This window comes from Legionella erythra (assembly GCF_001467615.1).
GTDB classification, from domain to species: domain Bacteria; phylum Pseudomonadota; class Gammaproteobacteria; order Legionellales; family Legionellaceae; genus Legionella_C; species Legionella_C erythra.
This window is the reverse complement of the sequence record NZ_LNYA01000034.1, coordinates 42036-99706: the sequence shown is the minus strand read 5'-3', so window position 1 is coordinate 99706 and position 57671 is coordinate 42036. Positions and strand designations below refer to the sequence as shown.

The window sequence follows — 57671 nt, the reverse complement described above, 5'->3', positions numbered from 1 at the left end:
ATCAAAAACGCATGAACGAACAGGTGCGTGTGAAGAAGAAGCGCATCCATGGCGAAAAAAAATACGATGGCGATAAACTGGCGCTCAGAAGCGCCCAGGGGCGAGGGCAACGAACCGCAAATAAGCATTCCAAACACCTCAATCATAACAAACAGCAATGGCTTGCCGAGAAAGAAGCATTAAGGCAACCGGAAATTATCCGACCGGATTTTTCATTAACTGGCAAAACGCAGGGCAACAAACGTCTTGTCTGTATTCAGCAGGGCGAAGTCGGGTATGACACCCCCCTTTTGCAATCCATTCATTTGTCCATGACCGGCCATGAGCGCCTTGCCTTAAGCGGTCCTAATGGCGTCGGCAAATCAACCCTGATGAAGGCCATGTTGTCAGAAACAGGACCGCGCCTGAGGGGACAATGGCTTCTTCCCGCCAAAGAAGCCATTGGTTACCTGGATCAACATTACAGCACATTAAACCCTGCCCACAGTGTGTATGAAACCATCGAATCCTTGCCGTTAAACTGGCATAGCCAGGCCATCCGCAACCATTTAAACCGCTTTCTTTTCCGTAAAAACGAAGAAGTCCAGGCTCGCGTGGCAACACTGTCTGGCGGCGAAAAAGCCAGGCTGGCGCTGGCTGTGATTGCCGCCCTGCCCCCTCAACTGCTGCTTCTTGATGAAATAACCAATAACCTCGATTTGGAAACCCGCGAGCATGTCATTGAGGTTCTGTGCGACTTTCCTGGCGCCATGATTATTATTTCCCATGACCAGGCATTTCTTCAAGCCATCGGTGTTGAACGTTTCTACACGCTGGGTCTTGAATAATAAGCAGAAAAATGCAATCAATCCCTGCAAAACAGAACGGAAGGCAGGGATTGAAAATTTCTCTTGCGTTCAGGTGAATTTTCTTATAAAAATCTCTTTCCCGTCCTTTTTCTCCGTAAAAAAATATGGACAGATTATAAAATTATTGTACAATTCTGCCTCCTTATTAACTTTTTTTGAGAGACCAAACAGTTAGTGATTAATTACAACCATACCACCAGCTCGCCAATTGATGATGGCGGCTACAAGCGCGGGTTAAAAGACCGTCATGTCCAACTGATTGCCTTAGGCGGTATTATCGGCTCAGGTTACTTCCTGGGTACGGGTGAAGTCATTAACCAGGTTGGTCCCGCTGTATTCATTGCTTATGTGTTAGGCGGATTAATCATTTATCTAACCATGCTTTGTATGGGTGAATTGGCTGTCGCCATTCCCATTTCCGGTTCTTTCATTAACTACACGGCCGAATTTATCTCCCCGTCCATTGCCTGCGGTGTCGGTTGGTCCTACTGGATTAGCTGGGTGGCCTACATTCCCGCCGAATGCATAGCCGGCGGCATCATCATGCAGCATTTTACCGGCATTAACGGCTATGTCTGGGCTGTTTGTTTCGGGCTTCTCATCACCTACATCAATATCGCCAAAGTAGGTACTTTTGGTGAGATCGAGTTCTGGCTTGCCATCATTAAAATCACCGCGTTAATGGGTTTTGTGGGGCTTTCTATTTTAATCTTCTTCGGGTTTATTCACGGGCCCCAACCAGCTGGTATAATCGGTGGGCGATTCATCTTTGATCAAGGCGGTATGTTTCCTAACGGATACCTGGTCTTGCTGACCGCCATGGTGTTGTTGCTGGTGAACTATCAAGGATCGGAGATCATTGGGCTTGCGGCAGGCGAATCGATCGATCCGGCGCGCATGATTCCCCGGGCGGTGCGTAACGTCACCTTCAGGATCCTGTTCATATACATTATTCCGGTATTCTGCCTGGTTTTAATTTTCCCCTGGCAAAAGGCAGGGCTAGCCAACTCCGTCTTTGCTGATGCACTCAATTTTTATGGCCTGCACTGGGCAGGTGCCGCCACCAGTTTTGTGACCCTCACCGCCACATTGTCCTGTTCTAACTCGGGCGTTTACGGGATTGTACGCTCATTAAATGCTTTAGCGCGCAATGGCATGGCACCGCATGTCTTGAGCAAACTCAACCGCAACGCCGTCCCGCAGAATGCGGGCATTGTGACCCTGATTGCCATCTGGCTGTTGCTGGCGGCCGGTTATTTCTTTGGGCAATCCATGCTTTATATCGCCCTGCTGCTGGTTTCAGGCTTCACCGGCGCCACCGCCTGGATCTCGTTATGCTGGGCACAGATAAATTTTCGCAAACGATTGTACGCCGCCGGTTACACCACCGACGATTTACGCTACAAAACTCCGGGCTCACCCTACACCGGCCTCGTGGCCATTTTTCTAATGGTGATCTGTTTAATCCTGTTATTATTAAACAAAGACATGTCTTATAAGATTGCATTCGCCATGGGTCTTTTTAGCTTTATCGGTCCCATTCTGGTTTATACGTTGGGCGGTTTCCATAAAAAGCGCGTCCAGGCCATGGAGCGCAACAAGCACGTCCAGTTTAAGGATATCTTTCCTGATCGGAAAAAGACTTCGGATTAGGCGAGAAAATGATAATTGACGGTCAACAGCCACGGAGTGATTAGCAATACAACTATGGGCCAAAGCGGAGCTTTCCATGCGTCATTTACTCCTGATGGATGCCGCGGACAAGCCGCGGCACGTTGGTAAAAGAGAGCAATGCAACTCCATCACCTGTAGCTCTCTGCCCAGCCTGTAACACAGTGATCGCATCGATTGAACAATAGGCAATACACAAGCTATTGAATTAGTCCGCAGAAACGAAAGGCTTTGCCTAATGCATCTACCTGCCGCGGCTTGTCCGCGGCATCCAGGGGGTCTAGAGTAAGGTATAGTTGTTTACATTATCAAATGGCTTGCGGCACACCGCCTTATTCGACGTGATAAATCTGGCCGGTTTGCAAGCCCTCCACGCTCTTGCTGTACGCTAACGCCGCGCGGGCGGCTTTGACTGGCGCATAGCCTCTGAAATAAGGCGCATAATCTTTCATGGCTTCTTCGATTACTGTCGGGCTGACGGCATTAATGCGCAGACCGCGAGGCATTTCGATGGCGGCTGCGATAACAAACGAATCAATCGCCCCATTGACCATGGAGGCGGACGTACCAAATGGGATGGGATCATGGCTTAAAATGCCGCTGGTCAAGGTGAAGGAACCGCCATCATTTAAATGCTTCCTGCCTTCAAGGACCACATTAACTTGCCCCATCAATTTATTTTGCAGACCAATCTGGTAAGCCGCATCGTCCATGGCCATGAAATCATCGAATTGCACTTTTCCTGTCGCTAAAACAATCGCATCAATCTGTTTAATCGTCTGGAAAAGATTGTCGATGGATTTTTTATCCGTGATATCAACCTGTATATCCCCATTGCTATAATTCGCCTGAATTACTTCATGACGAGGTTGAAGCTCCTGCACAATGGCCTTTCCAATAGTGCCTGACGCGCCGATAATGACAATTTTCATGAACGATTCCCTTGATTACCATAGACCTTTTCATCAAAACAGATTAGGAACGGAAGATCAAGGCAGGCTTAATGCAATTTCTCACCATTGGCAACCGGTTTATCGACTGTTGCAAGGCAAATAGCGCCCTGTGAGTCAGAAAAGCCGACCAGTAAAAACTGCGAGGTGAAACCAGCAATGTTTTTCTCACCAAGATTGACGCAGCCTATCACCAGCCGCCCAATTAAAGTCTCCGGTGTATAATGCGCTGTAATCTGCGCGGACGTTTGCAATACCCCAATCGCTGCGCCAAAGTCCACCCAAACTTTATACGCGGGCTTTTTGGCACGTGGGAAGGGTTCTACCTTAACAATCGTCCCTGAACGTAAATCCACTTTGGCAAATTCTTCATAACTGATGATCATGGTCATCCTAATTAAGTAAGGGCTTCAAAGCGTGTTTTGAATTCTGGCACCAGGCTCTTCAGCAAGACATACAATTCGTCATGATTATGGGCATGACAAGCCTCATTCATAAGCCGCAGGGTCTGTAGCAGCTCGCGCCAGTCAATTTTTCGAAAACGTGCCTTGAATAATTTTTCATGCTCGGTATTAGCTAATTGCTCCGACTCATGGAAAAGCTCTTCAAACAATTTTTCACCCGGCCTAAGCCCTGTGTATTGGATGGCAATGTCCTTCCCTGGCTCTTTACCCGCCAGACGAATCATCTGTTCCGCAAGATAACTGATCTTAATCGGCTCGCCCATGTCGAGGACAAAAATTTCTCCGCCATGCCCATTGACCATGGCCTGTAAAATCAGCTGGCAGGCTTCGGGAATCGTCATAAAATAGCGTTGGATATCCGGATGGGTCACCGTCAACGGCCCGCCTGCTTCCAGTTGTTTCTGGAACAGGGGCACCACACTGCCAGCCGATCCCAGTACATTGCCAAAGCGGACGGTAATAAATTGGGTTCGTACCCGTTCATTTAAATTCTGACAATAAATTTCTGCCACACGCTTGGTGGTCCCCATAACATTGGTTGGATTCACCGCCTTGTCGCTAGAAATCAACACGAATTTTTCGGCCCCTGCCTCAGCGCTCGCCAAAGCCACAACCTGGGTGCCAAGCACGTTATTTTGCACCGCAACACGCACCTGCTCTTCCAGCAGGGGTACATGCTTATAGGCTGCGGCATGAAACACCAAATCCGGTTTAAACTGATGGAAAATCGCATCAATGGCGGAGGCATCGGTAATGGAGGTCAGACTCAACCGCAGCGACACCTCGGGAAAGGCCTGCCTTAATTCATAATCCGCTTTGTATAAATTGAATTCACAGTTATCAATGATTAGTAATTGTGCGGGATGATGGGCCATGACCTGACGGCATAATTCTTCGCCTATGGAACCGCCGCCCCCGGTCACGATGACTTTCTTACCGTGGATGGCGCCTGCGATTTTGTCCCACTCCAGTTGCACCTGATCGCGTCCCAGCAAATCCTCAATGCTGACCTCGCGCAGGGCTTTCACATCAATCTGGTCATTCACCAGGGCCGAAATACCGGGCAAGGTGCGAAAAGGAATACGGCAGCGAGTACAATAATCCACAATACGCCGCATCGCCGCTGAGCGGGCAGAAGGAATGGCGATGAACAGCAAATCTATCTGATGATTGATAACCAACGCCGGTAATTCACGGACGGTGCCTAACACCCGAACGCCATGAATGTCCATGCCGCGCTTACCCGGGTTATCATCCACCAACCCCACGGGCAGGTAGGCGTTCATTTTTTTAAGATCGCGAAGCAAGCCTTCACCCGCATGACCCGCGCCGATAATCAAAATCCGTTTCATTTCCAGCGACATGTCCTCTCGCCCCTTGCGATCACGGTACATACGCATAGTTAAGCGACCGCCGCAAAGCAAGGTGACCAGTCCCAAGGCATACATGGGTAGAATGGAGCGCGGCACATGCTGAAGCAGCGAGGTGACATAGAATGCGGGGATAACGAGCACAATCGCCAACAACGTCGCTTTGATGATACGGATGACATCATTAATGGAGGTAAAACGCCAAAGCCCGCGGTAGACTTTGCAGTAATAATAACAGCTCACCTGAATGACCATCAGCAATAAAAGGGCTGCGATAGAATAGATTGATGTTAAATGATGAGGGAAAGGCTGCAGGTTATAGCGTAACCAAAAAGCAAAATACCAGGCTACGGGAATAGCCGATACATCAAAGATCAGCGAGGGTAATTTTTTATATATTTTGGACAATAATCCACCAATATTAGCCATCGTTGGCAAAATCCTTTGATGTTAGGCAACCGAACGTTTAAAGCGTAATACTAAAGTCTTTACTCTAAATTGCAATGGGCACGATAAAACTAAAATATCCTGCACCCTCTCCATCATGAGGTCGACCCATGTAATCAGCTGATTTTATGCTTAATCAACCAGAAACACCAGATAATGAACCACGCGGGTACCGGTTAATTAGTATGCCTTTCCCAGTTATTAAGGTGCTCCGCCTACCAACTGGAAAATCTGGTAACGGTAGGCGCTATGATCAGAAGCGCTGTAATAAAGTGCCTGCAATTGATAAGCACTGTTTGTTTTCAACGCCTGTTCCAGGCATTGATCCACTGGCATATAAGTGACTTTATTGCCTTCAATCAGAGAAGCCAGAATGACGACGTCAGGCTTGAGTGAAAGAATAGTCCTGCAAAACCACTGATCACGCTCAGCCTGCGGCTGCATTGCCATGGCTTTATTATTAAGGCAATAGGAATCAGTATAATGCAGTGGGCTATAGTAGGGGATAAAACCGCTGTCGCCTAACACGATACGGCTGTCTGCCGAGGTGTGCTGGTTGAGCCATTGAACCACTTTCAGACGTAGCTTTTCACCGGCAACCGGATTTTTGGTAAAATACCGCAATTGCGGCAGGGTCATCATCGGAATAAAAAAGAACGCCATGAGAAAAGAGGCCAGCAACAGGGTCGCGGTGGAGACCGATTGTTCCGTCCTGGGTAAAAAAACCGTGACCAACTCACGCAATCCCTGCAAAGACACGGGCAACAGCAGAAAAAAAACCGGCAAAAATAACCGGTTATCAAAAGCCACCAGGGACTGAGCCCGGATTAACAGCAGGAGATAAACCACGCTGGGCAAGATAAAATACCAGGGCAGCCGATTCCTGCCCTTCCTTAACGCACCATAGATGGCAAGCAGCAAAAACGGCCAGGCCAGCGAAAGATAATCCGAGTCGAGAATAAACCACTCCGCCGAATGGCCTTTGCAATAAACCGGATTAGAAAACAGCAAACCATAATATTGCCAACGCCAGAGAAAATAAGGCAGGAAGGCCACCAGGTATACCATGGCGCTGCAGGCTATAGCCCTCAAAGCAAGCCGTTGCCTGCTTAAAGCATCCCAACCCGCGAGACAATAAAACAGCATAATCAATGCCGGCGCTTCCGAACGGGTCATGGATGCCAAAACAAACAGGAATCCGGCAAGCAACGCCATGGGAAATTGCGGCACCCCGCGTGCCTGAGGCGAAGCCTTATACCCCTGAGCGCGCAACAGGCAGTATAGGCCTAAAGCCAGGAGTGCCTGATAGGTGGTGGTTTCCAAACCGCTGACTGACCAGATGATTTGCCCGCGATACAACAACAGCCAAACGCAGGGAATCAACGATATTAAGCGACCAAACCAGAAACGCGATAACAGATATAGCGCCAGGATTGTGAAAAATAAACCGCATACCCCCATCCACTTTAACGCGGCAACCGGATCCCCTCCCCACGTCAATACATAGCCTGCAAGGACTAAAAAACTAAAATTGGAATAACCCTCAACCGGCGGGGAATCCATATTCCAGAGTAATTCCCCCCCTGCCACCCAATTTTTGGCATAACGCAGGGTGATGTACATGTCATCAATGGTAAAAGGCCAGATGGCTTCCACCTGCAGGATGACTAAGTAGACAAAAGCCAAAACCAGGCAGGCTGCCGTGACGGCCTGTTTAACCCTCATGGGTTTAAAGCCGCTACAGGGCTTAATGCGACTAACGTTAATAAGACAAAGCAGAGCAGGTTAAAGCGTGACAGATTATCACCGAAAAACAGGGAAATCGGATCATCACTGGGGCTATCCTGCCTGGTAAACCAGGCAAACCGCCATAAACCAATCGCCGCAAAAGGCAAGGTCAAGAGAAAATAAAAAGCTTCATCATGAACGATAATGGTGTACAGCAAATAGGCAATGAAACAACTGATGGCCACCCCATTGATGAGATAGTCCAGGGTTTTGGTTGAGTATTTTTTAAGCACAGGCCGCGTGTCATAACTTAAGCCCAATTGTTTCTCCAATCGTCGTTTACCGAGAGCAATCAGCAGACTGACTAAAGTAGCCGTAATCGTCAACCACCAGGAAATCGGTAAGCCAATGCCTATTGTTCCTGCCAATACACGCAGCATAAAACCACTGGCAATGCAGAGAACATCAAGGATCGGTATACTTTTCAGCAAGTGGTTATAGGCAAGATTAACGAGTAAATACACGGCCAGGATGACGGCGAGGGTCATGGAAACAGACCAGGCAATCAACAGCCCCACCAACAGCAACATGATCAAGGTGCCAAACGCGATGTCCAAAGAAATCTCCCCGCTCGCCAGCGGTCTTAACCGCTTGTGGGGATGCAGCCTGTCTTCTTCCATATCCTGAAAATCGTTATAAATATAAACGGCACTGGCGATAAGGCAAAAGGAGAGCGCAGCCAGGATGGCATCGACCAGATACTCCAGGGTGCCGGAATAAATGACACCCAGGAAAACAAAAGCGGACTTCGTCCAATGAGAAAAGCGCAGCAGGTAAAAAAATTGCTTCAAGGACGTCATAACTCACACTACGACAAACGGGTTTGACCTCACTATATCATTTGTTTTTCAAGAGGTTAATGCGTCGACGCTAAAAAACATAATAAATGCAAATTGATTTATAAATAACCATCAATCACCCTCCCCATGCAACAAACTAGTAAAAATTAATCAAGTAACATTGCATTTAACCACTAATTTCGTAATATAAAATGTTAGGAGATAAAATTAACAAGGATGAGGTGGTGAAATGACCTATTGTTTGGATGACGAATTCCTGAAAAATTTGCTTGAAATTCGCGAAGAATACTCAAAAATAAAACAAATTGATTTTGCTAAAGCACCTCAACCCTATGCCATTTCCTGTTTTTTTGGCGCCACCGATGTCAGTACCCGTGACCAGCAGACCCGATTCATTTTAAAAATGCTGGATGCTCTTAAAGAGGATTTACTAAAACCCAGCCAACTTGAAAAGGAAAATTTCCTGCTCGTTAAACCCGAAGCCATTGAAAAGCATGTTGAAGCTTTACGCATCCTCGTTGCGCTGGTTTTCTACATTAAATCGCAAGTGGATAAAACCTACACTGTGGGTTCCTCCTCTTCAGCCAAATTAATTATGCTGCTGGATAATGCCCTGAAACTAAGCCAAATCAGCATTGATGACGAAACACGCGACACCGTTTTGCATTCTGCTCAAAAATTCCTCAATAACGACAAGAAACTGGAGGAAATAAACAGCAAGATGAAATCAAAAATCAGCGACAGCGAGTGGCGCGATTTTACCCGCTTTATTAACCACCAATGTAAAAAGCTGGATACGAAATCAAAGGCGTCCCTGCCGGTGACTTCCGTATTAGTCCCGGCTTTAGCCTGGCCCATGGAAATGACAGGGTATACAACCGGCTATATTTTAGGCAATGTAATCGCCAAATCAACCGAATCGCAACCGGTGCGCGCCTTTGTGACCACCAGTCTTAGCGCCTTGTTGTATTTTTTTACCGGCTCATCGGGTACGTTGGGCATCATGTTGGTCGCACCAACTTATGCCGGCAAACTGGTGGAAACATTTTCCGGCATTTCCTGCGCCTGGATGTTGGCTAATACTATGAAATATGCCGGCAAAGGCATGGGTTATGTCATTGGCGTGCCCATCGATTTGGGCTGCAAAGTCGCCTATCAAAGCGCTATTTCGCTCTCGTCCATTCTCCAGGGTAAAAAAGCCCATCATCTCACCGGCTTTAATTTAGTCACCGGCCAGCGTGTTATCGAAGGCACCGAGGTGAATTTCATCAAGACCGATGATGAAACCTTAAAACAGGTTTTTGCAAAGGGCAGCGCAGAATCAGATGGCAAAATACCGGTTCCCCCCGTGCAATTAACTTCGGAAGGCTTGATCTTCAAACGTCCTGATGGGGAAGAAATCAAGGTGGCTATCCCCACGGTCGACGAGATAAAAAAAGCGCCTCAACCAGAAAAGCTCCCTTACATGGAAGAATTAAAATCACTCCTTGAGGGCCTGATTCAGCAAAATGGCATTCCCCTTATCAAAGCCACCACCGGAAAAGAGGATATTTTGCAGGCGGCCTTGGCGATTAGCGAGAACGAGTTAACGACAGCAACTGATCAATTGAATGAAGAGACACACGCTCAAAACATGACAGTCTGATAGTACGCTCAAGGCCGGGTTAATTAACCCGGCCTTGACGCCTCATACAGGGCTTTTGACCAGCTCACGCACCACGCTGGTGGCATAACTGCCGGGCGGTAATTCAAACTGCAATTCCACTGTATGTTCATCTTGCCACACCCAACTGAACTGATTCACGGCCAAAACCAGGGGACGGTAAGCGCGTTTTAAATCATGGGCTATGAGGCCTTTACACCAATCCGTGTAAGGTTCAAGCGCTTGCTGTTGGGTTTCAAGAGCAGCAAGACTTGCCTTCTCGTTGCCCTCGCCCCACAACGGCGCTGCCGGTGAAATATCAAATTCATTGATGCGTTGTTGAATACCGTCTTCGACCTCATCCAGACTAAAAATGCTGTGCGTGCCCGAAAGCTGCATCACATCGCCAGCAAGTGCCCGGTTCCAGGTCTTTTGACTGACCCGTGCCGATAAAATCTGGTTAAATAAAAACGACCGGGCCGCAGAATAATACATGCCTCGCAAAAAAGGATTTTTAACCCGATAATCCGTGGTGAGAAGCCGCCAGGCTTTTTCAAGATTCTGACTGCCAAACCGTTGATCGCCAAAATAGTTAGGCACCCCTTGTTGCTGAACACGGGATAAGCGGGTTTCGACATCTTGCGGATTAGCAATCTCTCTGAGCATGAGTTTAAACCCATTTGCAGCTAAAACCCCGGTTTTTAATTTTTTAAGATGCCGCTTGCTGGCAAGAACCTGCCAGCCCTCACCCGCTAAGGAATCAGGATTCGACACATCATCGTGTAGGCTGTGTACACAAATCCATTGGCGGGTGACAGCCAGCTTGTCCTTTAAACCGGCATAGGAAAACGCTTTGACCGGCTTGTTAAGGCAGGCCGCCAATGCTTTGACCAATTCTTCCGTATTTAATCCCCGCTTTTCAATGTAAAGATAAAGGTGCTCGCCCTCACCGCTTAATTCAAAACCCAGTTTTTCATTGACTTGAAAATCCTCAGGACGGCTTTTAATCACAGCGGTTGATTGAGGTGGACCATCTGCATAGGCCCAGTTGGTTACATCAAACATACCCATTTTCCTCATTTTTTTTGGCGATTATAACGGCAATAGCATTTGACGAACAGTTGCTCATCTGACCCATTGTTCTGCATTTATTTTTTAAAGCATAAACCCTGGTAATATTGCCTTTGGACCAATCGGTTCAGGTAAATCGAAGCTCAGGCTTTCCTTGGCAGGAAAACCTCATGAGACAGCGCCCTCTCTTTCTTATGGCACCGAAGAAAGTAAATTTGATGTCGGGGATGAGCGCGTCACCGTTGTAGAGGCCACGATGTCTCTTGATGTGTTTCCATTATGGGTTAAGGATTCCGATGCATTAATCTATTGTGTTGATTTAAGCCAGGCAACACCGGAATCGGTGCAGTACGCAATTGAAGATATTGATACATTTCAAAGGATAAATCCAAACGCCAAACTGATTTTAGTGGGTACTCATATCGACCAGGCAAAAAACCCACATGAAAAATTAAAAATAATCAACGAGTTATTTGGCAATCGCTTTACCCAGGCTGTTGGCGTGTCCTTCGCCCCCCAACAAGCCGCAAAGACTAACTTTGTCGATAACCTTCGCCAGGAGATTGTGAAGCCTCTGTTGAAGGCGGAAGAACATCAAGCTGAAGCAACAGAGTCACAGTATGTCGTCATACGCAAGATTAAGTATCCTGTGCCGCCCAAACCCTTCCCCAAAAGCTATACCCAATTATGGAACAAAGGGGCTGGCCAGGAGCAATCCGTTAAACAGGCACAATCCGTTAAAGATGAGCGCCGTGACTTTCTCGCGGCCCTGGAAGTGTTGAGGGACTACAGCAAAAGCAACAACCCGGACACCTGTTCATTCTTTGGATCAAAAGTAAAACTCGCGGTCACCAGGCACTTGTTTCGTCATCATACCGACGTGGTGGATCAGCTGTATAAACAATATTATAAAAAGGACAAGGCCACAGCCGGCGACTTAATCAGCGCCTTGAAGGAAAAATTGATTTTGCAGAGGGAGACGCTTAATTTTAAAGGCAGCCTGGCACAGCGTATTCGCTTTATTGAGCAACAAGCCAATTTGGAACCCACTGATTTTTTTGAGTTGAATGACCAGATAAATAAAGGAAAAATCACCATCAGTTCCCCCCAATAGGCCCTCAGCTTGAAGGCTCCTTTTCTCAGCGCGCCGCCGGATGGTTGTTTCGACACCCGGATTGCAAGACCTGCATCCAGCCCGGGTATTCCTGCGGCAGGCGGCTGACTCACTTTGGATTAATCAAACAATGCTTCTCGTTCATTCAGGGCATCATAAAGTCGCAAGATCTGCTTTTCTGTCACGCGGTGGATGGATAAAGGCGGCAGCTTATCCCGGGCAAAAAAACCCACCTCGGCAATTTCATTGTTGGCCTGAGCCTCACCTGATTCGATTTCACAATGAAAAAAACATTTATAGGCATGCGGCCATTGCGGGGGATGATCGTGCTTGAGCTTGTCCCAGAGCGCCATTAAGCGGATTACGCGAACCCCATAGCCGGTTTCTTCGCGGGTTTCGCGCATGACCGACTCCGAAGGCGACTCATTCACATCTATCCACCCGCCCGGCAAGGTCCATAAACCATCGGATTTTTCCTGAACCAGCAATACCTTATCGTTTTTAACAATAAAGGCCCGCACATCAAGCTTAGGCGTTGCGTAGCCTGTTTCAAAACTGAATAGATGGGCAATGTCTCCCACCTTGTCACTTCCCATCGCGGCAAGCCGGGCGGCAATATCTCGCAATTGCATATACCTTTCGCGATCAAAATCATTACTACAATACGCAAGACCATTCTGCGCTATAGCCTGAATCTCATTAAGGGTTTTAAGCCATTCCTTTTCATTTAACATGATGATCCCTCGAGGATAAAAATACTATAAACAAAAATTATACGGGATTGCCGCTGTCAAGGAATTGATGCTCAATATGGAATGTTTCAGCCAAATGCTCGCCCAAGGCCTGTATGCCGTAACGTTCGGTGGCATGATGGCCACAGGCAAAATAATGGATGCCCAGTTCTTTGGCCTGATAATAGGTGCGCTCTGCAACTTCACCGCTGAAATAAGCCTCTACACCCAGCTGATAAGCCGCTTCAATGTAATCCGGCGCCCCGCCGCTGCACCAGGCAATGCGTTGAATGGGCTCATCATCACAGGCAATGATTAAAGGTTCCCGTCCTAATGCCTGGTCAAGCTGCCTGCCCAATTCGTGGGCGGATAACGGCTTATCCAGCGTCCCTGACCACAATAACCGGTTGACGCCGCCCGTTGAGTGCATGACCACGTCTTTAACAGGCAGGCGTTTGGCCAGTTGGGCGTTATTGCCCAGTTCAGGATGGCAATCCAGGGGCAGGTGATAAGCCAGTAAATTGATTTGATGCCGCAACAGTTCAGTGATGCGTCGCCCTTTCATGCCGGTGATAGTTGGCTGCTCGCCGCGCCAGAAATAACCATGATGCACCAGCAAGGCATCGGCTTTGAGGGCCGCGGCCTGCAAAATAGCCTCTTCACTGGCCGTCACCGCGGTGCAAATACGGTGAATGGTCTCCCGGCCTTCGACCTGCAAACCATTCGGTGCGTAGTCATTAAACTCACTGACTGCCAGCAACGTATCAAGATAATCCGTTAACGCCTGACGTGTGATCACCTGGATGAAGCTCGCCTGATATCAGCACCCAGCGTCGATAATTTTTCTTCAATGCGCTCATAGCCGCGATCGACATGGTAGATGCGCTCGACAAAGGTTTCGCCTTCTGCCGCAAGACCGGCCAGAATCAAACTGGCTGACGCCCGTAAGTCGGTCGCCATTACCGGGGCGCCGGTTAATTTTTCAACGCCATTAATCATAGCCGTATTGCCGTTTAAACGGATTTGTGCGCCCATGCGCTGCAATTCCTGCACATGCATAAAGCGATTTTCAAAAATGGTTTCAATCACAGACGACGCCCCATCAGCAATGGCATTAAGCGCCATAAACTGGGCTTGCATGTCCGTCGGAAACGCAGGATAAGGCGCAGTCGCGATATTGACAGCCTGAGGACGTAAGCCATGCATGTTTAAAGTGACCCAATCTTCACCCAGGGTCAACTCAGCCCCGGCTTCTTCAAATTTACACAGCATGGATAACAGATTATCCGGTTTGACGCGTCGGACCGTGACCTTGCCGCGGGTAATGGCGCCTGCTGTTAAGTAAGTCCCCGCTTCAATGCGATCCGGCATGACGGTGTAGTTGCCGCCACGCAGGGCCTCAACGCCTTCAACTTCAATGGTAGGCGTACCGGCACCAGTGATTTGGGCACCCATCTGAATCAGGAAATTGGCTAAATCCACCACTTCCGGCTCACGCGCGGCATTTTTAATGATGGTTTTCCCTTCAGCCAGTACAGCAGCCATTAACACGTTTTCCGTGCCGGTTACCGTCACCGTATCAAACACCAAGGGTTTGCCCTGCAGGCGGCCGCGGCGGCAGCGGGCTTTAATGTAGCCATTTTTTACGGTGATCTCAGCCCCCATGGCTTTGAGTGCTTTAAGGTGCAAGTCCACCGGACGGGTACCAATTGCGCACCCACCAGGCAGCGACACATCGGCGCGACCGAAGCGTGCCAGTAAGGGGCCTAAAACCAGAATGGAAGCCCGCATGGTTTTGACCAGCTCATAGGGGGCGACAAATTCATTCACCTGGCTGGCTGAAATCTGAACGTTCATTTTTTCATCCACGATAAGATGGGCGCCCAACTGGCCTAATAATTCCATCATCGTGGTGACGTCTTTTAAATGAGGGACGTTGGCTATGGTCACGTTGTCTGTTGCCAGCAACGTAGCCGCCATGATGGGAAGCGCGGAATTTTTTGCGCCGGATATGACCACTTCCCCGTTTAATGCCTTGCCGCCATTAATCACTAATTTATCCATGCTGCTTCCCCCATTCTTCTTGAGTCCAGGTCTTCATCGTCAAGGCATGAAGACGACCGCTGGTAATATATTCTTTTAACTGCGCATACACCCATTGTTGCCGGGCCACCCGGGATTTGCCAACGAACGTATCCGACACAATGGTCAAGTGATAATGATACCCATCACCCTCCACGTTGACGAAATGAACGCCCTCTATAACTGACAATTTCTTTTCTATTTCTTCGTTATTTATCATACAACAGTTCCACTTTATTCAGAGACGATCGCTTTCTCATCCCGGTTCTTTTGCCTGACGTGTCAGGAGACGACTATTTTTTCCAAACCGCAAAATTCAGCCAGCGCATGGACTAAAGGCGGAATATTAATGATCTGGCAGCGCTTATGCAATTGCCTGCACAGGCGTTGTGCCTCAATCAACAGGGCAAGGCCCGCACTGTCGCAATGGTTGACTTCGCTTAAATCCACGACCACCTCGGGCTCATGGTTAGTTTTAATAAAATCGACCAGGCGGCGACGGCAAGTCTCGGCCGTCGCAAACGTTATTTGATTGTCTGGTTTGAAATTTGCCATGTTAAGCTGCTTTTTTACTGCGTTCGCGCATTTGCTTAATGAGTTCCTGCATATTGGAATTCTGCAGCGCCTGGGCAAATTGGGAGCGGAAACTTTGCAGCAGGCTCACCCCTTCCACGCTCAGATCATAAATCTTCCACTGGCCATTTTTAGCCACGAGACTATAGCTCAGTGGAATATTTTTGCCATTTGAACGGACAATTAAACTGTTCACGCGCAAAAACCGGCCTTCAAGCGAGCCGCGGACAGGTAAAAATTTTACTGTTTCATCCGTGTATTCGGCCAAAGGACTGGCATAAGTACGAATAACCAGTTGCGTAAACGCCTCGGAGAATTGCTGACGTTCGCTCGGGGTGGCTTTCATCCAGGCTTGGCGTCCGAGCACGGAGCGCGACATGCCGCTGACATCAACATTGGGCAGCAGTGATTGCTCCACGGCGCGGTAAATCACCTGGGGGTTATTTTTTAAGGTGGCTTTGTTCTTTTCCAGCGTGGAAAGAATCTGATTCGCTGCGGTCTCAAGCATCGGGACGGGGGAAGAAGCGGCCCACAACGACGAGATTAACGAACAGGCCATGAGAAAAACAAAGGTTTTAATTTTTTTCATTGTCGTTCCTATTTCTTAATATTGAATAAGAGTTGTCCAATTAAATTTTCCAGAATGATGGCTTCCTGGGTTTTGGCAATCACATCGCCTTCGCGAAGGTAGGGGTGTTTGCCTTCGCCTTCATCCTCAAAACCAGGGACAATGCTGATGTAGTTTGAGCCCAGCAAGCCTTCTGTCAGGATGCGTGCCGACACATCCTCATAGGGAATCGGTTTGTCGCTGCGAAGCAGCATGGTCACCTTGGCATTTAATTCGCCGGGCTGCAATTCAATGCCCGTCACTTCACCAATCTTAACCCCGGCAATGGTAACCGGTGCTCGCACCTTCAACCCGCCGATATCCGTAAAATCCGCCGTGACGTGATAGCTTTTTGTGGATGAAAAGCTGGACATACCGCTTACTTTCATCGCCATGACCAGGAAAGCCAGTAAACCCAACAGCATAAAGAGTCCTACACTGATATCAATATATCGTTGTTTGCTCATGATTCACCAACCTCCAATCATCATTGCTGTCAATAAAAAATCAAGCCCCAACACAGCCAATGATGAATACACAACGGTTCGGGTTGTTGCTTGACTAATACCTTCGGCAGTAGGAATACAACTGAATCCCTGATAAACAGCTATCCACACTACAACAAAAGCGAAAACCATACTTTTAATTATTCCGCTAACCACGTCGAGACGGAAGTTAACAGAAGCCTGCATATTGGACCAGAAGCTTCCTGCGTCCACGCCCAACCAGTCCACACCAATGAAATACCCGCCATAGACCGCAACCGCTGAGAAAATCAGGGCCAGTAAAGGCAAGGAAATCAACCCCGCTAAAAAACGCGGATAAATCACTCGGCCCAAGGGATCCACCCCCATCATGTCCATACTGGCCAATTGCTCGGTGGCCTTCATGAGGCCAATTTCTGCCGTTAAGGCAGAACCGGCACGGCCGGCAAACAGCAAGGCGCTGATCACCGGACCCAGTTCACGCGCAATACTTAAGGCCAGCAATTGACCCAATTGGCTGGCAGCGCCGAATTTTTGCAGGGTATTATACCCCTGTAACCCCACCACCATACCAATAAACAACGCCGATACAACAATAATTAAAAAAGAAAGAAAACCAACCGAGTAAAGCTGCACACGCAATGCCGGCCATAATCGCGGCAAATCAGGCTTGCGGGCTAAAACCCCCAGTAAAAAAAGACCGGAATTGCCTACAGCCTGCACTGTATTCAAACCACGCCCGCCGAAGCGCGCCATTCTATCAAGCATCTAACAACTCCTCAGTATAGGGTTTTGCAGGATAATGAAACGGCACCACGCCGTCAGCTTCTCCATGCATAAACTGCTTAATCTGCGGCTCTGTCGATTGTTTTAAGGCAAGCGGCGTGCCATGACCGATGAGGCGGCCGCCGGCGATGAGGTAAGCATAGTCAGCGATTGAACAGGTTTCCTCCACATCATGGGATACGATAATCGTGGTCGTACCCAACAACTGGTTCAAGCGCTTGATTAAACGCACCAGAACCCCCATGGAAATGGGATCCTGGCCGGTAAAGGGTTCATCATACATCATCAATTGCGGATCAAGGGCAATGGTTCGTGCCAACGCCACCCGCCGCACCATGCCGCCGGATAACTCAGCCGGCATCAGTTCCGAGCCGCCCCTTAAGCCTACGGCCTCGAGCTTCATCAGCACCACGTCACGCAGCATCGTTTCATTCAACTCCGTGTGCTCGCGCAAAGGGAATGCCACGTTTTCAAAAACATTCAAATGGGTAAACAGGGCACTGCTTTGGAACAACAGGCCCATTTTTCGCCGCGCATCAAGAAGCGCCTTGCGGGAAAGCTGGTGCAGGTTCTGCCCGTCTACGCGGATCTCCCCCGAATCCGGGGCAAGCTGTGCACCAATCAGGCGCAGCAACGTCGTCTTGCCGCTGCCGCTCGGACCCATAATGGCCGTAATTTTTCCGCGCTCGACAGTCATATCAACGTTGTCAAAAATGCACTTGTCGCCGCGCATAAAAGTCAACTTGCTGATTTGCACCAGATTATCTCGCATGATGGGTTCCCATTCAGGTCAATTGGTAATTATATACTGGAAGGATACAATTTTGCGAATTTTAAACCATAAGGCAACTGCATTCTTCTGACTTGACGGCGTTTAAGGCAATTGCGTGGAGTCGCATGCAAAGAAAAATCGTTTCTGTTACAATAGCCGCCAGCTTAACAAACATTCATCCTCTATGAATTTTTGCCAATTGGGTCTTGCCGTTATCGAGACAGAAGCGAAAGCCGTTTTTGACTTGACGCAACGCATTGACGAACGCTTTGAAAAAGCCTGTGAAATCTTACTGGCCTGCAAAGGGCGCGTGGTGGTGACGGGCATGGGAAAGTCCGGCCATATCGCCAATAAAATTGCCGCCACCCTAGCCAGCACCGGCACGCCTGCCTTTTTCATGCACCCCGGGGAAGCCTGCCACGGTGATCTGGGCATGATTACCCGGCAGGATGTCGTCTTAGCCATTTCCAACTCCGGTAACACCAGTGAAATTGTGGTTCTCCTGCCCATGTTAAAGCGCCTGGAGATCCCTTTAATTGCCCTGACCGGCAACACCCAGTCCACGCTTGCCAAAACGGCCGACGTCAACTTAGACATTAGCATTGAGCAGGAAGCCTGCCCGCTTGGGCTCGCGCCAACCACCAGCACCACCGTGTCGCTGGTGATGGGCGATGCCTTGGCCATCGCGCTGCTGCAGGCCAGAGGCTTTAGCGCCGAGGACTTTGCCCTTTCGCATCCTGGCGGTGCCCTGGGCCGGCGCCTGCTGCTTAAAATCGACGAACTCTGCCACCGCGGCGACGAATTGCCGCTGGTCAGCGAACACGCCACCATCAGCGACGCGCTGATTGAAGTCACCGCCAAAAAACTGGGCATGACCTGCGTGGTAAATAGCCATGGCCGTTTAACCGGCGTTTACACCGACGGCGACATCCGCCGCACACTAACCAACCATTTCGACATCAACACCACCCCGTTAACGGCTGTTATGAGCCGGCAATGTAAAACAATCAAGGCCGGTACACTGGCTGCAGAAGCCCTGGCCATTATGCAAAAATACACCATCACCTCGCTCGTGGTGATTGATGAGGAACAGCGGCCCGTTGCCGTTATCCATCTTCATGACCTGCTGCGCGCAGGCGTTTTTTAAGGCAAGTGAAAATGAATAATCTGATTGAAAAAGCTAAGAAAATTCGATGCCTCATCTGCGATGTGGATGGGGTTTTAACCGATGGACTGTTGTACCTGGACAACCATGGCAATGAATTAAAAGCCTTCCATGTTCAGGACGGCATGGGATTGAAACTGTTGATGGCTGCCGGCATTGATGTCGCCGTCATTACCACCGCCCGCAACGCGGTCATTGATCACCGCATGCAGCAATTGGGCATTACCCACTATTTCAAAGGCCAGGTCGACAAGCGCAGTGCCTTTGAGCAACTGAGGGAGCGTCTTGGTTTCAATCTCGATGAAATCGCCTACATTGGCGATGATTTACCCGATTTGCCCATTATCCAGCGTGTCGGTATGGGCATTGCGGTGGCCAACGCCGTCAGGCAAGTCAAGGAATTTGCCGCCTGGGTTACCGATCAGCATGGCGGCCGCGGTGCGGTGCGGGAAGTCTGCGATTTATTACTCAGCGCCCAGCAGAAACAGGATGCGGCCTTAGCGGGGTATTTTGCCTCATGAACGCAGCCAAGCAGGCCGTCTGGCTCTTTTGCGCCCTGGTAGCATTAGCCTTCTCCGGTTACTATTTCGCCAGTTCCAGGGCTTCAACCGTTCGCCTCGATAAGCGCACCCTGTCCATTACAGCCGACACGGTTATTTCAGACCTTACGGTCAGACAATTTGACGCCAACGGCAAATTGGCCAATTACATCGAAACACCGGAATTGCGGCATATCCCGAAACAAGACACGCATCTGCTTAAACGGCCCCGTATTGTCATTGCGCAGGATGATCAGCCCGACTGGGAAATCCGCGCCAATTCTGCCCGCGCTATCCATCGCGGTGAAGAAATTACCTTTTTAAACCAGGTGGTCGTCCACCAGGGAGGCGATGCGCATACCGAGGAGAGCACCTTAAAGACAGACGAATTAACTTATTACCCCCAACAAAAACTTGCAACCTCCGACCTGGCTGTGATTTTTGAACGCCCGGGCAGCATTGTCCACTCTCAAGGCATGAAAGCTTACCTTGAACAAAAACATGTCCAGCTATTGAGCGGAGCGCGCGCGACCTATGAGCCTCGTGATGCATAAATCCATTTCATTCATTGCCTTTGGTGTTTTCCTGCTGGCGTCGCAAAACCTGCCGGCCATGCCCGACGATCGCGAAAAAATCATGTCGTTGTCTGCCGATACGGCTGATTTAAGTCAGGAAACCCATCGCGGTGAATACCAGGGCCATGTCGAGCTTGATCAGGGCACCACCCATCTGCGTGCCGCCCGCGCAGTGACAGAAGGCAATCAACAAAACAAGCTGGTGGTCGCCATTGCCGAAGGCGATAAGGAGAATCAGGCCCATTACTGGACCCAGACAGCCTTGGATAAACCCCTGCTCCATGCCTATGCCGATTCCATTCGTTATTATCCGGACAAACATCTTATCGAACTGATAGGCAATGCCCGGGTAGAACAGGGCAATGATTCGTTCTCAGCACCAAAAATCCGTTATGATACCCTGAAACAACATGTTTTATCACAAAGCGACGGTAAGTCGCGGACTCTGATTGTTATCCATCCTGAGAAAAAGGATGTCAAAAAATTTGAGAAAACGACATGACCTCACTCCGGGCTGAACATTTAAAAAAATCCTTCAAAACCCGCACCGTGGTCAATGGCGTCAGCCTGTCGATTAATCGCGGTGAATGCGTAGGCCTCCTTGGCCCCAATGGCGCCGGGAAAACCACCTGCTTTTATATGATTGTCGGGCTGCAGTCCTGCGACGAAGGCCGGATTATCCTGGACGACCAGGATGTTACCCGTGCCCCCATGCACCAACGCGCCCGCATGGGCATTGGTTATCTTCCCCAGGAAGCGTCTGTTTTCCGCAAAATGACGGTGAATGACAACATTTATTCCATTCTGCAATTACGCAAAGACCTGGATGAGCCGGCACGTCAGAAAAAACTGAATCAGCTTCTGGAAGAGTTCCACATTACCCATTTGCAGAAAAGCTTGGGCATGAGCTTGTCCGGCGGTGAGCGCCGCCGGGTAGAAATAGCCCGGGCTTTAGCCATCGAACCCCGATTTATTCTTCTTGACGAACCCTTTGCCGGGGTTGACCCGATTTCTGTGCTGGATATTAAAAAAATCATTTCGCACCTTTGCGATAAGAACATCGGCGTCTTAATTACCGATCACAATGTGCGTGAAACCTTAGATATTTGCAGCCGGGCTTACATCGTAAGCCAAGGGCAATTGCTTTGTGAAGGCACCCCCGATGCCATTCTCGCCAATCAACAAGTTCGCGCAGTCTACCTGGGCGACGAATTTACGTTATAGTCATGTTGCTCATCATTGATAATTACGATTCCTTCACCTACAATCTGGTCCATTATTTACAATCCCTTGGCGCTGAAATCCATGTGGCCGCTCATGACAGGATTAGCTTAAGCGACATCGAACAGCTCTCTCCCAGCCATTTAGTCATTTCACCAGGCCCTAAAAGCCCTGAAGAGGCTGGAATTTCCGTCGCAGCCATCCAGCATTTTTATCAACGGCTACCCATTCTTGGCATCTGCCTCGGCCATCAATGCCTGGCCTACGCTTTCGGCGGCCGAATCATTCGCGCCCCCACGATCATCCACGGCAAAACATCGCCTATTGTGCATCATAAACACGGCCTTTTTAAAAGACTGCCCAACCCTTTCCAGGCCACCCGCTACCATTCGCTGGCTGTCGACTGCGCGACGCTGCCTGATTGTTTTACCATTGATGCCTGGGCCCAAGACACCATTATGGCCATCTCCCATCGTCAATACCCGTTATTTGGTCTACAATTCCATCCGGAAGCGATTTTAAGCGAACACGGGTTAACTTTATTAAGCCATTTTCTCAATCATGAATACCAAAAAACTCTTTGAGCAACTCATTGAAAAGCAGCACTTAACGGCTGAACAGATGCGCGACATCATGCAGGCCTGCATGAAAGGCGAGCTTCAGGATGCACAAATTGCTGCCTTCCTGGCCTTGATGCGCATGAAAGGCGAAACCGTTGACGAATTGACCACGGCCGCTCAGGTGATGATGGAATTCGCCCATTGCATTGATTTGGGCGGTGGGCTCATTGACATTGTCGGTACGGGCGGCGACGGCAAAAATACCTTTAATGTGTCCACGCTAAGCAGTGTTGTGGCTGCAGCCGCCGGTGCCAGAGTGGCCAAACACGGCAACCGCTCCGTGTCGAGCTCAAGCGGCAGTTCCGATCTGCTGATGCAGGCCGGGTTCAACCTGACCTTAACGGATGAAGAATTAAAAACCTGCATGCAGCAGCTTGGGCTTTGCTTCCTGTTTGCACCACACTTTCACCAGGCCCTGCAACATGTCCGCAATGCCCGGCAACAATTGGGTATTCGAAGCTTCTTTAATCTCCTGGGTCCGCTGGTGAATCCTGCCAGGGTTAAACGGCAAGTTGTTGGGGTTTATGCCGAACACCTGCTCCGGCCTGTTGCCGAAGTGCTGGTTAATCTCGGCAGTGAGCGCGCGCTGGTCATTCACGCCCGCGACGGCCTGGATGAATTGAGCATTAGCGCAGTGGCAGACGTGGTTGAATACAGGGACGGACAATTTAAACAATGGGCATTGGATCCAGCCGACTATGGCGTCGCCCATCCTTCGCTGCAGGCGATTTTAGTCAACTCGCCAGCAGAAAGTTTGAAACGAATCGAACAGGTTCTCGCGGGTGAAAAAGGCCCGGCGCGCGATATTATTCTATTGAATACCGCAGCAGCGCTTTATTGCAGCGACACAGCTAAAGGCATTCCTGAAGGCCTTGCCCTGGCAGCAGAGGCGATTGATAGCGGCAAGGCACAACAGCATTTCTATCAACTCAGAGATTTAACTCAGCAATTCGGTCCTCATTCATGAACAGCATCCTAGACAAAATAGCCGAACAAAAACGGCAGGAAGTGGCATTGGCAAAACAACAAAGACCCTTATCCACACTACAAACGGCAGACACGTTACCGGTACGTGATTTTGTGCAGGCGCTGCAGGCAAAAAAACCCGCCATCATCGCCGAAATCAAGAAAGCATCCCCCAGCAAAGGCTTGATTCGCGCTGATTTTGATGTGGCGGCCATTGCGCAAATTTATGAGGCTCATGGGGCGGCCTGCCTTTCTGTTCTAACCGACAAACCGTTCTTTCAGGGAGATCCTGCCAATCTGCAAATGGCCCGACACCATACGTCTCTGCCGGTGCTGCGTAAGGATTTCATGATTGACAGTTACCAGATTTTTGAAAGCAGGGCTTTAGGCGCGGATTGTATTTTATTGATCGTGGCCTTACTTGATGACAGCCAATTGCATGATTATTGTCAAATTGCACAGGAATTAGGCATGGCCGTGTTGGTCGAGAGCCATACCCGCGATGAACTGGAACGTGCCCTGCCGCTGCCCACACCGTTAATGGGTATTAATAACCGCAGCCTGCATACCTTCAAAACCGATATTTATACCAGTGTTGATTTAAAGCACCTGTTGCCTGAGGGCAAATGCCTGATTACTGAAAGCGGCATTAACAGCCGTGCTGATATTGACTTCATGCAAAACCATGGAATTAACACGTTCCTAATTGGCGAGAGCCTGATGCGCATGCCAGACATCGGCGCCAAGCTGGATGAATTAATGGGGCAGATCAGCTAATTGCGACGCCAAATATTTTTCAAAAAACTCCTGCGCCGGGATGGGTCTGCTGTAATAATAGCCCTGATGAATAAAGCAACCCATCTGGCAGAGCAAATCACCTTGCGGTTTTTCTTCAATTCCTTCCGCAATCAATTTTAAACCCAGGCTTTGCGCCAGGGTAATGATTGCCCGCACAATGCTGTAATTTTTCTGATTGGTGAGTAAATCGGCAATGAAGATTTGATCAATTTTCATGGCGTCAATGGGCATTTGTTTAAGGTAACTCATGGAGGAATAGCCCGTGCCGAAATCATCAAGCGCCAATTTAAATCCGGCTCCCTTCAATTGATTCATCATCGCAATGGATTGATGGAAATTATCAATTAGGGTACTTTCCGTGATTTCCAGTTCAATTTGATGAGTCGCCAATCCAGAATCTTGTACGCATTGCACCAGCAACTCGCATAAATTCTCCTGGGTGAATTGTTTGGCAGCCAGATTAACGCCAATGGGCGGTACCACAATCTGTTGTTTCTGCCATTGCTTAATCTGTTGACAAGTCGTACGCATAACCCACTCGCCAATTAAGTTAATGGTGTTGGTTTCTTCTGCCAAGGCCATAAATACCCGTGGCGTCAACAGCCCGCGTTTGGGATGAAGCCAGCGCAGCAACACCTCTGCACTGACCAATTGACCACTGGCCGCATCAATTTGTGGTTGAAAATAAAGAACGAACTGATTTTCCTTTAAAGCCTGATTTAAGTCATGCAGAACCTGGTTTCGTTCAAGCACTTGCTTTTCCAGGTCGTCGCTGAAAAAAACATACCGGTTTTTTCCACCTTTCTTCGCCTCATACATGGACATGTCAGCGCATTTTAATAACTCATCGCCGTTCGTCTGGGTGGAACGAATAACAATGCCGATACTCGCCGAGGCAATGAACTCCTCGCCTACTAATTTAAACGGTCTGGCCAAGGCTTCAAGCAAGTCTTCAGCCAGTCCGGTCGCTGTCTGTCTCGCTTGCTCAAGATTGGGTAAATTCCCCAAAAGAACCGTGAATTCATCGCCACCCAAGCGGCTTAACAGCCCGCGGCCCTTAAGGTGATTTTCCATGGTTTTAGCGACATGACTTAAAAATAAATCGCCGACACCATGACCCAGGGTGTCATTGATGTCTTTAAAATTATCCAAATCAATAAACATCAACACACAATAATGGCCCTCTTTCTCACTGCGTTTAAGCGTCTCACTTAATTGCTGGCGCAGGACCAAACGGTTAGGCAACTGCGTTAAATCATCATAATGGGCCTGATGATACAGTTTTTCCTGCCATTCATTCTGGGAAAAGGCCACGGACAGGCGGTGAAAAATATCGTGCAGGGGCTGGGTTTCACAGCCATCGCATTTTTCCTCGTCGTAAAAGCCGAGACAAATGATGGCGGCCAGTTGCCCATTATGCAGAATGGGGAAAAGAACCCCTCGCGACTGTTTATCATTTAACCAGGCCAGAAAGGATGGCGGGTTATCTGACAGGCTTATTCTCATTTCAGGCGAGTCATTATAGCGCGCCAGTTCGTCAGGCGTACTGGGGATTGGTTCGTCAGGAATGGGGCTTTCCGTCCTGCCGTCAAAAAAAATACGCACGGATTTTTTATTTTTGCCTTTCACAAGTCCAATAAACAACCAATCATAATGAATCAATTCGTTTAAACGGTTGCGAAGAATAGCAATCACCTGGAGCACAGTCGCCTTGTCGACGATAGCCTGATCCAGGGTTGACATAAGCGACATGGCTTTAAACTGTTGATGGAGCTGGCTGGACATGGAGTTAAACGCTTCGCCCAATTCTTCAAATTCATCATTGCTCTTCATAACCGGCGTCGGAGCAAAGTCCTGCTGTGACAGACGGCGGGTGGCATCGGTTAATTGCTCAAGCGGAGTTAAGTAACGTCTGATTTGCGACTGGCTTAACAACATGGTCAATAACAGGGCGAGAACCGTGGTCGGCAGAAAAATCTCAATAAAATTCGATTGGGCGACAAAACTTAATTCGGGTTGTGCGAGAACAATAGCCCAGGTTTTTCCCTGCAGGCGGTAATCGAGAAAAAGGCTCCAGTAGCCCACATAATAGGGTTGGCCGTTGAGCTTCATCGATAAGGTTTTCGTATGCGTTTGTTTGACGACACTGTAGCTAACCGGCAGCGGCTCTTTGGTGTTGGTAAAAATTAACTGCCCTTCGCCATCCATAATCCACAGCAACGATTCCTCATGACTTAAGGCGAGATCCCATAGTTTTCGTGCATCCACCTGGCCTAGTAAAATGTAGGCGGCATTGGGACGGCAGGCAAAATAAAGCCCCTGAGCGGGCCCGGGTTTTGAAACATAGAACATTTTGCAATTACCCGGCTTTAAGGCCACCGCTGGGAACGGGATAAGTACCGGTTTTTCGGTCAGATGAATTATTTTGCCTGCTGCGGTTTTAAGCGTTACCGCGGCAAAACCGGGTATCGCTTTCAGGAGCTTATCCTGATTAGCAATAATCTCCTCTTCGCTGATGTGGTTGATACTTTGCCCGAGTGAATCGAATTGATCCCCCAGTTCAAAGAGGGTACCGGCCAACTCCATGCCCAGGCTTTTGACTTCCTTTCGCACCGAGAGTTCTTCATTGGCTTTGACCTGTTGATTAAACTCGGCGATTTGCAGGATGGCCAAGATAACAATCGGAATTAAAGCAGACACCACGAATAGAGAGAATATTCGCCTCGCGACCCTGCTCTGAAAAAAACGCCTTTCCGTTTGCATCGGCTAATCCTTGCTTAATAATCAGCGGCAGGGCCAATGTAGGCTCCATTATTCGCCCGCACTACATCATCCTGACTGGCCTTAGCGGTCAAGGGAGAAACGGAAGCACCGTCTTCACCGCTGCTATATAAATCATAGTCGGAATTAATCGGAACGAGATTTTTATCTTTTCTGGCCATCCCTTTTGCTGATGGACCGCCATTTAAAATATTGAGGTAACGATAGGGGTTTCCCCAGGGGTCGCGCAGATTGATGCCCAGGGTAGCCAGATTAGGGGGATATTGATTATTTTCACCGTAATATTTTTCAATGGCCATTTCCACCGTTTTAATATCCGCGGTGGCCGTGGTCATGTTCACCCGCGTCACATAGCGGTAATAACCGGGAATAAAAATGACCGACAAAACGCCGACTATGCCGGCGGCGAGCATCAGCTCAAACAGTGTGTAGCCTTGTTTTTTATTGAATTTAGGCCATGTCAATGCTCTGACTTGCAGTAAACCCAATTTTGTTTTTAGCATCCCATACCTTATTTCAATGCGATGACTTAAACCGTTTTTTTGATTATTTTCTCCTCAACAAGTTAAATAATAGCACAATATCTCAGCACCTGACGGCTTATCGTCCCGGCATGTCGAAATATAAAACGCAATGAAAATTAATTTGTTTTACTGTGCTAAATTTAGCATAATGGCTGATTTTTCGATCTCAAGGGTCCTATGACAACAAAATTGATTACTATCAAGCTCTTGGAAGAACTGGTTCATCAGGCCGAATTGAACCAGGAAGGAAAAACAGCCGACTATATCCCCGAGCTTGCCAATGTAAACCAGGATTTAACGGCTATTGCCGTCCAGCCCCTGGGAGAACCCTCTTTATCTTACAGCAATCACCCGCTTAAGCCCGTGACGCTGCAAAGCACCGGTAAAATGGTGCCCTTAATTGGCCTGCTCGAAGAATTTGGTTTTGAACAAGTCTTTGAATGGGTTAAGGTGGAACCATCCGGCGATGATTTCGCCTCCATTACCCGCCTGGAGCAATTTGGTCCCAAGCCATCCAACCCCATGCTCAATGCCGGCGCCATTACCCTTTGTTCGCGTATCCCCGGCACAGGCGAACAGCAATTCGCCTGGCTTGAACACTGGATTCAGAAGCTATTTAATCAACGCTTGACGATGAACCCGCTGGTGTTTGCTTCGGAAAAACGCACGGGCGACCGCAACCGTTCCTTGGCTTATCTGCTGAAAAGCCGCAACAATCTCGGCACGAACGTGATTGAAACCCTGGATTTGTATTTCGCGTTGTGCTCTTATGAAGCCATGCTTGAACAGATGCTGTTTTTACCGACCGTCCTGGCCAATGGGGGACGTAACCCCGAAACGGATGAACAGGTCATCTCACTTGAAACCTGCAAAATCACCTTGGCGATTATGGCTACCTGCGGCCTTTATGATGAAACCGGCACGCACATGGTACGCACCGGCATGCCGGCGAAAAGCGGCGTCTCCGGTTACACCATTGCCTCAGTGCCCGGAAAAGCGGGGATTGCCGTCTTAAGCCCCCGCGTCAATCAGAAAGGCAATAGCATCCGCGGCGAAATCATGCTGGAAGGGTTATCCAAAGCCATGAACTGGCATTTTGCCTTGCCTTAGCGCCGATGATTAACCCTAGCCCCCTTCCGTTACATTCACCTGCGGCAATTCCTGCGTTGGGCTGACGATATGGACGTAGGCTTCCTGGGTAGCGGCTGCATTAGTGAGTTTAAATAACTGCTCACCCGGTGCGGGCGCCGTCAACAAATTCGAAACATCTTCAACATCCGCACTGTGGAGATTAATGGTATCCGCCGCCGCTCCGCCATCCGCCTTGATTTGCAGAACGGAAACCTGGGTTCCATCATTTAACTCAAGATTCAGTTCACTGCCGGACGACAGCGCCAGCACGGAATCCAGCGTCAGGCTTATGGTATTTTGACCCTGGCCCGTCATATCAACGGTTTCCCAACCGGTATCAAAATGCGCATTAATTTCCTGAGCACTCACTTGCATGCCATTTTGATTAAATTGCACCGTATCGATTCCCTGATTGCCGCTGACCTTGCCCAAACCATCCATGGTATCGGGAATCAACACCACGTCATTACCGGCACCAAAATCAAAATGCCCCTGAGCATTAAACTCAATGAGGTTGATGGGCAAGGTATCATTAATCTGCACGCCAAATTGGGTAACGGAGGTATCGACCAACCCGGTGTCATCGGTCACGGATACCTGCACATGCCGGACCACCCCTTCACTGGCTTCACTGGCTACCGGGGTGAAGGTTAAGGTTTTAAGCATAAGCTCATAAGCGCCAACCGGCACGAGCTGGGTGGGATTTAACGCCGTAAAGACATAGGCATAATTATTCCCGGTACCGAAATCCTCAAATTGCAACACGTAATCGTCACCGCCATAGGTAATGGTGACCTGCCCCAGCCCCATATTGAAAACAACATCGGCAGTCGATACGAGGTTAATGGCGTCACCGGCAATGAAATCGCTGCTGCTTACCACCGCTTTACTTAAGAACGCGCTGTCCGCATCGCTGACTGACTCTACTATCGCCGCACTGCCAGTCGTCAGGTTTTGAATATTGGCTCCCAGATCGACGCTGAAAATAATGTCATTGTAATCGCGGTCACCGCCATTTTGTAAATCTTCAAAACCGACAATCAGCAACCCCGTATACGCAAGAAGTGCTGGGTCTTGCTGATCAAACGTCACACCGCTTAAGGCATGCCCTGCCGGAAAAGACGCGGCATCGGTGTTTAAGCTTTTATCGTGGCTGAAATACACATTGCCAATGAGTTCAGTATTGCCGACTTTCACGCGCCCATTGTCAATGGAAACCTGGTTGTTTAAATTGTCTATGGAGGTGATGCCCTGGCTTGTCACTAAATTTTTAATGGTCACGGCATTGACGTTGTTCACGCCGTTCCTATCCAAATCAGCACCGTCCTCAATCAGGAAAAATCCAATACCTTGCCCGGCTGGTATGGTCGGGATATTAAACGTGTCGGATTGATTTAAACCAAAGGCATTGACGGTATTTTCGATTAAATTCGTGCCGCCCACACCGGATGTCACGACTGCGGACGCATCAAGCCAGATAAGACCAGCGGAATTGGCAATAATGTTTCCAGCAGCATCATAAAGGTAATAGCCCACCATATTCTGGTGGCCAGCACCTTCAGAAATGAATTTGACTTGCACAGGCGTTGGTATTTCAATGAGGGTGTTGGTTAAATCAACGCCATTGACCGGAACATTGACCACCTGCCCTTCGCGGCCCAAGGCCTGCAATAATAAATACTCGGCCACTTCAGCATCGCCGTAGGGCTGCTGCCCCTGCTCAGTCCGGGTAAATTCGATGGTTTTGGTGAGCAGTGTAACCTCGGGGGGCTCCACATTATCGATTTTAATGGTCAGTATGGCATTGTCTTGATCGCCGTCAGCATCCTGGATGGTGTATCCTATCTGGATTTGCTCATCCTGGTTTACATTGGCTGCAATGTAAGTGTAGTCACCTGTCGCAAAATTAAAGGTCAATTCACCGCCGAGTGCGTCAAACACGGTCAATTCGTTATTCACAACGCCTGGATCATCGACATGATACGTCTGATTGTCGAGGGTAATGGATATAATGCGTTGATCATGCGGGCCATCGCCGCCAAATGCATCATTGGCAAGCACGTTGCCGGTGACGGCATTGTTTAATTGCTGCTGCAGGGTGGCATCCAGATCGGTAGGGTCCAGCACCTGAATGATTTCATCGCCGCTATTCCCCACAGCAGCGAGCGGGCCGGGATTAAACTGGCCAATGCCGACCGGAATCACATTGATGTCATTGTTGTCAACAAACGATTGCCAGCTCGCCGGTGCACCAGCATTGGGCGGGTTCGGAACACCATCGGACAGGAAATACACCACATGTTGGTAATCAGAGATGGGTGAGGTCACGGCAATGTCTGATTCAAGTAATCCACGCGTAACATTCAGCGCGTCATTGTATTCCGTAGCCGATCCCGGGATTGGATTTTCACTGACATCCAGGCCACTGATAAAATTCAGCGCGTCATCAAGTTCACCGTTTAAAATATCAAATTTTTCGGTCGCAAAGGCTCCGGAATTATTCGATCCTGAAGCAAAGGGCACGATGGTAATAATAACCGTCCCATTGTAATCGGCATATTGATTGGTCAGGTTAACCAACGCGTCCCGGGCTAAAGCCAGTCGGGTTGTCAAACCCTCATCCGTGACAATGGGTTCACCCATACTGCCAGAGACATCCACCACGTAGTAGATATTTAAATTAGCCACAGGTTCAGTCACCGGAGCACAATCATTAACCGCAATCGGCAGATCATCCTGCACATTGATGGCAAAACGGCCATCCAACGACACGGAATCACCATCACCATCCACGGCATTAAGCACGGCACCGAGGTTAATGGCTAAGGATTGCGTGTCATCATCGGTGGCGACTGGCGGCGAGGGATGATCAAGCGGCCCCATCAGATTGAACGTGTAATGGCCTGTTGCCTGATCAAAGGTAAAATTGAATAGTGTCTCACCACCCGGGTTCAGCGCTTCAAGGCTTGTTTCTGTGCCGGCCTGGAAGGACGTGTAACTGAGGGGTTCACCATTGGATGTCAATCCCATCCCCTCAAGAATGTCGGCAAAATTCGCGTTTAATTCAAAACCACTCGCATGGTCCGCCCCAAAATCAACAAGGCTATCCAGGGAGCCGCTGACTGTCAGTGTTTGCACCGCATCAGCATTCCCCTGGGGTAAAGCATCCTCATTGACCACTTGTGCGGTATCGCTCTGATTGGTTAACCGTGGACCATCGTCATCAATGGCGAAAAATCCCTGGCTGACATCGACTGTGCTTTGAGCCTGGTCACCATCGGCATCCGTGACGGTAGCGACCACAGCGAGGCTGCCTATTGCAGCATTGAGGGTTGAGGCGTCATCAGGATTACTGGTATCCGCATGCCAGACATTGATGTACTGTGTGAAGGTCACCACGCCCGTCTGACTATCAATAGCAATGGTAAAATATAGCTCGCCATTGAGCTTGCCTTCAACGGTATTGGCATTGAGCTGTTCCAAACGAATTTCATCGCCCCTGCCCTGGGGTTGTGACGAATCCACGGCATACAGGCCTGATCCCGTGCCATTGGCCGTATTCACAGACAATGAATAATCGACCTGGCCTAAGCCGTCTTCACCTGGATTAATATCAAAAATCGGGCTGTAATCGGCCGATGCAGAAGCAGATACGGCCAGTTGGGTTTCATCCACAGCCAACTGCGGTACTGTTTGCATGGCATCGATGCTAATGGTGGGTCCATCATCATTGATGGAGAAAATGCCATTGCCCAAACCAATGATGTCGCTGACCGCATCGCCGTCGCCATCGATGGCGGTGGCCCGGATAAATAAATCGTTGACCTGTTCGGTGATTAAACTGGATAAATCATTGGGATTGAGCGTATCACCATGCCAGACAGACAAGTTTTGCGTAAACGTCACCACGCCCGTAACGGCATCGACGCTTATCGTGAAATATTCGAGGCCATTGGCCATGCCGCGTATAACGCCCTGATTGTCAACCAGTTGAATTTCAATGCCTTTACCCTGCGGGGCCTGGTTATCAACGGTGTACAAACCCGAACCGGCCTGATTGCTTTCAAGACCCAGTGAATAAACCAGATGCCCGGGATGCGCCGCGGTATTGTCCATGCCAAAATCAAAATGATTGGCAAACGCAAGCGCAAAATCGGCCGTATCCACCGCACCCTGCGTGGGGATAAAACTCTCATCGACATTCAGCCGCAGGATGTCCTGCTCCCCTGTGCCCACAATTCGGGGCCCGTCATCAAAAATGGTCACGGTAAAATCGCAACTGGCCTTGGCGCCATCCGCTTCACGGGTAGCGGTCATGATAACCGGAACAGTGATAAAGTCATTGGGATCATTAGCGTTGGCGTGTTGTACCGGAATTAACTGCTTGAATTCGAGAGTAATACCCACTCCTGCACCGGGTGGATGCACAATAATTGCCCATGTACCGTCTGTGGCTGTCAGTGTCGCGGTTTGCGAATCCCAGACGGCTGAATGGCCATCTGCAGCTTTAAGTTGCACATCGCTGATGGCGCTGCTTGGCGTATTGGACTGCCACCCCTGCACCACAGTTTGTAAACCGGCCGTCTCATCAACGACCACTGGCGTGGCAGCGATTACAAAGGGAGGCGGTAATTCACCGCCGGGTGGTAATCCAGGAATGCCCACGTCGCTGATTAAATCATCTGCATCAAACAGGGTAACATAATCCTCCCGTCCCATGCTGTCAAAACCGACGCCAATGGTGGGATAGCCCGCGGTTACCGCGCCTAAGCCATACATGGGATCAAGAATAAAGAAATGACCGCCTTCGCCCAAAAGCTCCTGACCGGCAGCAGTTTCTGCCAATGCCTCAAGAATAAACGCTGGATCAATGCCTTTCGCCAGGGCCTCATCGATGATATCTCCTATCAGGGATTCAGAAGTCCCCGTTTTCAACAAGGGGGAAATGCCATCAATATGCAGCGGCTGATTAAGCGATAGCGCCGTGGGAAAATCTTCAGTCAACAAATGAATGTAGGCATTACCGCTCAAAAGGACCAGGGTATCCCCTTCATGAAACGGGGTACCCAGCCTGACCAGTTCGTTTTGTCCATTACCTGAATGTTTTATCAGAATGCCTTCGAGTCCCTGAACCACTCCGGATGCAGTCTGTACAACCATGTGTGATAAACCTTAAAAAGCAGCAGTTACTTTATTAATATAGTCTATCCACAGGCCATTTGGTCATTTATTAAACACTCCCTGCTTTTTTAGCCGCCACCGGATGAACCGAGCCTAAATATTGGCCCTGTCCCCAATGCAGATTCAGGCTTTTTAATGTCAGCCACTGCTTGTCGGATTCGATTTGGGTCGCTATCACGCGGATATCCAGGGTATTGGCCATTTCATTGAAATAATGTATAAAAAATTGCTTGTTCTGGTTTTCCTGAATATCCTGAATCAGACTGCCGTGTAATTTAAGGTAGTTCAGCGGCAACTGATTCAGGTAGTGCATGGGTGAAAAATGAATCCCGACCTGATCAACACCGATCTGGACACCCAACTTCTGCAGGCTTTTAACGAAGACCATAACCTGACTAAAATGGTTCAATACGATGAGCTCGTTGAATTCAATATTCAACTTTTCAAGCAGATGGGAGGGAATTTGCGCCAGTTGTTTAAGGTATTGTTTTCGTACGTCCTCATCAATCACCGTGGTTTCAGTAATATTCAAGGCGATGTCATGCGTATTAAGCAAGCCTTTGCTTATCACGTCTTCCAAAACAAATTGATCAATCTGGGGTGCGAGTCCATTGCGGATAGCCAAGGGCATGAAGTAACCGGCGCTGATTAATTCATCACCTAAAGCCATGCGCACAAAAATTTCCTGGTGCAGCATCCTTTCGCCATTGGTTACCGCCTGCCCAAAAAGCACCAGTTGCCGCTTGGTTATCGCCTCTAATAAATCATCCCTGGCAATATTGGCTGGATTATGAGCCGGCAAATTATCGCTGTAGGCCAGTCCATCGGCTGCTTCTCTCGCAGTCATTAACACGTGATCCACCTCCGAGAGCAGCGTACGCGGCGTCTGATGCAATTGATAGGAGGTAGCCGCAAGCACCAAACGGCAGCCAAATTCCGGGGTCAACAGGGTTTGCAGCATTTGATTGAAACTATCACACTGATTGACAAAATGCGCGGCATCATTCTCTTTAACCAAAATAGCAAAACTGCTGCCCCCGATACGCGCAATCAAGGTGGATGCACTTTCTTTCCAAAAGCCTCTACAGGCTTTGGCCACCTGTTTAACCACATTATCTCCCTGCTGATACCCGGCATCATGGTTCAATTTATCCAAGCCATCAATGACCACCAAAATCACAAAACCCGGCGCGAACTCTTCATCATGATTAAGCAGCGCCGAAAGCTGCTGCAGAAAATAGCGCCGGTTGCCGAGGCCCGTTAATGAATCCTGAAACGATTGGTGCCTTAGTGTTTCCATCTGCTGCAATTGATCATTAAAAATTTTCTTGATGCGCGTCACCATCTGATTCATCGCCAAGGTCACTTTTTTCAATTCTTTCGTGCTGGGGATGGTGGTTTCTATGGGAAATTCCTTTTCGCCTATGGCTTCCGCCTGCCGTGTTAAGCGCTTCAACGGCTTTAGCAACCAACGGATGAACCAGTACACAATGAACAGGGACAAGGCCACAAAAAGGCCATACCAAATGGATAAATCCATGGTATTTAACCACAACGCATCCACAGCATAGCCGGTATCACTGTTGACCAGCACCTCACCGACCTGATGCCAACCATGCATGACCGTGGCCGATTGTACCGTAGACGGCCATTGAATTAACTCATGAAACCAGTCTGGCGCTGACCGTTTGCGTTTTGGCGCGTAACGGGCCACCAGCAATTCGCCCCGGATGTTGCGGACTTCGATCATGGCGAAATACCCTCGATCAAACACCGCTTCGACCATGGCAAGCACTGAGGCTTTGTCTTTGGTATAAAGACCATGCGACAGGGACAGGCCGAGAGAGGTAGCAGTATCCTGCGCATTGCTGTTCATTTGTTGAATAAAGAAATTCCTTTCATTATTAAACGTGATTAGGAATGTCCCGATAAAGATAATCAGGAGTAAGCCTAAAACACCCAAAGCCATTTTTTTGGTTAATGTCATGGAGCATCACCCTTTTTCATGCGTTGTATTACCTGCCGCCATTTGCTTAACTGCGAAGCATTTCCCAGCGGTTTATCCTGGCCGCGCTGTTTGGCAAGCCATAAGCCCTTACCGTTAAAACTGTAAATTGGTACAAGATCCGGACGCTTTGACGCCGGCAGTATGTCTGTTACGAGATTATCAAGAACAAGCGGTTCAGCCTGTGGTGTGGGATAATAAGCCAATACCATGTGAGCCTGGTTTAGCGTCATCGATTTAACGTAGGTGATGCGCAAGGTATTAATCGGTAAGTCAAGGGCCAACAAAGTAAAATATTTCGCGATAGAGAAATCTTCGCAATCCCCGCTGCCATCGGCAATGAATTCCTCCGGCGTTTTCCAGTAATCGGTAACGCCCTGATAGCCTAAATCTTTTTCAAAATGAAACTGGTTAAAAAAATCATTGGTGGCCTTCAATTTTTCAAGCGTCGAGCTGTTTTGATGGGTAAGAATCAATTGTTTCCAGGTTTTAAACCGCAAAACCGCATCATGGTCAGCACCAGGCTTGCCTGAGACTGAGGCCAGGCGTAAGCCATCGCTGCCGGCCATGACAGCAGCGGACAGTGATAATAAGAGAAACAAAGCGATAGGAATGATATCCCTAAGCGTGCTGAGTATTCTTTTTAAACGTGACCAGCACTCCCTGCACATGGGCAATTTCCTTCAACCTTTCCATACCATTAGCCGCATGGCCGCGATATTCATAAGGACCAATATACACACACTCTCCCCCGTTCACCGTGCGAGAGAAGGCGGTAAAGCCAAGGCCATTCAAGCGGTTCACCAGAGCCACCGCATTGGCCTTGTTTTTGAAGTAACCTGCGGATACATACCAAACCATCGGCGATGGCGGGGTTGGCACCTCTGTATTTTTCATGACAATGGCTTTGGTTAATGGCGTGGTTTCCATATTTTTAACGGGATGCGCCAAAGCCAACGGCCTATCCGTATCGTCTGGATAAGGCACCCCATCCATATTTTTATCCAGCAGGATATGGGTTTGCGCGGAACTGAAAACATCATTGTTGACGACGTTTTCCGGCAAGCGCATATGCAGGTAAGGCAGTAACCGTCCCATACCGTTTAAAATACGGTAGCGGGAATAAATTTCATCGTTCTGACCACGGGCGTATTGAATCTGCGCTTCATAGTATTCATTCTGGGAATCAAGCAGGTCAAGCAGTGTGCGTTTACCTACTTTAAACTGCTCCTGGTAAGCACCGCGGGTACGTTGTGATGACAGGACATGGCGGCGCAGCGGCTTCAAGCGATGGCCGGCGGCAACCCAGGCATTCCAGGACAAACGGATGGATTCACGCAAATCCACGAGCGACCGATTTTTCACTTCATAGGCTTCCTGGACCTGATACGCAGTCAACTTCACATTGGCCACATCCGAGCCGCCCCGGAAAACATTGTAGTTCATGCGCACCATGGCCAGTTTGTCATCATTTGGACCAATCAACCCGTCGAGATTTCGATTTTTGGACGCGCTCAGCACCAAATCGAAATGAGGTACATAAGCCGCTCTTGCCACTTCATATTGCGATTTGGCTTCTTTAATGTCGGCGTAAGTTGATTTAACAGTAGGATGATGATCAAGCCCTTTCTCAATAGCCTGGGCCAGTGTTCTTGGCAATTCACTGCTTTTTGGAATCCGTGGCCATTGCAGATTCATGGGCCAGCTGCCCACGACTTTGGCAAAATTAATCCTCACTTCGCGCAGATTGGCCTCGGCACTGATTAAATTGGCTTCCGCCAAAGCAAGACGAGCCACCGCCTGATCGACTTCCGCCTCACGGGTAAGACCGGCTTCCTTGCGATCGCTAATCAATCTGAAAACAGAACGGTGAGCCTGAAGATTGGTTTTGGCATAGCCATAAAGCTTTTCATGCAGCAGAACCAATAAATACCGGTTGACAACTTCGAGCGCCAGATCTTCGGCGATGCCCTGGGTTTTTAATTTCTGAGCTTCATAAAGATGTTCGTTACGCTTAAGCTCATTAACAATGCCCCCGCCAGCATACAAACTTTGGCGTAGTTCCACCAACGACTCCTGCCTTGTCAGGGTACGCCGTCCCGGGCCGTCGATGGCGGTCGTGGTGGGGTTTAAACTCTGTTCACGGCCATAGCCAGCAGTGACATCCACGCTGGGATAATAGGCGCCTCTCGCTTTGTCGATACCCTGGCGGGCTGACAAGCCTTTGGCGGTATTAAATAAAACATCAGGGTTTGAAATCATGCTGTGCTGCACCGCTTCGGCGAGCGTTTGAGCGTTGGCTGGAAGAACAGTAACCAGTGCAAGGAGTGCTATGGAATACTTATTAAACATCCTTATAATCCCTGGAATAATAATTTTCTTACAGTAAAACAAAGATTAAATAACATCAACCCTTTTTCTATTTCCCCTCTTTTTGTTAAGCTATTTTGCAATAATTTCATAAACTTTGAGTGTAATCTTGTCAACTTTAACGGTCAGCCAGCTTAATCGTCAAATCCGTTCCTGGCTTGAACTTGACATGGGCGAGGTATCGGTGGTCGGCGAGCTGTCCAATCTCAGCAAACCCGCATCCGGGCATTACTATTTTACCTTGAAAGATACGGCAGCGCAGGTACGGTGCGTTTTCTTTCGCAACCACCATACACCGGATACCCGCCAGTTCCGGGACGGGCAGCAGGTCATTGCCCGGGGCAAATTAAGCCTTTATGAAGCCCGAGGGGACTATCAATTAATTGTTCAGGAGCTGACCGATCATGGTTTGGGCGAGCTGTACCGGCAATTCGAATGGCTGAAGACCAGATTACAGCAGCAAGGCCTTTTTGACCCGGCCCGTAAAAAAACCATTCCCGCCTTTCCCCATACAATTGCCGTCGTCACCTCCGCCAGTGGTGCCGCCCTGCAGGATATTCTGGCTACGCTGGCCAGACGTTACCCCATTGCCCGGGTGTTGGTGTATTGTTGCGAGGTTCAGGGCAAAGGGGCTGCAGCCCAGCTGATCAGTGCGGTTAAGAAAGCCAATGCCGATGCAGAAAGCCAGGTGATGATTCTCGCACGCGGGGGTGGCAGCATTGAGGATTTGTGGGCGTTTAATGATGAAAAGCTGGCCATCGCCATCAGCGAGAGCATCATTCCCATCGTCTCAGGCATCGGCCATGAAACCGACTTTACCATTGCCGATTTTGTCGCCGACTTAAGGGCAGCCACACCGACTGCCGCGGCTGAAGCCGTTACGCCCAATCAGCAGGATCTGCTTAAATTCATTGGCCTTGCCGCCACGCGCATGGTTATGACCTTAGACAGGCGAGTGCAGCATCATCAAATGCAACTGACTCACCGCCTGGCTGCACTGAGTTCCCCGGAACAACTGATTTACCGCTACTGGCAAACCCTGGATCACCTGCAACAACGTTTGCAATTGTACGGCCAGCGAAGCCTCTATGGGTTAAAAAACCGGCTGCAGGTCACCCTTTTAACCCTTAAAAGCCACAATCCGCAAACCGGCGTCAAACAGGCTTTGGCCGCACGCCGGCAACTGGAACAGCGTTTGCTTCAAATCATGGCTCATCGCATGGCTGCCATGCGTCAGGCCCTGTCCCTGCAAATGAGTACCCTGAACGCAGTCAGCCCCTTAGCGACACTGGATCGTGGTTATGCCATCGCCACCCGTCAGGGCAGAGTGCTGTTTAATGCCAGGGATGTTTCTTTAGGCGATGAATTGACGCTTAAGCTGTCGCAGGGGAGCCTGATTTGCCAGGTCACGCAACAAACCGAATAAGGAGATGAACGATGGGTTTTCTGTTCCGCGCAATGGTCATTGCCCTTACCGCAGGCCGGGTATTTGCCGAAGCGGCCTACCTGCCTGAAAACCATTCCGTCAATGGCGGATTAACCATTATCCCTATCGATATCAAACAGCAGCCGCAAGTCTACTACCACAATAAAAAAATTCCCGTGCTGCCTAGCCCCAATGCCAATCAGTGGCTGCTCATCGTCGGCATCCCGCTGGATACGAACCAGACGGTCGACAATCTCACCATGACGCATCCGCTGCGCTCGACCATCCCCTTTCAGGTCAGCCAGAAATTTTATGCCACCCAACACCTGAAAATCACCGATCCCCGCAAGGTTGACCCTTACGAGGAAGACAGAACCCGCATCAATCAGGAAGCGAAAGAAATGGCGGCGCTCTTTGCCGGATTTACCGCGGTCAATCCGTTTTCGCAGGCATTTAAAGCGCCGGTCCACGGCCCAGTCAGCAGCCTGTTCGGCTTAAAGCGGGTTTATAATAAAAGCCCTCAGGCACCGCATTCCGGACTCGATATCGCAGCCCCTGAAAATGCCCCGGTCAGGGCGTCAGCCAAAGGCAAGGTCATAGCTGTTAAAGACTATTTTTTCACTGGCAACACGGTCATTATTGATCATGGCCTGGGTGTTTATTCCCTCTATGCTCACCTAAAGGATGTTCAGGCCAAAGAAGGGCAATTGCTCAATCAGGGGGAGATAATAGGCACCATAGGGAAAACCGGGCGCGCCACCGGGCCGCATCTCCACTGGTCAATGATTGTCAATCAAACCCTGGTGGATCCCCTTCTGTTTGTCCCCTACCGCGTCATTACCGCCGTCCCTGCCACCCCCAAACCCCTTGCCAGACAGGAATCAACCTAGATGCTCAATGAACTGACGTCGAGCCTGAATCTTATCATTACCAAGACTCAGGCCAATTTAAAAACCTTAAGTATCATTCTTGCCATTCCCTGGCTGGTTTTTATCATCAACGAACTCCTGGGCAAACGCCTGCTGTTGCTGGGTATCCTCCCTCGACATCTCCGGGGCTTGCCCGGTATTCTCTTTTGCCCCTTTTTGCATGCCAATTTTAATCATTTATTTTTTAACTCCATCCCGCTTTTGGTATTAAGCAATTTTATCTTAATCAACGGCCTGACCTATTTTATCCTGGTCAGCCTTCTCATCATGCTCATCAGCGGCCTGTTGATTTGGTGTTTTGCCAAACCTGGCCTCCATGTCGGGGCCAGTTCGCTGATTACGGGCTATTGGGCATTACTGGTCATGGATATCCTTCAGCATGGGACCTTAACTGCGTTTATTCTGGGTATTCTCTCGGTATATTATTTCGCCGGCATTTTCTTTGGTATATTTCCGGGTAAAAAGGGCGTTTCCTGGGAGGGGCACCTGTTTGGATTAATCGCGGGTTTGGCGACAGGTTATTTTCTGCCGTCAATCTTGACCTTTCTGGTCGGCTAACGCGTTATCGGCCTTACGGTTTAGGTTGCCTTTCCAAACTCATGTCTTCACTGGCAAAGTGATTTTTAACCGCCTGGCTTGCATTGTAGGTGATATACCAGCCGCTTCCACCCGGATCGGTTTCGACGTCAATGAACGCCAATTGCATTTTACTGTTGATTTCCGCCAATATTTCCCTTGCCGCCTCCTCGTCTGCGAATAATTTGGATCTTAGAAACGTGCCATTTTCATCACTAGCCAGTTTAAAACCAGCGCCTGAGTGCTTGAGTAAATGAGAAATGTGATCGTCCTTAGTCGGGGAATGCATAATCAAAACTCCTGGGGAGAGCCTCTAATAAGTATAGCGTATGCAATCAGCTCAGGGGGATTTTACCTGTTCCGGTTGGGCGTCCATGCAGAAAGGTTTGGCCACCGTGATTTGATTGCGGCCGTTTTTTTTGGAGCGGTAAAGGGCCTTGTCCGCCGCCTCAATTAACTGAGCCTGGCTTTCCCCATGTTCAAACATAAACGCCACTCCAAAGGAGGCAGTTACCTTCAGGCTTTTGCCGTTGAAGTTAAACGGCATGTCGCTGATGAGCTGCCGAAATCGCTCCACCCGCTCAAGAACTTCCTGTTGGCTTGCGATATCGACCAAGAGCAATAAAAATTCCTCGCCGCCGTAACGACAGGCAATGTCAGTCTGCCGGATTTGCTGCAACAGAAAACGGCTCACTTCCACCAACACGATATCCCCCGCATCGTGACCATAGCTGTCATTGATTTTCTTAAAATGATCCAGATCCATCATGATAACCGCGAGTTGATTGGCATGTCGTTTCGAGCGCTCTATTTCACGCGCAAACGATTCTTCAAGATAGGACCGGTTATACAACCCCGTCAGCGGATCGCGGATAGAGCGAAGCCTTAAGGTATCGCGTAATTTAATATTGGCTAAAGACGAGGCGATGGCTTCAGAAAAATTAATCACCAGCGATTCATGCTCTTCCACCAAATGATTAAAGTTATCCTCACTCATGCCTTCACTGTTTTTTAATTCAAGGTATAGCAAACCCACATTTTCATTTTGGGCCTGCAGCGGCACACAAAGGTATGAGGGAATAAAACGAGCGGTACGCAGATGCTCACAAATGACGCTGTCGGTACGGCTGTGAAAACGGTGCAACTGCCCACGACGTAGCGCCCAACAGGATTCCGGAGCAATCACATCCTCCTCATGTATACGCAACTCACCCCACTCGATGGCAAGATCCAGGTAGTTGCGTGAAGGATGGGAAAGGTACATCCGCCCCGCCGTAAACGGGAGGATTTTTTCAACGTAAATCCGAATGGGACTGAATGTTTCCTCGATGGTATGGCAGGAATGCAAGGTACTGCTTAACATATTCAGATAAGAGACCGCCCGGTTATGCTGTTTAATTTCCGCCATGGAATGCATCAGTTGCAGATTGGCTTTTTTCATTGCCTTTTCCATTTCAAAGCGCGCCGTGACATCCCTTGAAACCAGAGCCACACCAGTCGCTGCCCCGCTCGAATCGCGGGTAGTGCTGTAGGTTATTTCATAAATAGTGGGGGTTAAGCTGCTGGCGCCGACTTTGCGGATTATTTCAGCACGTTGGCTATTCAAGGCATCGTTCAAATTCCTGAGAAACAACTGTTCTTCGGGTGAATCATTCAGGCTCTCTTTCAAATTGAGTCCGTAGTCAACTTCTTTAGCAAACAAGCTCTTAAAGCATTCGCGAAATGCCTCATTAAAAATGATGAGATTAAAGTGTTCGTCAATGGCGGCAATGCCATCGGTAGTGGCGCCGATAATGCCTTTTAATTGATTCTCAGCCTGCTTGCGACGTCGGTTAATCACCACCGCCTTGCTGTATTGCAGATTAAATATGACTAAAAAAATACCAATAACCAACAACGTGGTAATCAGGGTAAACAGCAGGAATTTTTTGGTAAAGGCAGAATTATCTGTCAAGGCCTGATTGCGTAGATCCAGTAAGATGAACTCTTCGTTTTGAATATTAACCGCCAAACGCCTGATTGGTTTTGACAACAAAGCCCTTTTGTCACTGGCAATCATCTGCTCTGCCGCTTCTTCGCCTTTGGACTGAAACGCGGTGAGAACCTGCCGGTAAAACATGACCCGCTCCTCCAGCAAGGCTGACAACCGCACAAGGCGCTTAATCTGATGCGGATTATCCTGCGCGAGCAATTGCAATTTTTTAACCTGTTTGCGCGCAATTAAAATGTTTTGTTCAAATGACGCAAGGCTTTCGGGGTTTGCGGTAATAATATAGCCGCGAAGATCATTTTGCATTTCAAGAATACGATTCCACAAAGCGCTTGCCAGATAAGTCACTTGATGGGTGTGTAAAACCGTTTTGTTGGTCGCCAGCAATTGCTGGATTTGATAATAACCGCCCAGGTTGATTGCGCCCTGCAGAAGCAGCACAATGATCATGAAGCAATTTAATAAAATCCGTTTATTAATAATGCGGGTCATAATCCATTATCGAATACACATTCTCTATTGAGTATACACTATAGAGCATGAATATTTTATACAAGCCGGCTATACTGGAACTGATAATTGAACCAATAATCGACCCAACGACAAGGATACGTTATGAAATTAAAAACCATTGCTTTATTTGCAGCCTGTTCGATGCTTTCCACCGCCGCCTGTGCCAACTGGACTTGTTTTGTTGCCAACAAACGCGGGGAACACTGGGCTTTTTCCGCACCCACTCAGGACGGCGCACAGGCGATGGCAAAAAATGTCTGCGATGCGAACAGCATTAACCCGAATAATTGCAATCCAACCTGCACAGATAACGGGGTAGCTGGCGGGCGCTGGCATTGTGTGGTGAGTAATTTAAAAGGCGATCACTGGTCTTATTATGCTCCAACGCAGGAGCAGGCCAACAACCTGGCGAAATCAGCCTGCGACGCCAACAGCATCAATCCTAACAATTGCAATCCTGCCTGCGTGCCCGAATAAAGGGACTGGCCAAAGCCGTTATGCCTTTAAACGGTCCATTAACGCTGCTTTGGCCTTCTTTTTTGTAGTATACTTGCCAGTCTGCTTAATTTGATTGTTTTTAACGCCATGGCGATGTCTGTTTTACAATTCCCTGATGTGGAAAAGCAACAAACCTGGGGACAGCTTTACGGTTGCAGTTTACCTTTGGCCGTGGCTGAATATTGTCAGCGGCAGAAAGGCATTCAGCTCATCATTACCCCGGACAATTTGACCGCCGCCCAACTCCTGGCTGAATTGCAATTTTTTTATCAGGGCATCGACCATCCGCCGGAGTTATTGATTTTCCCCGATTGGGAAACATTGCCCTATGATCAGTTTTCCCCTCATCAGGACATTATTTCCGAACGCCTGCTGACATTAAGCCGCATTGGCAAAGCCACTCATGCATTGATCATTACATCAGTCAATACCTTGATGCACCGCCTGTGCCCGCCGCAGTTTCTTCACCAGCATGCCTTTGTCCTTAAAGAAGGACAAACCTTAAATACCGAGCAATTCCGGCAACAATTGCAACAAGCCGGTTACCATTGCGTCAACAAAGTGCTGGAGCACGGTGAATACGCCGTACGCGGCGCGATTATTGATGTGTATCCCATGGGCAGCAATCAACCCTTTCGCATTGAATTGTTTGACGAAGACATTGACAGTTTAAGACTGTTCGATACGGAAACCCAGCGCACCATCACTAAAATCAGTGATATCCATATTTTACCGGCTCGCGAATTTCCCTTAAATGAGCAAAGTATTACCCATTTTCGCCGTGCTTTTAGGGAACGGTTCACCGGTAATCCCAGTTTATGCCCGGTGTATGAGGCCGTCAGCGATGGCCAGGCCCCGTCTGGAATTGAGTATTATTTACCCTTGTTTTTTGATAAAACCGTTACCCTGTTTGATTATTTGCCCACAAATGCGTCGGTGCTGATGGTAGAGGACATCCCTGAGCGGGCCGAACAATTCTGGCGAGAACTCTGTCAGCGTTATGAACAACGTCATTACGATGTGACCCGTCCGATTCTAAGCCCGGAACAATGCTTTATTCCGCCTACAGAATTATTGACTTTAGCCAATCAATTCCAGAAATTACGCGCCTATCACAAAGCCTGCGATAAAAAAGGGGCCTTTAACTTCCCGATCACTAAGGCACCAGCCCTGCCGATTGAAAGGCAAAACCCGGTTCCCCTCTGCAATCTGGCGGATTACCTAAAGACACCTCATTGGCGTTATTTAATTGTTGTGGAAAGTGCAGGACGCCGCGAAGTTCTGCTTGATTTGATGAAGCAAAGCGGACTCAGTGCCAACATCCAACCCTCCTGGCGGGCTTTTTTGAATGACAGCGACAGCCTGATTAATATCACCACCGGCCCTCTCATCTATGGTATGGAATTGCCGGACCAACAGCTGGCGGTGATTGTGGAGGCACAATTATTCGGCGAACAGGCTGTCCCGCAGCGCCGCAGCGGTCAGAAAGCCCTGGATCCGGATTTGATCATCCGCGATCTGGCTGAACTCCGTCTGGATGCGCCAGTGGTTCACCTGCAATTTGGCGTTGGCCGCTATCAGGGGTTAAAGACGCTGGAAAGCAACGGCACGGTGAATGAGTTTTTAGTATTATCTTATGCCGGCGATGATAAAATTTATGTGCCGGTGACTTCCCTGCACTACATCAGCCGCTACACCGGCCAGGATAGCGAGCATGCCCCCCTGCACAAACTTGGCAGCGATGTCTGGCAGAAAGAAAAGAAAAAGGCCGCCGATAAAATTCACGACGTGGCCATTGAATTACTGGACATTTATGCCAAACGGGAAGCCAAACCCGGCTTTCAATACCAGTTTTCCCCCTCGGATTATCAACGCTTTGCCAGCGGCTTTCCGTTTACTGAAACCACGGATCAGCTCCGCGCCATTGAAGAAATTATCCGCGATATGCAATCCTCGCGCCCTATGGATCGCTTAATCTGTGGCGATGTGGGCTTTGGTAAAACCGAGGTCGCCATGCGGGCGGCCTTTGTGGCGGTCCAAAATGGCAAGCAAGTGTGCGTACTGGTGCCGACCACCCTGCTCGCCGGCCAGCATTTTGAAACATTTCGCGACCGTTTCGCCGAATTTCCTATCAATATTGAACTTTTATCTCGCTTTCGCAGCGCGAAAGAATCAGAAAACATCATCGCGTCTTTAAAAAGCGGCAAAGCCGATATTGTCATCGGCACCCACAAGCTCTTCTCCAAAGACATTGAATTTAAGAATTTAGGATTGCTCATCATCGATGAAGAGCATCGCTTTGGGGTAAAACAAAAGGAACACATCAAATCCTTACGCACCCACATCGACATTTTATCGATGACCGCGACCCCCATTCCCCGCACATTGAACATGGCTATGGCCGGCATTCGTGATATTTCGCTGATTGCCACTCCACCCGCCAAGCGGCTGGCGATTAAAACCTTCTGGCAGGAAAAAAGCGATGCCCTGTTGCGTGAAGCCCTGCTTCGGGAAATTCTTCGCGGCGGACAGGTTTATTTTTTACACAATAATATTCAAACCATCGATCGCATCAGCCAGGAATTGCAAGCCCTTGTCCCCGAGGCCAAAATACGCAGTGCTCACGGACAAATGCGCGAACGCGAACTTGAAAAAATCATGTCTGATTTCTACCATCACCGCTTTAATGTCTTGGTCTGCACGACAATCATTGAAACCGGCATTGATATACCAACCGCCAATACCATCATCATCGATCGCGCTGACAAGTTTGGCTTAGCCCAATTGCACCAATTACGAGGCCGCGTCGGCCGTTCGCATCATCAGGCCTATGCTTACCTGCTGACACCGAACGAGAAAGCCTTAACGCCCGATGCGGTAAAGCGTCTGGAAGCCATTGTCTCACTGGAAGATTTAGGCGCCGGTTTCACCTTGGCTACCCATGATCTGGAAATCCGCGGCGCCGGCGAATTGCTTGGGGAGGATCAAAGCGGCAACATGCAGGCCATCGGTTTTAACCTGTACATGGAAATGCTCGACAAGGCTGTTAACGATCTGAAAGCCGGGAAAACCCCGGAATTGGCTGCCCCCATCCATCAGGGGCCGGAAATTGATTTGCGCATGAGCGCCATCATCCCGGACGACTACATTGCCGACATCCATACCCGGCTTATCATGTACAAACGCATCGCCAATGCTAAAGACAAGGATCAATTGCGTGAGTTGCAGGTGGAAATGATTGATCGGTTTGGCTTGCTGCCGCAACCGGTCAAACAATTACTCTTGATTACTGAATTGAAATTGCTGGCTGAGCGCTTGGGTATCATCAAAATCAATGCCGCCCAGCAACAGGGTAAAATTGAATTTGGCGGCGAGCCCCGTATTGACCCTGCCGCCTTAATCAGTCTCATCCAGTTACAGGCCAAACGCTACCAGCTGGATGGCCCGACGAAATTGAAATTCAGTTTGGATGCCACCCATCATGAAGAGCGCATCCACGAGATTTCAGGGCTACTCATGAAACTGGCCGGCAATACCCTTGCAGAAGTCTGAAGTTATTGCCAAACAATGGCGTGCGGTTCAGAAATCGCACCCCGGATGAGATCCAGGTAATTGGATTCCACGACCCGCCGTTTGACTTTGAGCGTCGGGGTTAATACCCCATTCTCGGGCGACCAGGTATCCCGCGAGACAATGATATGGCTTATTTTTTCATAATTGGCCAGCTTTCGATTCACTTCGTGCAGATTATTCTGCAATAATTGTTTCAACTCGTCCTTGCCTTTGCTGCGGCCCAATTCGTTTAGCGTAATAATCAGCACATTATTGGGCAATTCACGGCCAACAATGCACAATTGCTCAATGAGTGAATTGGCGGCAAATTGCTTTTCAATGGGCGCCGGCACAATGAATTCGCCCTTCTGGTTTTTAAAATTTTCTGATAAGCGGCCTATAATTTTTACATTCTGATGTTCATCCAATTCGGCTATATCCCCTGTACGCAGCCAGCCGTCTGCCGTAAAGGCCTGCTTCGTCGCTTCCGGCTCTTTGTAATATTCTTTCATTAAACAGGGGGACTGAATCAGTAATTCCTGATTTTCGCCTTCCTTTAGCTGCACTTGCAATCGCGGGGTACCCACGTAACCTAAGCGACGCTGATTAAGCATGGTAAAGGTAGCATAGGCCAGATTTTCGGTCTGACCATACCCTTCCTGGATAAAAATCGAAAGTTTGTCAAAAAATTTAAGAATAGAAACAGGTAGATGCGACGCGCCGGAAAAGCAGTTCAGGCACTGGTTTAAACCCAGACTATGCCTGATTTTACGTTTAATCAGGGTAGAAACCAGTGGAATTTTCAGTAAGAGATTTAATTTGGCAGGCGGCAATTTCTGTTCAATTTTCTGCTGAAATACTCCCCAGATCCGCGGCACGGCGGTAAAAAAGGTGGGCTGCACCTCTTTTAGATTATCAGCAAATTTTTCCAGGCTCTCAACAAAGGAAACATCAGCCGGAATCGTGACACTGCCTAATTGAATAGCTGTTCGTTCATACACGTGGGCTAAGGGCAAATAGGAAATCAAACGGTAATGATCCCGTTTACGGATACGATCGATATCCTGCGGGTACAAAGTCAGGTAATGGGCAATCGTATCATGCGTATACACAGCCCCTTTGGGAACGCCTGAGGTTCCGGAGGTGTAGATGATGGTGAATAAATCATCCCCGTTCACCTCGGGTAATTCTGTCAGCGGGGAATAGGTTAAAATATCCTTCCAGGACGTTTTGGTTTTCATGTCCTTATGGTAATCAAAACTGACCGTATGCAGGTGGGGTGGTATGTAATGGCAAACCCGATGATGATCATCGAGCTTGCCTAAAAAAACCAGTTTCACCTCGGCATGCTGCAATATATAGTTGATGCTTTCCTGATGCTGGTTGGCAAACAAGGGCACATTTACAAGACCTGCCAGGCTGATGCCAAAATCCGTAATAAACCATTCAGCACAATTTTTGGAAAAAATAGACACCCTGTCGCCTTTTTGCAGGCCGCTGTCTATAAGAAAACGGGCCACCTGACGCGCCTGGGTCATGACCTCTGCCCAGCTGTATTCATACCATTGGCCATGGCGGGGTTGCCGCAAATAAAGACGCTCAGCACAATGCTGTTCATTGTGCAACAGCCATTGATTGAGGGTTTTGCTTGATAATGGCGCGGACATGGTTACTCCCTGTAAATGGCTTTACTGCTTAAGTATAGTCCGTTATCAAGCAATAATAAGACCAGGTTAACGGGTGCCGCCGATGGTTAACGCATCAATTTTTAAAGTCGGCTGTCCAACACCCACGGGCACCGATTGACCATCCTTGCCGCAAACACCCACGCCCCTGTCCAAAGCCAAATCATGACCAATCATGCTGATTTTTTTCATGACATCGGGGCCGTTGCCAATCAAGGTCGCGCCTTTCACCGGGCGGGTTATCCTGCCGTTTTCAATCAGGTAGGCTTCGCTGGCTGAGAACACGAACTGCCCCGAGGTAATATCCACCTGACCACCGCCAAAATTAACCGCATAAAGCCCCCGCTCGACCGAAGCAATGATTTCCTGTGGATCATGTTGCCCAGCCAGCATGTAGGTATTGGTCATGCGCGGCATCGGCAAATGAGCATAGGATTCCCGGCGGCAATTGCCGGTGGGCTTCATGCCCATTAATTTGGCATTAAGCTTGTCCTGCATGTAATTGACCAGTCGCCCATCTTCAATCAGGGTGGTGCATTGCGTAGGCGTGCCTTCGTCATCCATACTCAGGGAGCCGCGGCGATCAGGCAAGGTGCCATCATCAACAACCGTGACGCCTTTTGCCGCCACCTGTTCACCCATCCGCCCTGAAAAAGCAGAGAGCCCCTTGCGGTTAAAATCGCCCTCAAGCCCATGACCCACGGCTTCGTGAAGCAGCACGCCCGGCCAACCCGGGCCAAGCACGACAGGCATCGTTCCAGCCGGCGCGTCTTCTGCTTCGAGATTGATTAATGCCTCGCGCACAGCCTCTCGCGCATAATAAAGCGCATTGTCTTTTTCCAGGAAACTGGCGTAACCAAACCGACCACCGCCTCCGGAGCGCGCAGATTCGCGACGGCCGTTTTTATCCTCGACGATCACGCTGACGTTAATGCTGACCAGCGGGCGGATATCAGCCTGAAGATTACCCTGCATACCGGCAACCATCACCACCTCATAACAACCGCTTAATGAGGCATTCACCTGAATAACACGCGGGTCAAGACGGCGGGCCTCTTTGTCAATGGCTTCAAGCAAGGCGATTTTTTCCTGTTTAGTCATCCCGTCAATGGGGTTAATGCCGGCATAGCGTACAATCGGCGAACCTTGAACCTGAACCGGCTGAAATGCCTTGCTGGCGGAAAAGGCAATTGAACGGGCGGCATCGGCTGCTCGCTCCATGGCCGGCAGGAGAATGTCATCGCAATAGGCATAACCGGTTTTTTCGCCGCTGACAGCGCGGATGCCCACACCGCGGTCGATGGAATAGCTGCCGCTTTTAACCTCCGAATCTTCAAGATACCAGGATTCGTAGCTGCTGCTTTGAAAATACAAATCCGCATCGTCCACATGACGGCCAGCCATGGAACGAATCAGTTTATCGATCGCCGATTCATCCAGGGAAGCGGGTTTTAAAAGTAGATCTTTTGCAATGGCCAATGCCTGAGTCATGATTGCACCTTAATTAATACCGAGAAGGACATGATGGGTGTTGCAGGGAAATTGCAGCCGCAATTGTTTTAAACGCTGCAAATCTATCTCTGCCATCACCATGCCGGGATTTTCATCTTGCTCTGCGAGAATTTTCCCCCAGGGCTCGACAATCATGCTATGGCCATGGGTTTGGCGGCCATTCGCATGAGTACCGCCCTGATTGGGCGCCAGCACGTAGCATAAATTTTCAATAGCCCGCGCCCGCAGTAACACCTCCCAGTGGGCCGCCCCCGTAATCGCCGTAAAGGCTGACGGAACGGTAAAAAGCTCCGCGCCGCGCATGGATAATTGCTGATAAAGTTCCGGGAAGCGCAAATCATAGCAGACGCTAAGGCCTAAACGGCCAGCCGGTGTATCAACCACGACCACTTCATCCCCCCGCTCCACCGTATTGGATTCTTCGTGAGCCTCCTGAGAGGAAACCCGCACATCAAACAAGTGAATTTTGTCATAGCGGGCGGCGCATAGACCGTGATCGTCAAAGACCAGGGAAGCAGAACGCACCCGATCGCGCAGCCCTTTGATTGGAATAGTGCCGGCAACCACCCAGACGCCGTATTGTTTAGCCAGCGCGCTGACCGCCTGCTGAATCTCCCCTTCACCATATTTTTCGGCGATAGTCAGTTTGTCGGTTTCTTTCATGCCCATAAAGGCAAAATTTTCCGGCAAAACCAGCAAATCCACCTCTTCATCGTGCGCTTTGGCGAGCATCTTCCCAACCTGCTCAAGGTTATCCTGAACCGAGGCCGAAGACCGCATTTGCACAACAGCCACTTTCGACATAACGCTATCCCGAAATAAAATTGCATTTTACACTTATTTTATAACAGATTGCGATTGTTAGCGGCGCGAAAATGATGAGGTCCGGATCTTGCTAGTGTGGCAACATCGCTATAGACTTGAAATCATGCAGGACGGCCATATCTATGCTAAAATAAATGTAACCAATGTGGAGTAATACATGAATAGAGACAACATGACTGTTATCAGTCAACGCAGCGAGTCGGTACTGGCTACCAATAAAGTATTACGCAATACCTATCTCCTGCTGGGGATGACCTTTTTGTTCAGCTGTTTTACAGCCTACCTTTCTTTTGCCTTTAAAGCACCGCCGCTTAACATTTTTGTTATGCTGATTGGTGTGTACGGTTTGATGTTTTTAACCCAGGCTTTACGCAACAGCCCTTTAGGTATCCTGGCGGTTTTTGCCTTTACCGGATTTTTGGGCTTCACTTTAGGCCCGATTTTAAATTTCTACATTGCCAATTTTTCTAACGGGCACCAGATCATTACCACGGCTTTAGGCGGTACCGGCATGATTTTCTTTGCTTTGTCCGGTTATGCCCTAACCACCCGGAAAGATTTCAGTTTCTTAGCTGGTTTCCTGTTTGTTGGTACCATGGTTGCCGTATTGGCCATGATTGCCGGCATCTTCTTTAACATGCCTGCGCTGCAATTGACCATTTCCGCCGTGTTCATGTTGCTGGCTTCTGGATTGATTCTGTTCCAAACCAGTGAAATCATTCACGGAGGCGAAACCAATTACATTTCAGCCACTGTCAGCCTGTTCGTATCCATTTACAACCTGTTCGTCAGTCTGCTGCAACTCTTGGGCGCATTCTCCGGCGATCGCGATTAACACCCGTCTCCTCACCTGAATCCCGGGATACATTCCGGGATTTTTTTTTTCGCCTGGCTCAACAGATTAAGCGGATCTCTGCAATCGCTCACTTAATTTATTGGCTCGTTGCCATATCATGTCGCTGAAAGGACTGTCTTCCAGATGTTTTTCAAGAACATTGATTATCCTGACTGTCTCCTTCAAAACCAAAGCGGGGGATAAACCAATTTCCTCTGCCATTTGTTCAATGTGTCTTGGAAATAAGCCATCAAATTCGTATTTGCTGCCAATTTTCATAGCCATTTTTGAAGCAAGGGTGGGATAATAAACAGTAGAAATCATATCGTAGAAAGGAGCCAAACGACTATTTTTAGCTGAGTACAACAACGAAAAATTTTTCCCATGCGCATCATTATTACCAATAATCAAATTAAACAAGACCCCCTGCAATAACATTTTTATATCAATCGCTGGAATACTGGAGACATCCTTTAGCAAGTGAAAGCAATCTTTGAGACTTGGCCCACCTTCCCGCTGATACTTTTTTTCAGATGCGATTCCCATTGCCTGACAAAAATCTTCCTGATGCAAACGTTGAATAGTATGTTCAACCACGATCCGATCATAACGCTTCACGAGCAAATAGGGTGTACCCTCAGCATAACGCAATTCCGCCTCAACTGCGTTTAGCCCAATTTTTCGTGCTAAATTCAGACAGAACCATTCATTTTCAATTAAGGAGGGAAAATCACGATTAACTGGTTTTAAAATATGTGTGCTGGGAGCCCCGTTAATGGGAAGAGCAAGATGACCATTCATGACAGTCACTGCTAATTTATCCTGAGCTCCAGCCAGTGATAAACGTATACCGTCTTCCCCAACCAACATCGGCTTTTGAAGCATGGTGTGTAAAATTTCTACCACGGCATTGTCGTCAATTTGACGATAATCTGGTTTTAAATCAGCAATATGCAATGAAGGAGGCAGCAAACTAACAGCGCCGGCACATTCGCCACCAATGGCAGCCAATAAAGCGAAATCATTTTTTTCACTGATTCCTAACTGCCTGGCAATGGAAGCCCGTAAATGAGATTCAGGCAAAATCCCATTAAAAAAGGGTCGGCATTCTCTCTCTGCATAGGTCTTTTTTTGCAATGGCAATGAGTGCGATAAAGGTAAGCTTCCGGCTGCACTCAGATAATTCTCATCATAGTCAAACAGCATATCGCCATAACTGTCTATCGACAACTGCCCAGTCAGGGTCTGATTAAGATAAACATCCAGTGTCTTAATCGGCATAATCCATCTCCTTGGGGATCATCAAATGACATTGAATTCCCAATATCTGCAAGACTTGAAGTACTTTGCCTATTTCACAGGTCGGTTTCCCCTTCTCGAGCTCAACAATAAAACGAATGCCTGTACCGGCTGTTAATGCAACATCTTTTTGAGTGAGGCCCAATTTTTTACGGACATGTTGAATAACATCACCAATATCTTTAGAAGTATGAATCATGCTCTTGCCAGCGTAAATTTCCTGTACGGGAATTTTATTAGAAATTAAACGTTAAATCAATAAAATATTCCCGATCGGGAATTTTATTAGGATGCCATCTATTTTGAACGCTATTATTACCGCTCGGGAATATCAACTCTGCTGCCAACTGGCTTTAGCACGAAACAGGGCATGCAAATCCTCCGTGGTTTTAACCAGGGGCTTACTCAGATTAAATGAGGCTTTCTGTTGCTGATAATAAACGCCCAAGGGCACCGGATAATCCGGAAAATGCAGGCGGGCCAAACGCATGGCGGCCATTAAATTGCCCGGTTCATGACGGGCGACAGCCTGTTCATCCGCGAGGCCAATGTGTAACGCATCCCCGAGCAAGGTTAGGGCTTTGTCTTTGGCAGCGCCAAAAATCATCGGTTGCCCATCTTCCAATTGAATGGTTTGCTCCGCGCGATTGGTTTTCAATGCAAACGCATCGAAGGCGCCGTTATTGAAAATATTGCAATCCTGATAAATTTCAACAAAGGAACAGCCTGGGTGCTCATAGGCTTTTTTTAATACGGAAGCCAAGTGATTGGGATCTTTATCCACCGCTCTGGCGACAAAACCTGCACCAGACGCCAGCGCCAGCATCAAGGGATTGATGGGTTCATTACTGACTCCCTGCGGAGAAGTTTTGGTCACCTGCCCTTTCTGGGACGTGGGTGAAAACTGTCCCTTGGTCAGACCATAAACCTGATTATTAAACAGCAGAATATTGACATTGACATTGCGGCGCAAACAATGAATCAAATGATTGCCGCCAATGCTTAAGGCATCGCCATCGCCTGTTATAACCCACACGGTCAAATCATCGCGCATGGCTTTTAAGCCGGTGGCAACGGCCGTGGCACGTCCATGGATGGTGTGGAAGCCATAGGCATTCATGTAATAAGGCAAGCGACCTGCACAGCCAATACCGGATACGAAAACGTGTTGCTCGGGCGGTAACCCCAGTTCGGGTAATACCCGTTGCAGCGCGGCAAGAATCGCATAATCGCCACAACCTGGGCACCAGCGAACTTCAGTCGCATTGGCAAAATCTTCACGCTTGTAGGTGTTGTTCATGATCATATTCCACTTTAATGGCGTTAATCAGGGTGCTTACTGCGAAGGGTTGACCATTGCATTGAGTGATAGCCTTGGCATCGATTAAATAATCGGCACGTAGAATCTGGCAAAGCTGGCCTGAATTAAGTTCTGCAACCAACACGTTCTTAAAGCGCTTGAGCAAGGGGCCTAACTGCTCCGGTAAAGGATTTAAATGGCGCAAATGCAGAAAAGCGAGCTTCATGCCCTCCTCGTTACAACCCTCAACAGCCGCCTTCAAACTGCCATAGGTGCTGCCCCACCCGATCAGCAGGACGTCAGCATCCTTGGCTCCCTCGATAACCAATCCCGGATAATCTTTCGCTATACCGGCTATTTTGGCAGCTCGCAGGGCGACCATTTTTTGATGATTATCCGCATCATAACTGACTTTACCCTCTTCCCCCTGTTTCTCAAGGCCGCCCAGTTGATGAATAAATCCCGGTGTGCCAGGCTTGTTCCAGCTGCGGGCGAGACGTTCATCGCGAGCATAAGGTTTAGGTGAACGGTTGTAGGTGATAGCCGGAATGGGTAACGAATCCACCGCCGGGATATTCCATGGCTCGGCCGCATTGGCGAGATAGGCATCCATCAGCACGATGACCGGGGTCATGTAGCGGATGGCCAGATTAAAAGCTTCCATTATGGTATTAAAACAATCGGCTGGGGACTGAGCGGCAATCACCGGCAAGGGCGCCTCACCATGCCGGCCATAAAAGGCCTGGCGCAAGTCGCTCTGACCGGTTTTGGTCGGCAAACCGGTGGACGCACCCGCGCGCTGCACGTCAATTAATACCAAGGGCAACTCGGTCATGACCGCAAGGCCCAAGCTTTCACTTTTTAAATCCAGCCCCGGACCTGACGTACAGGTCAGCGCCAGACAACCGCCATAAGCGGCGCCAAGGCAGGCGCAAATCGCGGCAATCTCATCTTCTGCCTGCAATAATTGCACACCATACTCGCTCAATCTTGCGCATTCATGCAAAATGGCTGAGGCGGGTGTAATCGGATAACCGGATACCAGCAAGGGGGTTTGAGTTTGCACCGCCAGTGTCGCTAATGCCAGCCCCACCGCTTCGACGCCCGTGATCTGGCGGTAATCGCCTTCCGGGCGATTCATGTGCCCCAGCATAAAATGCTGGCGCGACAGCTCGAGTGTCATGGCATAATTATACCCTGCCAGCAGGGTCAATTCATTGGCCTTGGCGACCACCTCATTGTTTTTAAATTTCTTTTGGATGAAGTAAACGCAATTGGTTGTGGGTAAATCAAATAACCATAGCACCAAGCCTAACACATAAAAATTCTTCGCCTTTTTTGCCTGGGCATGATTCATATCAAGACCGGCAACCGCCTCCAGGGTTTGCGTAATCAGCGGTAAACTCACAACCTGGTACTGTTCACTGACAGCAGTCAGAAACTCAGGGTCAAAGCCTGCCTTTTGCCAGTCTTTTTCAGTGAAGCTGTCCTCGTTGATAATTAACAGGCCCCCGTGATTTAAATACGGGAGTGAGTTTTTCAGGGCAGCCGGATTAAGCGCCACCAGCACATCCAGGCTTTCACCGGCCGTAAAAATTGCCTGTTCGGCCATGGCCAACTGGAACCCTGAAACCCCGGCCACCGTCCCCGCAGGCGCACGGATTTCGGCCGGAAAATCCGGCAGGGTGCGCACATCACGCCCCGTTAACGCCGCGGTGATCGTGAGTTGTTCACCCAATAATTGCACCCCGTCGCCGGAGTCGCCTGTAAACCGAATTACAATCGCATCATTTTTCGCCATAGTGTCTTGCTTCCAGCATGAGCTGGCGCATGTGTCTCACCGCGTCCTTTAAACCACAGAACAAGGCACGAGCGATGATGGCATGGCCAATGTTTAATTCATGGAACTCCGGTATCGCCGCAATAGCCTGGACATTGTGATAATGAAGCCCATGTCCGGCGTTCACAATCAAACCACGCCCGGCCGCATAGATTGCGGCGTCTTTAATGCGTTTTAATTCCTGCTGACGTGTTTCTTCAGTCACCGCATCCGCATAACATCCCGTATGAATTTCAATAACGGGCGCGCCAACTGCCACTGCCGCGTCAATTTGACGCGGGTCGGCGTCAATAAAAAGCGACACTTCGCTGCCCATGTTTTGCAGGCGCTTGACCGCACGGCTGACACTGTCGAAATGAGTCACCACATCCAATCCGCCTTCCGTGGTTAATTCTTCGCGTTTTTCGGGAACGAGACAGCTGTGCTCCGGTAAAATTTCTTCGGCAAAATCAAGCATGGCATCCGTGACGGCTAATTCAAGGTTCATACGGGTCTGCAAAACCTGTTTAATCAGGCGCACATCGCGGGCTTGAATGTGGCGCAAATCTTCGCGCATGTGCAGGGTAATGCCATCGGCACCGGCTTCTTCAGCCTCCATGGCAGCCTGCACCGGATCAGGGTAGCGAGTCCCTCGAGCCTGTCTTATGGTGGCAATATGGTCAATGTTGACGCCGAGCAGTATTTCTTTAGTCATGGATCACCGTTTAAGTCAAAAGCAAACTGCTGCAAATTATGACGCCAAAACGCAATCTCATCCAGAGTAATTTATGCGATTTATATGCCAGAATTGGCAGAAAAGAAAAAAAGCAGCAAT

Annotated in this window: 49 protein-coding genes and 1 pseudogene (1 of these 50 only partly in view); 19 read left to right on the top strand and 31 right to left on the bottom strand. The window is 49.0% G+C overall.

Going from position 1 to position 57671, the window contains the following annotated elements; genetic code table 11:
- Together Lery_RS15880 and Lery_RS11675 are read left to right on the top strand one after the other, a co-directional pair.
- A pseudogene (locus Lery_RS15880) lies at nt 1-699 on the top strand (ATP-binding cassette domain-containing protein); its annotated part reaches 217 nt to the left of the window's first position; the annotation flags it as partial.
- A gap of 323 nt (nt 700-1022) precedes the next feature.
- On the top strand, nt 1023-2501 hold the full coding sequence (locus tag Lery_RS11675; protein WP_058527430.1) for an amino acid permease: 1479 nt from the start codon (nt 1023-1025) through the stop codon (nt 2499-2501).
- 350 nt (nt 2502-2851) lie between these two features.
- Here Lery_RS11675 and Lery_RS11670 read toward each other — a convergent pair whose 3' ends face one another.
- From Lery_RS11670 to Lery_RS11650, 5 genes are all read right to left on the bottom strand, one after another.
- Entirely contained in the window at nt 2852-3451 is a 600-nt protein-coding gene (locus tag Lery_RS11670) for a short chain dehydrogenase (RefSeq protein ID WP_058527429.1), read from the bottom strand.
- 68 nt (nt 3452-3519) lie between these two features.
- Entirely contained in the window at nt 3520-3855 is a 336-nt protein-coding gene (locus Lery_RS11665) for a tRNA-binding protein (protein ID WP_058527428.1), read from the bottom strand.
- A gap of 11 nt (nt 3856-3866) precedes the next feature.
- Entirely contained in the window at nt 3867-5732 is a 1866-nt protein-coding gene (locus Lery_RS11660) for a polysaccharide biosynthesis protein (RefSeq protein ID WP_058527427.1), read from the bottom strand.
- Nucleotides 5733-5951: 219 nt separating this feature from the next.
- The gene (locus tag Lery_RS11655) at nt 5952-7475 is read right to left on the bottom strand and encodes a hypothetical protein (protein ID WP_058527426.1); all 1524 of its coding nucleotides are present in this window, start codon (nt 7473-7475) and stop codon (nt 5952-5954) included.
- Nucleotides 7472-8338: a decaprenyl-phosphate phosphoribosyltransferase gene (locus tag Lery_RS11650; protein ID WP_058527425.1), complete on the bottom strand. Its 867-nt coding sequence runs from the start codon at nt 8336-8338 to the stop codon at nt 7472-7474. Before Lery_RS11650 ends, Lery_RS11655 begins: the two co-directional genes overlap by 4 nt.
- 229 nt (nt 8339-8567) lie before the next feature.
- On the opposite strand from Lery_RS11650, the gene Lery_RS11645 reads away from it, so the two are divergent.
- Nucleotides 8568-9983, top strand: a complete 1416-nt coding sequence (locus Lery_RS11645) for a hypothetical protein (RefSeq protein WP_058527424.1) — start codon at nt 8568-8570, stop codon at nt 9981-9983.
- 42 nt (nt 9984-10025) lie between these two features.
- Here the strand turns inward: Lery_RS11645 and truD are convergent, their stop codons facing one another.
- Complete coding sequence (gene truD / locus Lery_RS11640; protein WP_065230310.1) at nt 10026-11045, bottom strand: tRNA pseudouridine(13) synthase TruD; 1020 nt, start codon at nt 11043-11045, stop codon at nt 10026-10028.
- Nucleotides 11046-11205: 160 nt separating this feature from the next.
- On the opposite strand from truD, the gene Lery_RS11635 reads away from it, so the two are divergent.
- Nucleotides 11206-12165: a DUF5617 domain-containing protein gene (locus Lery_RS11635; protein ID WP_058527422.1), complete on the top strand. Its 960-nt coding sequence runs from the start codon at nt 11206-11208 to the stop codon at nt 12163-12165.
- A gap of 119 nt (nt 12166-12284) precedes the next feature.
- On the opposite strand, the gene Lery_RS11630 is transcribed toward Lery_RS11635, so the two are convergent.
- The 9 genes from Lery_RS11630 to Lery_RS11590 all read right to left on the bottom strand — a co-directional run bounded on the left by Lery_RS11630 (nt 12285) and on the right by Lery_RS11590 (nt 18201).
- The gene (locus Lery_RS11630) at nt 12285-12899 is read right to left on the bottom strand and encodes an NUDIX hydrolase (RefSeq protein ID WP_058527421.1); all 615 of its coding nucleotides are present in this window, start codon (nt 12897-12899) and stop codon (nt 12285-12287) included.
- A gap of 37 nt (nt 12900-12936) precedes the next feature.
- Complete coding sequence (locus Lery_RS11625; protein ID WP_082657202.1) at nt 12937-13695, bottom strand: Nif3-like dinuclear metal center hexameric protein; 759 nt, start codon at nt 13693-13695, stop codon at nt 12937-12939.
- Nucleotides 13692-14960 (bottom strand): UDP-N-acetylglucosamine 1-carboxyvinyltransferase, encoded by a 1269-nt coding sequence (gene murA, locus Lery_RS11620; protein ID WP_058527420.1) that lies wholly within the window; start codon nt 14958-14960, stop codon nt 13692-13694. The genes Lery_RS11625 and murA overlap by 4 nt, the downstream gene beginning before the upstream one ends.
- The gene (locus Lery_RS11615) at nt 14953-15198 is read right to left on the bottom strand and encodes a BolA family protein (protein WP_058527419.1); all 246 of its coding nucleotides are present in this window, start codon (nt 15196-15198) and stop codon (nt 14953-14955) included. The genes murA and Lery_RS11615 overlap by 8 nt, the downstream gene beginning before the upstream one ends.
- 62 nt (nt 15199-15260) lie before the next feature.
- Nucleotides 15261-15533: an STAS domain-containing protein gene (locus Lery_RS11610; protein ID WP_058527418.1), complete on the bottom strand. Its 273-nt coding sequence runs from the start codon at nt 15531-15533 to the stop codon at nt 15261-15263.
- Between the two features lies 1 nt (nt 15534).
- The gene (locus Lery_RS11605) at nt 15535-16140 is read right to left on the bottom strand and encodes an MlaC/ttg2D family ABC transporter substrate-binding protein (protein WP_058527417.1); all 606 of its coding nucleotides are present in this window, start codon (nt 16138-16140) and stop codon (nt 15535-15537) included.
- An 8-nt stretch (nt 16141-16148) separates the two neighbouring features.
- On the bottom strand, nt 16149-16625 hold the full coding sequence (gene mlaD / locus Lery_RS11600; RefSeq protein ID WP_058527416.1) for an outer membrane lipid asymmetry maintenance protein MlaD: 477 nt from the start codon (nt 16623-16625) through the stop codon (nt 16149-16151).
- Nucleotides 16626-16628: 3 nt separating this feature from the next.
- Nucleotides 16629-17411 carry a lipid asymmetry maintenance ABC transporter permease subunit MlaE gene (mlaE, locus tag Lery_RS11595; RefSeq protein WP_058527415.1) on the bottom strand — a complete coding sequence of 261 codons (783 nt, stop codon included), beginning with the start codon at nt 17409-17411 and terminating at the stop codon, nt 16629-16631.
- The gene (locus Lery_RS11590; RefSeq protein WP_058527414.1) at nt 17404-18201 is read right to left on the bottom strand and encodes an ATP-binding cassette domain-containing protein; all 798 of its coding nucleotides are present in this window, start codon (nt 18199-18201) and stop codon (nt 17404-17406) included. The genes mlaE and Lery_RS11590 overlap by 8 nt, the downstream gene beginning before the upstream one ends.
- 184 nt (nt 18202-18385) lie before the next feature.
- On the opposite strand from Lery_RS11590, the gene Lery_RS11585 reads away from it, so the two are divergent.
- Genes Lery_RS11585 through trpC form a run of 8 tightly spaced genes read left to right on the top strand, consistent with a single transcriptional unit; the run spans nt 18386 to nt 24064 of the window.
- Nucleotides 18386-19348, top strand: a complete 963-nt coding sequence (locus Lery_RS11585; protein ID WP_058527958.1) for a KpsF/GutQ family sugar-phosphate isomerase — start codon at nt 18386-18388, stop codon at nt 19346-19348.
- Between the two features lie 11 nt (nt 19349-19359).
- The gene (gene kdsC / locus Lery_RS11580; RefSeq protein ID WP_058527413.1) at nt 19360-19887 is read left to right on the top strand and encodes a 3-deoxy-manno-octulosonate-8-phosphatase KdsC; all 528 of its coding nucleotides are present in this window, start codon (nt 19360-19362) and stop codon (nt 19885-19887) included.
- Nucleotides 19884-20459 (top strand): LPS export ABC transporter periplasmic protein LptC, encoded by a 576-nt coding sequence (gene lptC, locus Lery_RS11575; RefSeq protein ID WP_058527412.1) that lies wholly within the window; start codon nt 19884-19886, stop codon nt 20457-20459. Before kdsC ends, lptC begins: the two co-directional genes overlap by 4 nt.
- Nucleotides 20449-20982 (top strand): lipopolysaccharide transport periplasmic protein LptA, encoded by a 534-nt coding sequence (gene lptA, locus Lery_RS11570; protein WP_420324166.1) that lies wholly within the window; start codon nt 20449-20451, stop codon nt 20980-20982. The genes lptC and lptA overlap by 11 nt, the downstream gene beginning before the upstream one ends.
- Nucleotides 20979-21704 (top strand): LPS export ABC transporter ATP-binding protein, encoded by a 726-nt coding sequence (lptB, locus tag Lery_RS11565; RefSeq protein WP_058527410.1) that lies wholly within the window; start codon nt 20979-20981, stop codon nt 21702-21704. The genes lptA and lptB overlap by 4 nt, the downstream gene beginning before the upstream one ends.
- Before the next feature lie 2 nt (nt 21705-21706).
- A complete protein-coding gene (locus Lery_RS11560; RefSeq protein ID WP_058527409.1) occupies nt 21707-22285 on the top strand; it encodes an anthranilate synthase component II in 579 nt (192 codons plus the stop codon).
- On the top strand, nt 22263-23288 hold the full coding sequence (gene trpD / locus Lery_RS11555) for an anthranilate phosphoribosyltransferase (RefSeq protein WP_058527408.1): 1026 nt from the start codon (nt 22263-22265) through the stop codon (nt 23286-23288). The genes Lery_RS11560 and trpD overlap by 23 nt, the downstream gene beginning before the upstream one ends.
- Nucleotides 23285-24064, top strand: coding sequence for an indole-3-glycerol phosphate synthase TrpC (gene trpC, locus Lery_RS11550; protein ID WP_058527407.1), 780 nt, complete (start codon nt 23285-23287; stop codon nt 24062-24064). Before trpD ends, trpC begins: the two co-directional genes overlap by 4 nt.
- On the opposite strand, the gene Lery_RS11545 is transcribed toward trpC, so the two are convergent.
- Complete coding sequence (locus Lery_RS11545) at nt 24044-26848, bottom strand: EAL domain-containing protein (RefSeq protein ID WP_058527406.1); 2805 nt, start codon at nt 26846-26848, stop codon at nt 24044-24046. The genes trpC and Lery_RS11545 overlap by 21 nt on opposite strands.
- Nucleotides 26849-26862: 14 nt before the next feature.
- The gene (locus Lery_RS11540) at nt 26863-27369 is read right to left on the bottom strand and encodes a prepilin-type N-terminal cleavage/methylation domain-containing protein (RefSeq protein WP_058527405.1); all 507 of its coding nucleotides are present in this window, start codon (nt 27367-27369) and stop codon (nt 26863-26865) included.
- Nucleotides 27370-27567: 198 nt separating this feature from the next.
- Here Lery_RS11540 and glsA point away from each other — a divergent pair, with 198 nt between their 5' ends.
- Nucleotides 27568-28500 (top strand): glutaminase A, encoded by a 933-nt coding sequence (gene glsA, locus Lery_RS11535; protein ID WP_058527404.1) that lies wholly within the window; start codon nt 27568-27570, stop codon nt 28498-28500.
- A 15-nt stretch (nt 28501-28515) separates the two neighbouring features.
- Here glsA and Lery_RS11530 read toward each other — a convergent pair whose 3' ends face one another.
- From Lery_RS11530 to Lery_RS11515, 4 genes are all read right to left on the bottom strand, one after another.
- Nucleotides 28516-33681 (bottom strand): DUF5801 repeats-in-toxin domain-containing protein, encoded by a 5166-nt coding sequence (locus Lery_RS11530; protein WP_058527403.1) that lies wholly within the window; start codon nt 33679-33681, stop codon nt 28516-28518.
- 70 nt (nt 33682-33751) lie between these two features.
- Complete coding sequence (locus Lery_RS11525) at nt 33752-35689, bottom strand: EAL domain-containing protein (RefSeq protein ID WP_058527402.1); 1938 nt, start codon at nt 35687-35689, stop codon at nt 33752-33754.
- Complete coding sequence (locus Lery_RS11520) at nt 35686-36378, bottom strand: transglutaminase-like cysteine peptidase (protein WP_202814039.1); 693 nt, start codon at nt 36376-36378, stop codon at nt 35686-35688. Before Lery_RS11520 ends, Lery_RS11525 begins: the two co-directional genes overlap by 4 nt.
- Nucleotides 36329-38059: a TolC family outer membrane protein gene (locus Lery_RS11515; RefSeq protein WP_058527400.1), complete on the bottom strand. Its 1731-nt coding sequence runs from the start codon at nt 38057-38059 to the stop codon at nt 36329-36331. Before Lery_RS11515 ends, Lery_RS11520 begins: the two co-directional genes overlap by 50 nt.
- A 115-nt stretch (nt 38060-38174) precedes the next feature.
- Between Lery_RS11515 and xseA the strand changes: the two genes are divergently transcribed.
- From xseA to Lery_RS11500, 3 genes are read left to right on the top strand one after another with little or no spacing between them, the layout of a single operon-like run.
- Entirely contained in the window at nt 38175-39503 is a 1329-nt protein-coding gene (xseA, locus tag Lery_RS11510; RefSeq protein WP_058527399.1) for an exodeoxyribonuclease VII large subunit, read from the top strand.
- Nucleotides 39504-39514: 11 nt separating this feature from the next.
- Entirely contained in the window at nt 39515-40393 is an 879-nt protein-coding gene (locus tag Lery_RS11505) for a M23 family metallopeptidase (RefSeq protein ID WP_058527398.1), read from the top strand.
- Nucleotides 40394-40990 carry a rhomboid family intramembrane serine protease gene (locus Lery_RS11500; RefSeq protein ID WP_058527397.1) on the top strand — a complete coding sequence of 199 codons (597 nt, stop codon included), beginning with the start codon at nt 40394-40396 and terminating at the stop codon, nt 40988-40990. It begins immediately after the preceding gene.
- A 13-nt stretch (nt 40991-41003) separates the two neighbouring features.
- Here the strand turns inward: Lery_RS11500 and Lery_RS11495 are convergent, their stop codons facing one another.
- Both Lery_RS11495 and Lery_RS11490 read right to left on the bottom strand, forming a co-directional pair.
- Nucleotides 41004-41297: a hypothetical protein gene (locus tag Lery_RS11495; RefSeq protein WP_058527396.1), complete on the bottom strand. Its 294-nt coding sequence runs from the start codon at nt 41295-41297 to the stop codon at nt 41004-41006.
- A 51-nt stretch (nt 41298-41348) separates the two neighbouring features.
- Nucleotides 41349-43490 carry a diguanylate cyclase gene (locus Lery_RS11490; RefSeq protein ID WP_058527395.1) on the bottom strand — a complete coding sequence of 714 codons (2142 nt, stop codon included), beginning with the start codon at nt 43488-43490 and terminating at the stop codon, nt 41349-41351.
- A 123-nt stretch (nt 43491-43613) separates the two neighbouring features.
- Here Lery_RS11490 and Lery_RS11485 point away from each other — a divergent pair, with 123 nt between their 5' ends.
- Both Lery_RS11485 and mfd read left to right on the top strand, forming a co-directional pair.
- The gene (locus tag Lery_RS11485; RefSeq protein WP_058527394.1) at nt 43614-43988 is read left to right on the top strand and encodes a hypothetical protein; all 375 of its coding nucleotides are present in this window, start codon (nt 43614-43616) and stop codon (nt 43986-43988) included.
- A 108-nt stretch (nt 43989-44096) separates the two neighbouring features.
- Nucleotides 44097-47561: a transcription-repair coupling factor gene (gene mfd, locus Lery_RS11480; RefSeq protein ID WP_058527393.1), complete on the top strand. Its 3465-nt coding sequence runs from the start codon at nt 44097-44099 to the stop codon at nt 47559-47561.
- A gap of 2 nt (nt 47562-47563) precedes the next feature.
- Here the strand turns inward: mfd and Lery_RS11475 are convergent, their stop codons facing one another.
- From Lery_RS11475 to Lery_RS11465, 3 genes are all read right to left on the bottom strand, one after another.
- Nucleotides 47564-49228: an AMP-binding protein gene (locus Lery_RS11475; RefSeq protein WP_058527392.1), complete on the bottom strand. Its 1665-nt coding sequence runs from the start codon at nt 49226-49228 to the stop codon at nt 47564-47566.
- A gap of 66 nt (nt 49229-49294) precedes the next feature.
- The gene (gene tldD, locus Lery_RS11470) at nt 49295-50737 is read right to left on the bottom strand and encodes a metalloprotease TldD (RefSeq protein ID WP_058527391.1); all 1443 of its coding nucleotides are present in this window, start codon (nt 50735-50737) and stop codon (nt 49295-49297) included.
- A gap of 9 nt (nt 50738-50746) precedes the next feature.
- Nucleotides 50747-51562: a carbon-nitrogen hydrolase family protein gene (locus tag Lery_RS11465; protein ID WP_058527390.1), complete on the bottom strand. Its 816-nt coding sequence runs from the start codon at nt 51560-51562 to the stop codon at nt 50747-50749.
- A 178-nt stretch (nt 51563-51740) separates the two neighbouring features.
- Between Lery_RS11465 and Lery_RS11460 the strand changes: the two genes are divergently transcribed.
- Complete coding sequence (locus Lery_RS11460; protein ID WP_058527389.1) at nt 51741-52418, top strand: Bax inhibitor-1/YccA family protein; 678 nt, start codon at nt 51741-51743, stop codon at nt 52416-52418.
- A 66-nt stretch (nt 52419-52484) separates the two neighbouring features.
- Here Lery_RS11460 and Lery_RS11455 read toward each other — a convergent pair whose 3' ends face one another.
- The 5 genes from Lery_RS11455 to pdxJ form a co-directional block, all read right to left on the bottom strand.
- The gene (locus tag Lery_RS11455) at nt 52485-53699 is read right to left on the bottom strand and encodes a type II toxin-antitoxin system HipA family toxin (protein WP_058527388.1); all 1215 of its coding nucleotides are present in this window, start codon (nt 53697-53699) and stop codon (nt 52485-52487) included.
- Complete coding sequence (locus Lery_RS11450) at nt 53689-53916, bottom strand: helix-turn-helix transcriptional regulator (RefSeq protein WP_058527387.1); 228 nt, start codon at nt 53914-53916, stop codon at nt 53689-53691. The genes Lery_RS11455 and Lery_RS11450 overlap by 11 nt, the downstream gene beginning before the upstream one ends.
- Nucleotides 53917-54048: 132 nt before the next feature.
- Nucleotides 54049-55017 carry a 2-oxoacid:ferredoxin oxidoreductase subunit beta gene (locus Lery_RS11445; protein WP_058527386.1) on the bottom strand — a complete coding sequence of 323 codons (969 nt, stop codon included), beginning with the start codon at nt 55015-55017 and terminating at the stop codon, nt 54049-54051.
- On the bottom strand, nt 54995-56818 hold the full coding sequence (locus Lery_RS11440; RefSeq protein WP_058527385.1) for a 2-oxoacid:acceptor oxidoreductase subunit alpha: 1824 nt from the start codon (nt 56816-56818) through the stop codon (nt 54995-54997). Before Lery_RS11440 ends, Lery_RS11445 begins: the two co-directional genes overlap by 23 nt.
- Nucleotides 56805-57551 carry a pyridoxine 5'-phosphate synthase gene (pdxJ, locus tag Lery_RS11435; protein ID WP_058527384.1) on the bottom strand — a complete coding sequence of 249 codons (747 nt, stop codon included), beginning with the start codon at nt 57549-57551 and terminating at the stop codon, nt 56805-56807. The genes Lery_RS11440 and pdxJ overlap by 14 nt, the downstream gene beginning before the upstream one ends.
- Between the last annotated feature and the right edge of the window lie 120 nt (nt 57552-57671).

Excerpts from the sequence above, each read along its gene's own strand:
- Lery_RS11670 (WP_058527429.1), bottom strand. The coding sequence starts at position 3,451 with ATGAAAATTGTCATTATCGGCGCGTCAGGCACTATTGGAAAGGCCATT.
- Lery_RS11665 (WP_058527428.1), bottom strand. The coding sequence starts at position 3,855 with ATGATCATCAGTTATGAAGAATTTGCCAAAGTGGATTTACGTTCAGGG.
- Lery_RS11660 (WP_058527427.1), bottom strand. The coding sequence starts at position 5,732 with ATGGCTAATATTGGTGGATTATTGTCCAAAATATATAAAAAATTACCC.
- Lery_RS11655 (WP_058527426.1), bottom strand. The coding sequence starts at position 7,475 with ATGAGGGTTAAACAGGCCGTCACGGCAGCCTGCCTGGTTTTGGCTTTT.
- Lery_RS11650 (WP_058527425.1), bottom strand. The coding sequence starts at position 8,338 with ATGACGTCCTTGAAGCAATTTTTTTACCTGCTGCGCTTTTCTCATTGG.
- Lery_RS11645 (WP_058527424.1), top strand. The coding sequence starts at position 8,568 with ATGACCTATTGTTTGGATGACGAATTCCTGAAAAATTTGCTTGAAATT.
- truD (WP_065230310.1), bottom strand. The coding sequence starts at position 11,045 with ATGTTTGATGTAACCAACTGGGCCTATGCAGATGGTCCACCTCAATCA.
- Lery_RS11630 (WP_058527421.1), bottom strand. The coding sequence starts at position 12,899 with ATGTTAAATGAAAAGGAATGGCTTAAAACCCTTAATGAGATTCAGGCT.
- murA (WP_058527420.1), bottom strand. The coding sequence starts at position 14,960 with ATGGATAAATTAGTGATTAATGGCGGCAAGGCATTAAACGGGGAAGTG.
- Lery_RS11615 (WP_058527419.1), bottom strand. The coding sequence starts at position 15,198 with ATGATAAATAACGAAGAAATAGAAAAGAAATTGTCAGTTATAGAGGGC.
- Lery_RS11610 (WP_058527418.1), bottom strand. The coding sequence starts at position 15,533 with ATGGCAAATTTCAAACCAGACAATCAAATAACGTTTGCGACGGCCGAG.
- Lery_RS11605 (WP_058527417.1), bottom strand. The coding sequence starts at position 16,140 with ATGAAAAAAATTAAAACCTTTGTTTTTCTCATGGCCTGTTCGTTAATC.
- mlaD (WP_058527416.1), bottom strand. The coding sequence starts at position 16,625 with ATGAGCAAACAACGATATATTGATATCAGTGTAGGACTCTTTATGCTG.
- mlaE (WP_058527415.1), bottom strand. The coding sequence starts at position 17,411 with ATGCTTGATAGAATGGCGCGCTTCGGCGGGCGTGGTTTGAATACAGTG.
- Lery_RS11590 (WP_058527414.1), bottom strand. The coding sequence starts at position 18,201 with ATGCGAGATAATCTGGTGCAAATCAGCAAGTTGACTTTTATGCGCGGC.
- Lery_RS11585 (WP_058527958.1), top strand. The coding sequence starts at position 18,386 with ATGAATTTTTGCCAATTGGGTCTTGCCGTTATCGAGACAGAAGCGAAA.
- kdsC (WP_058527413.1), top strand. The coding sequence starts at position 19,360 with ATGAATAATCTGATTGAAAAAGCTAAGAAAATTCGATGCCTCATCTGC.
- lptC (WP_058527412.1), top strand. The coding sequence starts at position 19,884 with ATGAACGCAGCCAAGCAGGCCGTCTGGCTCTTTTGCGCCCTGGTAGCA.
- lptB (WP_058527410.1), top strand. The coding sequence starts at position 20,979 with ATGACCTCACTCCGGGCTGAACATTTAAAAAAATCCTTCAAAACCCGC.
- Lery_RS11560 (WP_058527409.1), top strand. The coding sequence starts at position 21,707 with ATGTTGCTCATCATTGATAATTACGATTCCTTCACCTACAATCTGGTC.
- trpD (WP_058527408.1), top strand. The coding sequence starts at position 22,263 with ATGAATACCAAAAAACTCTTTGAGCAACTCATTGAAAAGCAGCACTTA.
- trpC (WP_058527407.1), top strand. The coding sequence starts at position 23,285 with ATGAACAGCATCCTAGACAAAATAGCCGAACAAAAACGGCAGGAAGTG.
- Lery_RS11545 (WP_058527406.1), bottom strand. The coding sequence starts at position 26,848 with ATGCAAACGGAAAGGCGTTTTTTTCAGAGCAGGGTCGCGAGGCGAATA.
- Lery_RS11540 (WP_058527405.1), bottom strand. The coding sequence starts at position 27,369 with ATGCTAAAAACAAAATTGGGTTTACTGCAAGTCAGAGCATTGACATGG.
- glsA (WP_058527404.1), top strand. The coding sequence starts at position 27,568 with ATGACAACAAAATTGATTACTATCAAGCTCTTGGAAGAACTGGTTCAT.
- Lery_RS11530 (WP_058527403.1), bottom strand. The coding sequence starts at position 33,681 with ATGGTTGTACAGACTGCATCCGGAGTGGTTCAGGGACTCGAAGGCATT.
- Lery_RS11525 (WP_058527402.1), bottom strand. The coding sequence starts at position 35,689 with ATGACATTAACCAAAAAAATGGCTTTGGGTGTTTTAGGCTTACTCCTG.
- Lery_RS11520 (WP_202814039.1), bottom strand. The coding sequence starts at position 36,378 with ATGTGCAGGGAGTGCTGGTCACGTTTAAAAAGAATACTCAGCACGCTT.
- Lery_RS11515 (WP_058527400.1), bottom strand. The coding sequence starts at position 38,059 with ATGTTTAATAAGTATTCCATAGCACTCCTTGCACTGGTTACTGTTCTT.
- Lery_RS11505 (WP_058527398.1), top strand. The coding sequence starts at position 39,515 with ATGGGTTTTCTGTTCCGCGCAATGGTCATTGCCCTTACCGCAGGCCGG.
- Lery_RS11500 (WP_058527397.1), top strand. The coding sequence starts at position 40,394 with ATGCTCAATGAACTGACGTCGAGCCTGAATCTTATCATTACCAAGACT.
- Lery_RS11495 (WP_058527396.1), bottom strand. The coding sequence starts at position 41,297 with ATGCATTCCCCGACTAAGGACGATCACATTTCTCATTTACTCAAGCAC.
- Lery_RS11490 (WP_058527395.1), bottom strand. The coding sequence starts at position 43,490 with ATGACCCGCATTATTAATAAACGGATTTTATTAAATTGCTTCATGATC.
- Lery_RS11485 (WP_058527394.1), top strand. The coding sequence starts at position 43,614 with ATGAAATTAAAAACCATTGCTTTATTTGCAGCCTGTTCGATGCTTTCC.
- mfd (WP_058527393.1), top strand. The coding sequence starts at position 44,097 with ATGGCGATGTCTGTTTTACAATTCCCTGATGTGGAAAAGCAACAAACC.
- Lery_RS11475 (WP_058527392.1), bottom strand. The coding sequence starts at position 49,228 with ATGTCCGCGCCATTATCAAGCAAAACCCTCAATCAATGGCTGTTGCAC.
- tldD (WP_058527391.1), bottom strand. The coding sequence starts at position 50,737 with ATGACTCAGGCATTGGCCATTGCAAAAGATCTACTTTTAAAACCCGCT.
- Lery_RS11465 (WP_058527390.1), bottom strand. The coding sequence starts at position 51,562 with ATGTCGAAAGTGGCTGTTGTGCAAATGCGGTCTTCGGCCTCGGTTCAG.
- Lery_RS11460 (WP_058527389.1), top strand. The coding sequence starts at position 51,741 with ATGAATAGAGACAACATGACTGTTATCAGTCAACGCAGCGAGTCGGTA.
- Lery_RS11455 (WP_058527388.1), bottom strand. The coding sequence starts at position 53,699 with ATGCCGATTAAGACACTGGATGTTTATCTTAATCAGACCCTGACTGGG.
- Lery_RS11450 (WP_058527387.1), bottom strand. The coding sequence starts at position 53,916 with ATGATTCATACTTCTAAAGATATTGGTGATGTTATTCAACATGTCCGT.
- Lery_RS11445 (WP_058527386.1), bottom strand. The coding sequence starts at position 55,017 with ATGAACAACACCTACAAGCGTGAAGATTTTGCCAATGCGACTGAAGTT.
- Lery_RS11440 (WP_058527385.1), bottom strand. The coding sequence starts at position 56,818 with ATGGCGAAAAATGATGCGATTGTAATTCGGTTTACAGGCGACTCCGGC.
- pdxJ (WP_058527384.1), bottom strand. The coding sequence starts at position 57,551 with ATGACTAAAGAAATACTGCTCGGCGTCAACATTGACCATATTGCCACC.